This window comes from Pseudomonas persica (assembly GCF_900291015.1).
Taxonomy (GTDB): domain Bacteria; phylum Pseudomonadota; class Gammaproteobacteria; order Pseudomonadales; family Pseudomonadaceae; genus Aquipseudomonas.
Genome location: NZ_OLKL01000039.1, coordinates 167,781 through 216,405, shown reverse-complemented (window position 1 = coordinate 216,405; position 48,625 = coordinate 167,781). Strand labels below are relative to the sequence as shown.

Genomic DNA, 48,625 nt, shown 5'->3' with positions numbered 1-48,625 from the left:
GCTCTGAACAGTCAGAATCGGGCATTTAGTCCCACCACCCCTTCAAGTCTAACCATACAAGCGGGTTTACCCGCGAAGAATGTGCCACTGTGCATGGCACCGGCTTCGCCGGTGTTCGCGGGTGAACCCGCTCCCACAGGGATCGTGCAAACCCAGGAAACTTGAGCAGGACAGCTACTCCCACAAGGGTGGGCATCAAGCCCTGGGTGGCTCCTTGTCGAACAGCTGGCGGATCACCTCCAGATAACGTCGTGCCCCCAGACCCAAGGGGCGCGGCTTGACCCAGATGATGTCCACCCACAGGCGCAACCGGCTGGCCATGTTGTCGAAGCGCACCTCGGCCAGTGCGCCCGAAGCAATCAACGGTTCAACCAACGGCTGCGGCAGATAGGCCCAACCGAGGCCCGATTGCACCAGGTCCAGCGTGGCCAGGTAGCTGTCGGTCAGCCAGATGCGCCGTGACAGTACCATGCGCGGGTCCGACCCGGTGGCCTTGCCCGAGGCCACGATGATCTGCCGCTGTTCGGCGAAGGCCTCTTCAGGTAACGGCGTGCCGCTGTTCTGCCCGGCCGGATGGCGGGGGGAGGCAACGGCCACCAGTAACTGGCTGCCGGCCTCCAGGAATGACTCGCGCTCGTCGATACCAGGCCGCTCGAAGACCAGCGCCAATTGCACGCTGCCGTCATGCAGCAGGCGGATGGCTTCGGCCTGGGTGGCCGAGCGCACCTCGATTTCCAGGCTGGGAAATTCCTGGGCGAGGATTTCCAGCGGCTGGCTCCAGCGGCCGGTCTGCAGCTCGGGCGCCATGGCGATGGTCAGGCGCTTTTCCAGGCCCTTGTGCAGTTGCAGGGCCTGGGCGTCGAGCAGGTTGAGCTGGCAGATCACCTGCCTGGCCTGGGGCTCCAGCGCCAGGGCGGCGCTGGTGGGCAAGGCTTTGCGCGTGGCCCGGTCGAACAGCACCAGGTCCAGCTCCGCCTCCAGTTGGGCGATAGCCATGCTCACAGCTGAAGGCACACGCCCCAGCTTGCGCGCGGCGGCAGAGAAGGAGCCTGCCTCCAGCACCGCGAGGAAGATTGCCAGGGAATCGCTGGTAAAGGCCATTGTCAGAAAACCTGATGACGAGAAAGCGTTGTGGCCGAAAAGTATGAACACTCCTCGGCCAGCTTCGCAATTCTTTACAGATCCTCGGAGAGCACCCGGTCAATGCAGTCGACAAAGTAGTCCACGCTCGCCCGGGTGGTGCACATTGGTGGCTTGATCTTGAGGATGTTCAGGTAGTCGCCGGTCGGCTGCATGAAGATGCCCAGGTCACGCAGGCGGTTGCACAGGGCCATGGTTTCCTCGGTGGCCGGTTCCAGTGTTGTGCGGTCGCGCACCAGTTCCAGCCCCAGGTAAAAGCCCGAACCATGCGCCGCGCCGGCCAGCGGGTGCTTGTCGACCAGTGCCTGCAGGCGTGCCTTGAAGTAGCGCCCGGTGTCGCGGGCGTTGTCCCACAGGCCTTCTGCCTGCATCACGTCCAGCACCGCCATGCCGATGCGGCAACTCACCGGGCTGCCACCGGCCGAAGAGAAGAAATAGCCCTCGGCTTCCAGTGCTTCGGCGATCTCGCGGCGGGTGATGACCACGCCCAGCGGCTGGCCGTTGCCCATGCCCTTGGCCATGGTGATGATGTCGGGCACCACGCCCTGTTCCTCGAAGCCCCAGAAGTATTCGCCCAGGCGGCCATAACCGACCTGCACCTCGTCGGCGATGCACACGCCGCCACGGGCGCGGACTTTGGCATAAGCCTCGCGCAGGTAGCCGGCCGGCAGCGAAATGCCGCCAGCATTGCCGTACACCGGCTCGCAGATGATGCCCGCCAACTGGCGGCCACGGGCGTCGAGCTCGGTCAGCTTGGCGTCGACGTCGCGCAGGTAGTCGGTGGCGCTGTCGGCGCCACGGAAGCGGCCACGGAAGGTGTTCGGCGCCTCGACCGGGTGCACCCAGTCCGGGCGGGTTTCCAGGGCCTGCGGGTTGTCGGCAATGGAGGTGGAAATGGCATCGGTGGCCACCGACCAGCCGTGGTAGGCCTCCAACACGCTGAGCAGGTCGCGCCCGCCGCTGTAGGCCCAGGCCAGGCGAATCGCCAGGTCGTTGGCTTCGGTACCGCTGTTGACCATGAACACCCGGTCGAAACCGTCGGGCGCCAGCTCCAGCAAGCGTTCGGAGAACTCGCTGATGGCCGCATAGTGGAAGCGCGAGTTGGTGTTCAGCAGCGACCACTGCCGCGCCGATTCGGCGACCATGCGTGGGTGGCCGTGGCCCAGCACCGCGACGTTGTTGAGCATGTCGAGGTACGAACGGCCCTGCATGTCGATCAGGTAGTTGCGCCAGCCGCGTTCGATGTGTGGCGGTTGGACGTAGTAGTGTTTCTGCGAGCGGGCGAAGCTGGCATCGCGGCGGGCCAGCAGGGCCTGTGGATCGGGCAGCGGCTCGGCATCGCAGTCGAAACCCAGCAACGCAGCTGGCGACGGGCACAGGGCCAGCCAGGCGGCGGCCTGGGACGGGGTGGCGAAGAACGGTGGCTGGATGCCGTTATCCAGGCACAGCTGCACACTGAGGAAGCCGCAACTGCTGCCCAGCGATTGGCCTTTTTCCACGGCCTGGCCATCTGCAGGCGCGTCTTCCAGGCCTTGCAGCCACAAGGCCCAGTGCACGCTGCGCAGGCAGCCACGGCCATCGCCATGGTGCTGCCAGGTGCCGGCTTGTGGCGCCTGCACCGGGCTGCCGTTGGGCACATGTAGCTCGACGCCCAAGGCGCAGGTGGCCGGCTCATCGGGGCGGTCGATATGGGTTTGCGACAGGCGATACTGCCCGTGCAGGCTGCAGACCGGGGCCGGTTGCGTGGTCAGTAGGTGCTGGTCGAAGCCCGGTTGCTCCCAGTTGCCCGCCTCGCAATGCACGCTGAGCACGCCCAGGTCGATTCGTGCTACTGGCTGCCCATTCAGCTCGGGAAGCAGGGGCGCGCAGCCGGTCAGGTCAGGCGCGGCAGGTTGCAGGCCGGCAGCTTGCAGGATGGCCGCTTCCATCAGGGCGAAAGGCACTGCGGTGGCGGTGTCGAAGATTTCCCACTCGTGGGCGATGTTGTCACGGGTGTACTGGTTGCCCGGGTCGACGGCGAGCTGCTGCTCGCTGCTCAGCACCAGCACGGCGGCGCGGTTGAGCACCAGCGGCCACAGGGCGTGCAATTCGGCTTCAGTCAGCGGGTTGAGCGCCTGGTAGGCACTGATCGCCGGCAGGATGCGCAGCGGATCGCCTTCGGCGTGGTGCAGCAGCGCCGCGCAGGTTACCGACAGGTCGGCGATGCGCCAGGTGCGCAGCAGGTCACCGAAATCGATCACGCCTTGCAGTTGCCACTGGCGCTGGGCATCACGGGCCCACACGGTGTTGTCGTCGGTGATGTCCAGGTGCACGGCCTGACTTGGCAGTTGACCAACCAGCGGCATCAGACGCTCGCTGGCCTGGCGGGTGGCGTGTTCGATGCGGGCGCGCTGCCCGTTGTCCTGCAGCACCGGCAGCAGGTGGTCGATCAGTGCCTGGGCATGCTGCGGGTCCCATTGCAGGGTGCGTGCAAGGCCTGCGTGATCGAAATTGGCAAGCGCCTTGTCCAGCTTAGCACAGAGCCCGCCCAGTTCTGCCATCAGGCGTGGCTCCATGTACTTGAGGCGGGTCAACGGTTGACCTTCGATGTAATCGAGCAGGCGCAGGCGCAGCGGTTGCGCGTCGATGTCCAGTTCCAGCAATCCCATGCCGTTGTGGGCTGCGCGCACGGCAGGTACCGGCAAACCTTGATCGCGCAGGAAGGCCAGGGCGGCGTGCTGCGCTTCCAGTTCCTGCTGGGCATAGCTGCCGTGGCAGGCCTTCAGCACATAGCCACCCTGCGGCGTACTCACGCGGAAGTTCAGGTCTTGCTGGCTGCCCAGTACCGAAAGGTTGCCGGCAAGGCCGTAGTGGGCCTGCAGCACGGCGTGTGCCTGGGCTTCGCTCAGCGTTGGGCTGGGCTGGCCGGAGCGTTGGATCAGTGTGGCCAGGGCAGGGGAGGCGGACTGGTTCTGTGGGCTGGACATGGGCTCTACCGTTGGTGCTGGGAGTTGACGGTGGAGAATTTATGCCCGATCCGGCTGATGATGGAAGACGATTGTTGTCATAAAAATTGATAACAAGGCTGAATTATAGAAAATCCAATACTCGCGTTGATGCCCTTCTTCGGGCTTGACCTTAGAGCGTACTCCCGGCTTTAGGCTGCAGCTTTAGTTGATTGAGAGGGCAGTGGACATGTGGAGTAACGCGCAGTATCGCAAGCTGGTGCGGGCCAGCGGTATCTATGATCTGGTGGTTACCATCGGCTTTGCGACACCCTGGAGTTTTGCCCTGTTGCATGGGTGGTTGAGTGGGCTGCATGACACGTTTGGGCTGGCAGGTGAAATTCCGCTGTTTGGAGCGATGCAGGTCATGATGGCCAACCTGATGGGGTCGATTGTGTGCGTGTGGGCGTGGTTGCGCATTCGCCACCCTGAGCATCGGTTTGGTCGTTACGATGCGGTGGGGAGGGTGCTGTTTTCGGCGTGGCAGGTGTATGCGCTGGTCAATGGCGCCTCAGCGCTGATCTGGGGTGTCCTGGTGCTGGAAGTGCTGTGGGCTATTGCCCAGTTGGCACCGGTCTCACGAACGCACGGTGTCCCTGTTGCATAAATTGCCGGGGCCGCCTTGCGGCCCTTTCGCGCCACAAGGCCGTTCCCACAGGGTATGCGGACCGCTTGCTAACTCAGTTCTCTATGCGACAGCGCAGCGCAAAGGGCTGGGTGATCTCCCATAGGTACTGTGCAAGTCTCGAAGCCTGTGGTGACTTTGTGGGAGATGGCCCAGCCCTTTGGGCTGCGCTGTCGCATAGAGAACTGAATTCGCAAGCGGTCCGTGCATCCTGTGGGAGCGGCTTTAGCCGCGAAGAATCCAACGCGGTGCATGGCACCGGCTGCGCCGGTGTTCGCGGCTAAAGCCGCTCCCACAGGGGCCCTACTAATTCAACGAGTTATGTGCAGTTCTATGAGAGCGGGCGTGCCCGCGAAAGGGCCGGCCCCGGCAATACATCAACTCAAGCCTCAGTGCAAAGACGCTGCAAGGCTCAAGGCAAGCGTTTGCCTGCACCTACAAAGCATCCACCTCCAGAAACGCCGCCTCCAGCAACTGCCGGGTATACGGATGCTGCGGCGCATGGAAGATCGCCTGCGCATCCCCTTGTTCCACCACATGCCCATGCTTGATCACCATCAACTGGTGGCTCAACGCCCTGACCACCGCCAGGTCATGGCTGATGAACAGGTAGGTCAGATTGTACTTCTGCTGCAGATTGCGCAGCAGTTCCACCACCTGCCGCTGCACCGTGCGGTCCAGCGCCGACGTAGGCTCATCCAGCAGAATCAGCGCCGGTTTCAACACCAACGCCCGGGCTATCGCAATGCGCTGGCGCTGCCCACCGGAAAACTCGTGCGGGTAGCGATGCCGTGTGCGCGGGTCCAGCCCCACTTCCTCCAGGGCCGCAATAATCGCTGCCTCCTGTTCTTGCGCCGTGCCGATGCGGTGAATGCGCAACCCTTCGCCGACAATATCCTCCACACACATGCGAGGGCTGAGGCTGCCGAACGGGTCCTGAAACACCACCTGCATCTCCCGGCGCAACGGGCGCACGGCCTTTTGCTTCAGCCCAGCCAGCTCTTGCCCATGGAAGCGAATGCCGCCCTGGCTGGCGATCAGCCGCAAGATCGCCAAACCCAAAGTCGACTTGCCCGACCCGGACTCGCCGACAATCCCCAGGGTCTGCCCCTGCGGTAGGCTGAAGTTGACCCCGTCCACCGCTTTCACATGGTCGACCGTGCGCCGCAGCAAACCCTTCTTAATCGGGAACCACACCTTGAGGTCATCCACCTCCAGCAATGGCGCGCCCACCGGGTTGTGCGCCGGCAGCCCGCTGGGCTCGGCATTGATCAGCATCTGTGTGTAGTGGTGCTGCGGTGCGCTGAACAGCCTGGCGCATTCGGCCTGCTCGACAATCTGCCCACGCTGCATCACGCACACGCGGTGGGCAATGCGTCGCACCAGGTTCAGGTCGTGGCTGATCAGCAGCAGGGCCATGCCCAAACGCGCCTGTAGTTCCTTCAACAGGTCGAGAATCTTCAACTGCACGGTCACATCCAGCGCCGTGGTCGGTTCATCGGCAATCAGCAGCTCCGGCTCGTTGGCCAATGCCATGGCGATCATCACCCGCTGGCGCTGCCCGCCGGACAGTTCGTGGGGCAGGGCCTTCAGGCGCTTGCGTGGCTCGGGAATGCCGACCATCTCCAGCAGTTCCAGGGTGCGCGCAGTTGCTTCCTTGCCGGTCAGGCCCTTGTGCAGCAGGAGGATTTCGTTGATCTGCTTCTCGATGCAGTGCAACGGGTTCAGCGAGGTCATCGGCTCCTGGAAGATCATCGCGATGCGGTTGCCGCGAATGCGCTGCATGGTCTTCTCGCTCTGTTGCAGCAGGTCCTTGTCTTCGTAGCGGATGCTGCCGCTGGGGTGGCGGGCCAGAGGGTAGGGCAGCAGGCGCAGGAGCGAGTGCGCGGTGACCGATTTGCCCGAGCCACTCTCGCCCACCAGTGCCAGCGTTTCGCCCTTGCGGATATCGAAGCTGATGCCGTCCACCACGCGGTGGGCCTGGTCCCCGGTGACGAACTCCACCGTCAGGTCGCGCACTTCGATCAGGTTCTGTTCACTCATGTCACTTCCTCGGGTCGAAGGCATCGCGGGCGGATTCGCCGATGAACACCAGCAGGCTCAGCATCAGCGCCAGCACGGCGAAGGCGCTGATGCCCAGCCACGGAGCCTGCAGGTTGGACTTGCCCTGGGCCACCAGCTCGCCCAGCGACGGTGCGCCCGGCGGCAGGCCGAAGCCGAGGAAGTCCAGGGCGGTGAGGGTGCCGATGGCGCCGGTGAGAATGAACGGCATGAAGGTCATGGTCGAGATCATGGCGTTGGGCAGGATGTGCCGGTACATGATTGCGCCGTTGCGCATCCCCAACGCGCGGGCGGCGCGCACGTATTCCAGGTTGCGCCCGCGCAGGAACTCGGCGCGCACCACGTCCACCAGGCTCATCCACGAGAACAGCAGCATGATGCCCAGCAGCCACCAGAAGTTGGGCTGCACGAAACTGGCGAGGATGATCAGCAGGTACAGCACCGGCAGGCCCGACCAGACTTCCAGGAAGCGCTGCCCGGCCAGGTCGACCCAGCCGCCATAGAAGCCCTGCAAGGCGCCGGCGATCACGCCGACGATGGAGCTGAGCAGGGTCAGCGTCAGGGCGAACAGCACCGAAATGCGGAAGCCGTAGATCACCCGCGCCAGCACGTCGCGGCCCTGGTCGTCGGTGCCCAGCCAGTTGTCCGCCGAGGGCGGGGCCGGGGCGGGTACGCGCAGGTCGTAGTTGATGCTCTGGTAGCTGAACGGGATCGGCGCCCACAGCACGAAGCTGTCTTTCTTTTCCAGCAGTTCGCGGATGTACGGGCTCTTGTAGTTGGCTTCCAGCGGGAACTCGCCGCCGAAGGTGGTTTCCGGGTAGCGCTTGAACGCCGGGAAGTACCATGCGCCGTCGTAGCGCACGGCAATCGGCTTGTCGTTGGCGATCAGCTCGGCGCCCATGCTCAGGCCGAACAGGATCAGGAACAGCCACAGCGACCACCAGCCACGGCGGTTGGCCTTGAAGCGCTCGAAGCGTCGGCGGTTGAGGGGGGACAAAGCCATGTCAGTGCTCCCGGCTGGCGAAGTCGATGCGTGGATCGACCAAGGTGTAGGTCAGGTCGCCGATCAGTTTCACCACCAGCCCCAGCAGGGTGAAGATGAACAGGGTGCCGAAGACCACCGGGTAGTCACGGTTGATGGCTGCCTCGAAACTCATCAGGCCGAGACCGTCGAGGCTGAAGATCACCTCGATCAGCAAGGAGCCGGTGAAGAAGATGCCGATGAACGCCGAAGGGAAACCGGCAATCACCAGCAGCATGGCGTTGCGGAACACATGGCCGTACAGCACCCGTGGCCGGCTCAGGCCCTTGGCCTTGGCGGTGACCACGTACTGCTTGTTGATCTCGTCGAGGAAGCTGTTCTTGGTCAGCAAGGTCATGGTGGCAAAGTTGCCGATGACCAGCGCGGTGATCGGCAGCACCAGGTGCCAGAAATAGTCGAGCACCTTGCCGGTGGTGCTCAGCTCGTCGAAGTTGTTGGAGGTGAGGCCGCGCAGCGGGAACCAGTCGAAGTAGCTGCCGCCAGCGAACAGCACGATCAGCAAGATGGCGAACAGGAACGCCGGGATGGCGTAGCCGACGATGATCGCCGAGCTGGTCCATACGTCGAAGTGGCTGCCGTGGCGTACGGCCTTGGCGATGCCCAGCGGGATCGACACCAGGTACATGATCAATGTGCTCCACAGCCCCAGCGAGATCGACACCGGCATCTTCTCGATGATCAGGTCGATGACCTTGGCATCGCGGAAGAAGCTGTCGCCGAAGTCCAGCCGGGCGTAGTTCTTGATCATGATCCACAGGCGTTCGGGCGGCGATTTGTCGAAGCCGTACATGCGCTCGATTTCGGCGATCAGCGCCGGGTCCAGGCCTTGGGCACCACGGTAGTTGGAGCCGGCCACGGACACTTCGGCACCGCCACCGGCAATGCGGCTGGTGGCGCCTTCGAAACCTTCGAGCTTGGCGATCATCTGCTCGACCGGGCCGCCGGGGGCGGCCTGGACGATGATGAAGTTGATGATCAGGATGCCGAACAGGGTCGGGATGATCAGCAGCAGGCGGCGCAGGATGTAGGCCAGCATGTCATTCGGCCTCGTCTGCAGGGGCTGCGCTGATCGCCGGGGTTACGCCGGGCTTGATCCACCAGGTATCGATGCCGATGTCGTACTTGGGCGAGACGTCCGGGTGGCCGATGTGGTTCCAGTAGGCCACCCGCCAGGTCTTGATGTGCCAGTTGGGGATCACGTAGTAACCCCACAGCAGCACGCGGTCGAGGGCCCGGCAGTGGTCGATCAGGCTCTGCCGCGAATCGGCGTTGATCAGCTGCTCCACCAACTGGTCGATGGCCGGGTCGCGCAGGCCGATGAAGTTGCGGCTGCCGGGGTTGTCGGCGGCGGCACTGGACCAGAACTCGCGCTGCTCGTTGCCCGGCGAGTTGGACTGCGGGTAGCCACCGACGATCATGTCGTAGTCGCGCGAGCGCAGGCGGGTGATGTATTGGGAAACGTCGACCCGGCGGATGCTCAGGTCGATGCCGAGGTCGGCGAGGTTGCGCTTGAACGGCAGCAGGATGCGTTCGAACTCGGTCTGTGCCAACAGGAACTCGATGCTCACCGGCTTGCCCCGGGCGTCGACCATCTTGTCGTCGACGATTTTCCAGCCGGCTTCCTGCAGCAGCTTGTAGGCCTGGCGCTGCTGTTCGCGGATCATGCCGCTGCCGTCGCTGACCGGGTTGTGGAAGACTTCGCTGAATACCTGCTCGGGGACTTTGCCACGCAGCGGTTCGAGGATTTTCAGCTCGCTGGGGCCGGGCAGGCCGCGGGCGGCCATTTCCGAGTTGTCGAAGTAGCTGCCGGTACGGGTGTAGGCGCCGTTGAACAGTTGCTTGTTGGTCCACTCGTAGTCCAGCAGCAGGCTCAGCGCCTGGCGCACGCGCACGTCCTGGAACACCGGGCGGCGGATGTTGAAGATGAAGCCCTGCATGCCGGTGGGGTTGCCGTTGGGTAGCTCTTCCTTGATCAGGCGGCCATCGCGCACGGCGGGCACGTTGTAGGCGCTGGCCCAGTTCTTCGCGCTGACTTCCAGCGCATAGTCGAACGCCCCGGCCTTCAGTGCTTCCAGGGCGACGGTGGTGTCGCGGTAGGCATCGAAGGTCATCACGTCGAAGTTGTAGAAGCCGCGGTTGATCGGCAGGTCCTTGGCCCAGTAGTCCTTGACCCGCTCGTAGCGCACCGAGCGCCCGGCCTTGACCTCGGCGACCTTGTACGGGCCGCTGCCCAGCGGGATCTCCAGGTTGCCGCGGTTGAACTCGCGGTGTTCGTACCAGTGCTTGGGCAATACCGGCAGCTGGCCGAGAATCAGCGGCAGCTCGCGGTTGTTCTTGTGCTTGAAGGTGAACAGCACCGTCAACGGGTCTTCGGCGACCACTTCGGCGACGTCGGCGTAGTACTGGCGGTACAGCGGCGCACCGTCCTTGATCAGGGCATTGAAGGTGAACACCACGTCGTCGGCGCGCATCGGCTGGCCGTCATGGAAGCGTGCCTCCGGGCGCAGGTAGAAGCGCACCCAGCTGTTGTCCGGGGCCTTTTCGATCTTGCCGGCCACCAGGCCGTACTCGGTGAATGGCTCGTCCTGGCTCTGGCGCATCAGCGTGTCGTAGATGATGCTGATATTTTCGGCCGGCACGCCCTTGTTGATGAACGGGTTGAGGCTGTCGAAGCCGCCGAAGCTGGACTGGCGGAAGGTGCCACCCTTGGGCGCGTCAGGGTTGACGTAGTCGAAGTATTTGAAGTCGGCCGGGTACTTGGGCGGCTCGTCGTACAGGGTGAGCGCGTGTTGCGGTGCGGCCAGGGCGGGAAGGCTCAGGCAGGCGAGCAACAGGCTGCCTGCCAGCCGGCGCAATCGGTGCGTTGGCGTCATTGGGCTTTCTCCGAAGTCTTGATCCACCAGCTGTTCAGCCCGAGGGTGTAGGGCGGCGTGGTGACGAAGGCGAACCGGTTGCGGTAGGCCAGGCGATGATTGTCGAGGTACCAGTTGGGGATCATGTAGTACTGCCATGAGAGCACGCGGTCCAGGGCGCGGGCGGCGGCGACCTGGTCATCGCGGGTGCGGGCGGCGAGCAGGGTGTCGAGCAGATGGTCGACCACCGGGTCCTTCACCCCAGCATAGTTCTTGCTGCCCTTGGTCGCGGCCTGGCTGGAATGGAAGTACAGCCACTGTTCGAGGCCCGGGCTCAGGGTCTGGTTCAGGGTCATCAGAATCATGTCGAAATCGAACTGGTCCAGGCGTTGCTTGTACTGGGCGCGGTCCACGGTGCGCAAGCGCGCATCGATGCCGATGCTGGCCAGATTTTCGACATAAGGTTGCAGGATGCGTTCAAGGTTGGGGTTTACCAGCAGCAGCTCCATGCGCAGCTGCTGGCCCTTGCTGTCGACCAGGCGCTGGCCGTTCAACTTCCAGCCGGCCTCGGCGAGCAGACCGAGGGCCTGGCGCAGGGTCTGCCGGCTGATGCCACGGCCATCGGTCTGGCTGACCGTGTAGGGCTCGCTGAACAGCCTGGCTGGCAACTGGTCACGGAACGGCGCCAGCAGCAGCCACTCCTTGCCGGTGGGCAGGCCGGTGGCGGCGAATTCGCTGTTGGGGTAGTAGCTGGTCGAGCGGCGGTAGGCGCCGCTGAACAGCGCGCGGTTGGTCCATTCGAAGTCGAGCATCAGCCCCAGCGCCTGGCGTACCCGTGGGTCGCTGAAGGTGGCCCGGCGGCTGTTCATGAACAGGCCCTGGGTTTGCGTGGGGATGCGGTGCGGGATCTGCGCCTTGATTACTTCACCGCGGCGCACGGCCGGGAAGTTGTAACTGTTGGCCCAGTTCTTCGCCTGGTGCTCGATATAGATGTCGAACTCGCCGGCCTTGAACGCTTCGAAGGCCACCGTGGCGTCGCGGTAGAACTCGTATTCCACGCGGTTGAAGTTGTACTTGCCGCGGTTTACCGCCAGGTCCTTGCCCCAATAGTTCTTCACCCGTTCGAACACCAGCCGGCGCCCAGGCTGGACCTGGGTGATGCGGTAGGGGCCGCTGCCTAGCGGGGGCTCGAAGGTGGTGGCCTTGAAGTCGCGCTTCTGCCAGTAGTGCTTGGGCAGCACCGGCATTTCGCCCAGGCGCAGGATCAGCAGCGGGTTGCCGGCGCGCTTGAACACGAAGCGGATGCGCAGCGGGCCGAGGATGTCCACCCGCTGCACTTCCTGCAGGTTGGTGCGGTAGATCGGATGGCCATCCTTGAGCAGCGTACGGTAAGAGAAGGCCACGTCTGCCGAGGTGATCGGCTTGCCGTCATGCCAGCGGGCTTCCGGGCGCAGGTTGAACACCACCCAGCTGCGGTCTTCGCTGTACTCCACCGAGCGGGCGATCAGGCCGTAGCTGGAGGTCGGTTCGTCGCCGGACGGGTCGTACTGGCCGGTGCCGACCATCAGCGGCTCGTTCAGCTCGCTGACGCCGTATTGCTGGAAATTGGGCGTGGTAATCGGGCTCGACCCCTTGAAGGTGTAGGGGTTGAGGGTGTCGAAGGTACCGAAGGCCATGGCCCGCAAGGTGCCGCCCTTGGGCGCTTGCGGGTTGACCCAGTCGAAATGGGTGAATGTGGCTGGGTACTTGAGCGTGCCGAACTGCGCGTATCCGTGGCTTTCGCTCACCATCGCGGCTGCGGGAAAGCTCAAGGCCAGGCTGAGAGACAGCAGGAGGGGACGTATCAAGTCGGCATCCGATCCAGAGGCGTTGGGCTTTTATCGGGGTACAGTAACAGCTTGGTGGGGTTGGAAAAAGAGAGGTTTTGAAGGTGGCCGCTTCGCGCCCCTATCGCGACACAAGGCCGCTCCCACAGGGCCGCACAGAGGCCCCGGGCTTCGTATCAATGCGAGAGGTAGACGGTGAGCGTCTGGCCTGGCTTCAGGGCATGGCCGCTACGCGGGTTCCAGCGCTTGAGGTGCTTCATTTCGACGTTGAAGCGCTTGGCCACCAGGTACAGCGAATCGCCTTTACGTACCTTGTACTGCGTGGAGCGCTGCCCGGAGGCGGCTACCCGATTGCCAGCAGCGCTCGGTGCGCTGCCACCGCGCAGGGCCAGGACCTGGCCAGCGCGCACGCTGTTGCCGGAGAGGCGGTTCCAGCGCTTGATGTCCTTGACCGAAACGCGGTTGGCCTTGGCGATGGCGCCCAGGTTGTCGCCACGCTTGACCCGGTAGCTGCGCGCCGTCACCGGCGCCTTGGCTTCGGCCACGGCGCGGGCGAACACGGCCTTGTTCGGCTGCAGGCTGACCAGTTGCTCGGGCTTGAGGTTGGACAGGCTGTCGCTTAGCAGCTGCGCCTTGGCGGTCGGTACCAACAGCTGTTGCGGACCGTCCACGGTCATGCGCTTCTTGAATGCCGGGTTGAGCTGGATCAGCTCGTCTTCGTCGATGTTGGCAAAGGCCGCTACCCGCGACAGGTCGAGGCGGTCGTTGATGGCCACCGCCTCGAAGTAGGGTTCGTTGGCGATCGGGCTCAGGTTCACGCCATAGGCTTGCGGCGTGAGCACCACCTGCGACAGGGCCAGCAGCTTGGGCACGTAGTCGCGGGTTTCCTGCGGCAGCGGCAGGTTCCAGTAATCGGTGGGCAGGCCGAGTCGTTCGTTGCGCTCGATGGCGCGGCTGACGGTGCCTTCGCCGGCGTTGTAGGCAGCCAGGGCCAGCAGCCAGTCACCGTTGAACATGTCGTGCAGGCGGCTGAGGTAGTCCAGCGCGGCGTTGGTCGAGGCGGTCACGTCGCGACGCCCGTCATAGAAGTTGGTCTGGCGCAGGTTGAAGTGGCGGCCGGTGGACGGAATGAACTGCCACATGCCCGCGGCATGGGCGCGCGAGTAGGCCATCGGGTTGTAGGCGCTTTCGATGGCTGGCAGCAGGGCCAGCTCCAGCGGCATGTCGCGCTCTTCGAGGCGTTCGACGATGTAGTGCAGGTAGAGGCTGCCACGCTCGCCGGCACTTTCGATGTAGCTTGGGTTGCTGGCGAACCACAGGCGTTGCTGCTCGATGCGCGGGTTGACGTCGATGTTGTCCTGCAGGGCAAAGCCCTGGCGCATGCGTTCCCACACGTCCTGTGGTGCCTGCTCGGTCGGCTTGACCAGCAGCGGTGAAGGCTTGTGCTTGATCCGCGCCTGGTAGTTGTGCGCGCGAACGCTATCGGATTCGTCGAGCTGACGGGTGCTCTGGCAGCCCACCAGGGTGGCGGCCAGGGCCAGCGCACTGATTTGGGCCAGGCGCGTCAGGGCGACGGAATGAGAGGTTCTGCGGCTACGGGAAGACATCGGCTGACACAGGTTTCCGGGCGAAAAATTTCGGCGATTCTAGAAACCGCTCCGGGCCTGGTCAACCTTTGACCATCGCTTGCGATATATCTTGAGGTTATCAGAAGGTGTCTTTCCAAGACCTCAAGGCAGCAAAAACAGCGACATGCGAGGGGTTTGAATGCCCCTTCCATTCGTCTGCTTTTTGTTTAACTAATGTTTCAGCGGTGCGCAGAAAGGGGTTGGTCAGACGCTCCAGGCCAATCGTTGAAGGCAAGGTGATGCGATTGTCGGCACGCAAACGGGTAACGTCCTCGAACCGCTGCTGAACGTGCGGGTTGCCGGGTTCCACCGCTTTGGCGAAACGCAGGTTGCTCAGGGTGTATTCGTGGGCGCAGTACACCTCGGTCTGCTCTGGCAGGGCCGCCAGGCGGGCGAGGGCGGGCTGCATCTGTTCCGCGGTGCCCTCGAACATGCGCCCGCAACCGGCGGCGAACAGGGTATCGCCGCTGAACAGCAGCGGCGTCGCCGGCTGGTCGCTGAACAAGGCGATATGCCCCAGGGTATGGCCGGGCACGGCCAGCACCTGGAAGGTCACGCCCAGTACGGTCACCTGGTCGCCTTCGTCCAGCGCCAGGTCACGGCAGGGAATGCGCTCGTGGGCCGGGCCGCAGACCCGCGCACCGGTCAGTTGCTTGAGCCGTTCCACGCCGCCGACGTGGTCGTTGTGGTGGTGGGTGACCAGGATGTCGCTCAGTACCCAGTCGGGGTTGGCGGACAGCCAGCGTTCCACTGGGCCGGCGTCACCCGGATCGACCACCGCGCAGCGGCGTTTGGCAGTATCCTGTAACAACCAGATGTAGTTGTCGGAGAAAGCGGGAAGAGCATCGATCTGTATCATGGTGCGGATCCGATTCGCCTAGCGTGGCACATGAGGGCATCTTAGCCGCGATGGCGCGGTGCGAGAACCTTCGAGGGAGAGCGCAATGACCGACCAAGCCTTTGCCCAGGCCGACCCGGACTGGGTCGAGCTGATCAGCCTGGCCCGTGAGTGGTTCAATGGCCCACTCGGCCAACTGATGCTCAAGGAGGAGGAAAAACTGCTGGAAGAAGAGCTCGGGCGCTTCTTCGGGGGGTACCTTGTGCATTACGGCCCCTGCGCCGAGCCGCCGCCCAGCGCGCCCCAGGTGCAGCGCAACGTGCGCCTTGGTGCACCGCTGCCGGGGGTGGAGATTGTCTGCGAGGAACAGGCCTGGCCGCTAAGCGAGCACGCCGCCGATGTGGTAGTGCTGCAGCATGGCCTGGATTTCTGCCTGTCGCCCCATGGCCTGCTGCGCGAGGCGGCCAGCGCCGTGCGCCCTGGCGGGCACCTGCTGATCGTCGGCATCAACCCGTGGAGCAGTTGGGGCATGCGCCATTTCTTCAGCCATGGCGCCTTGCGCAAGGCCCGTTGCATCTCGCCGTCGCGGGTGGGGGACTGGCTCAACCTGCTGGGCTTCGCGCTGGAGAAACGCCGCTTCGGGTGCTATCGTCCGCCGCTTGCCTCCCCGGCCTGGCAGCAACGCCTGGCGGGCTGGGAGCGGTTGGCCGGCGGCTGGCAGGGTTCCGGTGGCGGGGTATACCTGCTGGTGGCGCGCAAGATGGTGGTGGGCCTGCGGCCGTTGCGCCCGGAGCGTCGCGAGCCGATGGGCAAGTTGCTGCCATTGCCATTGGCCAAGGTCAACCGCACGGCGACCAACCCGGATACTGAAAAGCACTGAACATGAGTGGTACATGAGCGAAAGCGTCGAGATGTTTACCGATGGTGCCTGCAAGGGCAACCCTGGCCCAGGCGGCTGGGGCGTCCTTATGATCTACAAGGGCGTCGAGAAGGAACTGTGGGGCGGCGAACGCGAAACCACCAACAACCGCATGGAGCTGATGGCCGCGATCCAGGGCTTGATGGCGCTGAAGCGTGAATGCGAAGTGGTGCTGACCACCGACTCGCAGTACGTGATGAAGGGCATCAATGAATGGATGTCCAACTGGAAGAAGCGCGGTTGGAAAACCGCGGCCAAGGAGCCGGTGAAGAACGCCGACCTGTGGCAGCAGCTGGATGAGCAGGTCAACCGCCACAAAGTGACCTGGAAGTGGGTGCGTGGCCATATCGGCCATCCCGGCAACGAACGCGCCGACCAGCTGGCCAACCGTGGGGTCGATGAGGTGCGCGCCCGGCGTTGAGCTGGGGTACAATTGCGGCCTTTGTAACTGATGCAAGTTGGAGCGCCCTGCGTGGAGCAGCAGCAAGATAAGCGGTTCGTCATTCTCGATACCGAAACCACGGGTATGCCGGTCAGCGAAGGCCACCGGATCATCGAGATCGGCTGTGTCGAGGTCATCGGCCGGCGCCTGACCGGGCGGCACTTCCACGTCTACCTGCAGCCGGACCGCGAAAGTGACGAGGGCGCTATCAACGTCCACGGTATCACCGATGCCTTCCTGGTCGGCAAGCCGCGCTTTGGCGATGTCGCCGAGGAGTTCTTCGAGTTCATCCAGGGCGCCACGCTGGTCATTCACAACGCGGCGTTCGACGTTGGCTTCATCAACAACGAATTTGCCTTGCTGGGCCAGCAGGATCGCGCGGACATTTCGCAGCACTGCACCATCCTCGACACCCTGCTGCTGGCGCGCGCGCGCCACCCGGGACAGCGCAACAGCCTGGATGCGCTGTGCAAACGCTACGACATCGACAACTCGGGCCGTGAACTGCACGGCGCATTGCTCGACTCGGAACTGCTGGCTGACGTCTACCTGGCGATGACCGGTGGCCAGACCAGCCTGTCGCTGGCTGGGCATGGCGCGGAAGCAGAGGGTGACGGGCACGGCACGGGTGGCAGCGAGATTCGCCGGATTACCGGGCGAGCGGCGGGGCGGGTGATCATGGCCAGCGCCGAAGAGCTGGAGGCGCATGCCGAGCGTCTGGCGGCGATTGCCAAGTCGGCGGGTGGGCCATCTATGTGGCAGGCCTTGACCGAGACACCTGCTGGCTGATTTTCAGCCTGTTCCGGCCCTTTCGCGGGTGAACCCGCTCCCACAGGTACCGCGCAAAGCTCAATAGCAGTGAAGGCAGTGGGAGCGGGTTTACCCGCGAAGAGGCCAGTACAGGCAATACAAGGCTCAACTACCCTGAAATGGACGCCATGTCCTTCGGAGGTAGCCACCTGATGTACAAGGACCTCAAGTTCCCCATCCTCATCGTCCACCGCGCCATCAAGGCCGACAGCGTCGCCGGCGAGCGCGTGCGGGGCATTGCCGAGGAACTGCGTCAGGACGGCTTTGCCATCCTCGCCGCCGCCGACCATGCCGAGGCCTGCCTGGTCGCCGCCACCCACCACGGCCTGGCCTGCATGCTGATTGCCGCCGAGGGCGTCGGCGAGAATACCCACCTGCTGCAGAACATGGCCGAGCTGATCCGCCTGGCCCGCCTGCGCGCCCCCAACCTGCCGATTTTCGCCCTGGGCGAACAGGTGACCCTGGAAAACGCCCCCGCCGAAGCCATGAGCGAGCTCAACCAGCTGCGCGGCATCCTCTACCTGTTCGAAGACACCGTGCCGTTTCTCGCCCGCCAGGTGGCGCGTGCTGCACACACCTACCTCGACGGCCTGCTGCCGCCGTTCTTCAAGGCCCTGGTGCAGCACACCGCGCAGTCCAACTATTCCTGGCACACCCCGGGCCACGGCGGCGGCGTGGCCTACCGCAAAAGCCCTGTGGGCCAGGCCTTTCACCAGTTCTTCGGGGAAAACACCCTGCGCTCGGACCTGTCCGTTTCCGTGCCAGAGCTGGGCTCGCTGCTCGATCACACCGGCCCCTTGGCCGAAGCAGAGGCCAGGGCCGCACGCAACTTCGGCGCCGACCACACCTTCTTCGTCATCAATGGCACCTCCACAGCCAACAAGATCGTCTGGCACGCCATGGTCGGCCGCGACGACCTGGTGCTGGTAGATCGCAACTGCCACAAATCGGTGGTGCACGCGATCATCATGACTGGCGCCATCCCGCTGTACCTGTGCCCCGAGCGCAATGAGCTGGGCATCATCGGCCCGATCCCGCTCAGCGAGTTCAGCCCCGAGGCGATCGAGGCGAAGATCCAGGCCAACCCCCTTGCCCGTGATCGCTGGCAGCGTATCAAGCTGGCGGTGGTGACCAACTCCACCTACGACGGCCTGTGCTACCACGCCGGGCTGATCAAGCAGACCCTGGGCGCCAGTGTCGAGGTGCTGCATTTTGACGAGGCCTGGTTCGCCTATGCGGCGTTCCACGAGTTTTTCACCGGGCGCTATGCCATGGGTACGGCCTGCGCGGCAGACAGCCCGCTGGTGTTCAGCACCCATTCCACCCACAAGCTGCTGGCCGCGTTCAGCCAGGCCTCGATGATTCATGTGCAGGACGGGGCCAGGCGCCAACTGGACCGTGACCGCTTCAACGAAGCGTTCATGATGCACATCTCGACCTCGCCGCAGTACAGCATCCTCGCCTCGCTGGACGTGGCCTCGGCCATGATGGAAGGGCCGGCCGGGCGTTCGCTGCTGCAAGAAATGTTCGACGAGGCGCTGAGCTTTCGCCGTGCCCTGGCTAACCTGCGCGAGCACATCGCCGCCGACGACTGGTGGTTCAGCATCTGGCAGCCGCCGAGCGCCGAAGGCATCCACCGCCTGGCCGTGCAGGACTGGCTACTGCAGCCGGGGGCGGAGTGGCATGGCTTTGGCGAGGTGGTAGACGACTATGTGCTGCTCGACCCGTTGAAGGTGACCCTGGTAATGCCGGGCCTGAGCGCGGGCGGTGCGCTGGGCGAGCATGGCATCCCGGCGGCAGTGGTCAGCAAGTTCCTCTGGGAGCGGGGGCTGGTGGTGGAGAAATCCGGCCTGTACAGCTTCCTGGTGCTGTTCTCCATGGGCATCACCAAGGGCAAGTGGAGCACCTTGCTCACCGAGTTGCTGGAGTTCAAGCGCCACTATGACGGTAATACCGCCCTGAGCAACTGCCTGCCGAGTGTGGTGGCTGCCGATGCCTCACGCTACCAGGGCATGGGCCTGCGCGACCTGTGCGAGCAGTTGCATGGCTGCTACCGCACCAATGCCACGGCCAAGCAGCTGAAGCGGCTGTTCACGCGCTTGCCGGAGGTGGCCGTGAGCCCGGCGCGGGCCTATGACCAGATGGTCCGCGGCGAGGTCGAGGCGGTGCCGATCGAGGCGCTGTCGGGACGGGTGGCGGCGGTGATGCTGGTACCGTACCCGCCGGGTATTCCGCTGATCATGCCGGGGGAGCGGTTCACCGAGGCGACCCGCTCGATACTCGATTATCTGGCATTCGCCCGGGCCTTCAATCAGGGCTTCCCGGGTTTCGTCGCCGACGTGCACGGTCTGCAGAACGAAAGCGGCCGCTACACGGTGGACTGCATCAAGGAATGCGAATGATCTCGACGCCGCTGCGCGCCAGTTCGAAGCGGTTTTCACCCAGGTGGTTGACCTTGTCGCCGATGGCCAGGCGGTAGGTGGTGATGGGGGTGCCCAGTGTGTTGCCGTCGAGTTGCAGGGTCGACTCCTGGAACTCGTGGACGGGGTAGATGCGGCCTTCGGCGTCACGGGCATGGAATTGGCCGACCATTACTGCTGCCATTTGGGTGGAAACCTCTGAATTACGTGGGAAATGTCTGCAAGCATAGACCGTGGAACAGCCTCGGAAGTTTTCGCCCTGCGGAAAAAAAACCAAAGCGCCGAGGAGCGGTCATCTATAACTACAACGTCCCTTTACCCAGCAAAGGTTGGAAATTGCCATGAGCCAGGTGTATTCGGTAGCGGTAGTCGTCGGTAGCTTGCGCAAGGACTCCTACAACCGTAAGGTCGCCCGCGCGCTCTCGGAGCTGGCGCCGTCCAGCCTTGCCCTGAAGATTGTCGAGATCGGCGATTTGCCGTTGTACAACGAGGATGTCGAGGCCGAAGCGCCGGAAGCGTGGAAGCGTTTTCGCGACCAGATCCGCCGCAGTGATGCGGTGCTGTTCGTCACCCCGGAGTACAACCGCTCGGTGCCTGGCGGCCTGAAAAATGCCATCGATGTGGGCTCGCGGCCCTACGGGCAAAGCGCCTGGAGTGGCAAGCCGGCGGCGGTGGTCAGTGTGTCGCCGGGGGCCATTGGTGGCTTTGGTGCCAACCATGCCGTGCGCCAGTCGCTGGTGTTTCTGGACATGCCGTGCATGCAGATGCCCGAGGCCTACATTGGCGGTGCGGCGAGCCTGTTCGAGGATTCGGGCAAGCTCAACGACAAGACCCGGCCATTCCTGCAGGCGTTTGTCGACAAGTTCGCTTCCTGGGTGAAGTTGAACAGGGCGGTTTGAGGCCTGTTCAGTCAGGTGCCAGCTCTCACAGGTACTACGCAGGCCTTGAGAACGGTGCGGTCGGTGTGGGAGCTGGCTTGCCGGCGATGGGCCGCGCAGCGGCCCCAGGGGTTTAGCGGAAGCTGTAGGAAATCCCGGCATACACGGCAAAGCCTTCGCCCGGCGTTGAGCGGGCTTTGTCCAGGCCTGCATCGTTGTAGGTGGGCGTCACCGTCGCCGCATAGCGCTTGTTGGTCAGGTTGCGCAGGTCCAGCCAGGTCTGCCAGTCCTGCTTCGGTGAATCCCAGCCCAGGCGTGCGCCGAGCAAGGCGTATTCATCGGCGTGGTAGCTGTTGGCATAGTCCACCTGCACCTTCGACGCCATCTGCGTATTCACCCCGGCATAGAACCCGCTCGGCCAGTCGTAGCGCAACTCGGCCTGGTAGTAGTGCATCGGGATGCCGGGCAGGCGGTTGTCGCCAAATTGCTCGTCATCGCGGTAGTGGAAGTCACTGAAGGTGTAGGTCTGGCGCAGGCTGAGCTTGCCAGTACCGGGGTGCTCCCACAGGGTGCTGTCCAGGCCGGCTTCCACGCCCTGGTGCACGGTGGGGCTGGCGTTGAACTCCGAGGTGAAGTTCGGCACCACTTCCACGGCCAGCAGTTCATGGCGCACCTGCGAGTAGTACCAGGCCAGGTCCCAGTGGCCAAGCGCCGAATCGCCACGCGCGCCCAGCTCCAGGGTAGTGGCGGTCTGGTTCTGCATCTCGATCGGCTGGATCTGCTTGCCGCCTATACTGGGCGAGCTCCAGATCAGCGACCACGGGTGTGGCGGCTCTACCGAGCGGCTCAGGTTGCCGTATACCTGCAGGTCCGGGCTGATGTCATAGCGCAGCCCCAGGCGTGGCGCATAGTCCCAGTCATGCATGCTCACCTTGCCGCCCTCGACAGGGTAAGTGACATCACTTTCACGGCGGGTATAGATCATCGCCAGGCCTGTGGTCAGCCACAGGTCGGGGACCAGTTCCAGGTCGTTGCCCACATGCAGCACCGTGTCCGAGCCCTGGTAGGTGAAGTCACGGGTACGCTTGCCGAACACGTCGCCCGTGCGTTCGAACTGCGATGCACCGCTGTTGGGCAGGTGCTTGGTGGTGCGCCAGCCGACGGTGGTCTTGCTCTGGTGGCCGAACAAGGTGTCGCGGCGCAAGTAGTTCAAAGTGCCGCTGACATCGGTATAGGCCACCTTCAGGCGCATCGGGCCCTCGCGCAGGTCCATCGGGTAGTCGTGGTAGACCAGGCCGGCTTCCAGGCGCGCATCGTCGTCGAGGTAGAAGGTGGTCTTGTTGCCTATCCAGGTACTGCCCGGTTGCGGCCGGCTGTCGTCGCGGGCCAGGTAGGCCGGGTTGGCCGCGCGTGGATGGTGCTTGATCTGCTCCTTGGTCAGGCGCCCGGCCAGCTCGTTCTCGGTTTCCCGGTAGCGCAGGTAGAAGCGGGTTTCCAGGTTCGGGTTGAAGCGGTAGCCGACATTGGCGGCAACGCCCTTGGCACTGCCGCTGCTATGCGCCTGGTAGCCGTCATATTCCGAATCGGTCAAGGCCACGTAGTAGTCGAGGTTGCCCAGCACCTGCCCCGAGCTGATGTGCCGGTGCTGGTAGCCGCGGCTGCCGACTTCGTAGCGCACCTGCAGCGGTGCGGCGTCGTAGCCGGTGTGGGTAACGTAGTTGATCGCACCACCAAGGGCGAGGGCACCCTGGTCGAAGCCATTGGCACCGCGCAGCACTTCGGCACGGCTCAGCCACAGCGGCTCGAACAGTTCGTAGGGCGTACCGCCCGGGCCGGTCAGGGGCAGGCCGTCGAACAGCGTGTACACCCCGGAACCGTGGGCCCCCGGGGCGCGGTTGATGCCCGAACCGCGGATCGACAGCTTGATACCATCGTTGCCTGCCGATTGGGCGAACACTCCAGGCTGGTAGGCCAGTACATCCTGGTTGCTGGCCACCCGGCCTTGCCCCACGCGTTGCATGTCCACCAGGTTGCTGGCACCTGGCACTTCGCGCAGGCGTTCGCTGGCTGCAGTCAGGTCGTTCTGCTCCTCATCGGTGATCAACACCTGACCCAACTCGACCGAAGGTGCCGCCAGGGCGGGCTGGGTGGCCACGACAGCAGCCAGCAGGCCGAGGCAGGACGGTAGGGGCAAAACGCAACGCATTGTACGACTCCGGGCGAAAGGCGAATGGACAACGGCGTTGAGACGAGCGAAATGCCGCTTGGAGCACGAAGAAAGTCGGTAAATCTCGCGCAACCTTCGTCAGACGGTTTTGTACGAAAGTTCTTTACATGCCGCAGCGGTGGAGCAGGGCGGCCCGGGCTTCGTAAGGTGACTGCAGACCGGCAGCGATGCCTCGCTCAATCACCCGTGGAGCTCAAACATGACTGACAACGCACGACACTCGCAGCAACCCCTGGCGGACGTCCCGGTTCGCCTGACACCACGTGAACGGCAAGTGCTGCTGTGGTGTGCCTACGGCAAGAGTTCGTGGGAGATTGGCCAGATCCTGGCCTGCAAGGAGTCGACGGTAAACTTCCATGTCTCGAACATCCTGCGCAAGTTCGATGTGCCCACCCGGGTGGCTGCGGTGATCAAGGCCATTCGCTACGGCATGCTGGCCGAGCAGTGAGGGGGTGAAGCATGGGCAACGATCCTCGGTTACCGCGCTTTGCCGATTGCCATGACCCGTTCTGGCCACGGCTGGACCTGGGCAGGCTGCGTGAGCGCCTGAACCTGCAGCGGCCTGTCAGTGAGGCCGCGCTGGAAGTGGCCGCGCGCTGCGCTGCCATCGACGCGGCACGCGAATTCGCGCGCTGGCGCGCGGTGTTGCGAGAGCGGGGCTACAAGCGCCTCGAGGATGTGGCCGGGCATGACCAGGGGCGTGCATTGCGGGTGTGCTACATCCGCTTTGTCGAAGCCGCGGTCATGTATAACCTGGGCTCGACCGGCTACCTGGCCACTGCGCACCGGGGGGCTGCCCATGGCTGAGGAATCTGTTTTCGACGGCCTGACCCCGGCGTTGGTGGAGTTGCTGGGCGTGGATGGCAATGTACTGTTCGCCGCACTTCTGGGGGCTTTGCTGGTGAGTGCGGCGCGCGACCGGTTGATCACCAACGCGGCCAGGCGCCTGACGCTGGGCAAGAAACTGTTGCTGGTGTTCGTGACCGTGGGGGTGGGCCACCTGTTCGAGCCGCTGGTTTCCTCACTGGTGCCTTTGCTGACCCGTGGCATGGCGGCGTTCGTGGCTGCCGTGGTGGTGATCCCCATCAGCCTCAAGGTGATGGTCTGGCTCGATACGCTGGACCCGCGCGAACTCATCCAGCGCTGGCGCCGCCGGGGCTAGCCGCTGGCAGCATTGGGCAAGCGACTGCTCAGCGCACTCAATTGCCGTTCCAGCTGCTGGATGCGTTGCTTGTCCTGGACCAGCAGCAGAACGGCTTGGCGATCGGCAAGCGACAAGGTGCGCAGCCGCGCGAGCATGTCGCATTCCCAGCCTTCTTCGTCCTGGCATGTGCGATGACGCTCGGGTTCGCCCAGCAGAAGCCAGTCGAGTGAGCATGCATACTGCCTGGCGACATCTATGCAAAGCGAATACGGAATGCTGTCGCGCACCTTCCAGCTGCTCAACGTTTGCGGGCTGATCGACAGTGCTCTGGACAGCTCGGCATCAGATTGCGTAGCGGTGAGAAGCTTCAGCCTGGCCAGTACCGAAGCAAGTACGTGGGTACTCATAACAAATATCCATGACTGGTTTAATGATATTCCATGGGCTTAAACTACTCGTTATGAATACAGCCCTGCGTTTTAAAGGAGCATTTCTGCAATGAAAAGCATCAGACTGAAGAATACACCTACATATGCAGCTAATACTGACAAAACTGGACGACTATTCCCGCAGAAGGTAGGCCTGAACAATGTTTGCAGGTATTTGCCGTGAGTACATACAAGCTGGTTTGCCCGCATTGCCGCAGCCGGATGCGTATACGCACCAGTGAAGGGCGCCATATTTTCCTGCGGATCGCCTATTTGCAATGCACCACCGAGGCATGTGGCTGGTCAGTGCGCGCCGAGTTCGAAATGACCCATGAACTCTCGCCCAGTGGCATGCCCAACCCGGAAGTGTACCTGCCTTCGGCCAATGGTGATTTGCGTAAGGCAGCGCTGCCGAGTGCCGCCCAGGACAGCACCGCTGAATGAGCCTTCATGCTCACAGATAAAAAGCGTGCAGATAAAAAAACACCCCGCATAAGCGGGGTGTCTTGTTTTGCCGGGGCGATCAGCCGATCAGTTGCAGGCCCGCTTGCTGGACCATTTCCAGCAGCGGCTGCGGGTACACACCTAGCACGAAGGCGAGAATGGCGATAGCCAGCAGCATGACACCGCCGGTGCGCTGCTCCCACTTCAGCGGGGCGTCGTGGCGACGCAGGTTCGGCTCGACCAGGTACAGGGTGACCATGACGCGCAGGTAGTAGTAAACGCCGATGGCGCTACCGATCACCAGGGCACCGACCAGCCACCACAGGTGCGACTCGACGCCGGTGGCGATGATGTAGAACTTGCCGATGAAGCCGGCGGTCAGCGGGATACCCGCCAGCGACAGCATCATCACGGTCAGTACCGCGGTCAGGTACGGACGGCGCCAGAACAGGCCACGGTACTCGTACAGTGCATCGGCGTCACGGCCGCCGTAAGGCGAGGACATCAGGGTGATGACACCGAAGGCGCCCAGGCTGGTGATCACGTAGGTGACCAGGTACACGCCCATGGCTTCCAGGGCCAGGCCCTTGCTGGCGACCAGGGCGATGACCAGGTAGCCGAAGTGGGCGATGGACGAGTAACCGAGCAGGCGCTTGAGGTTGCTCTGGGTCAGTGCCAGCAGGTTACCGATCAGGATCGAGGCCACGGCAATCACCGCCAGTACGGTGCTCAGCACGCCGCTGCTGGCAGCAGGGGAGAGCATGAACAGGCGCACGACCACGGCGAATACCGCGACCTTGCTGGCGGTGGCCAGGAACGCGGCGACCGGTGCCGGGGCGCCCTCGTACACGTCCGGGGTCCACAGGTGGAACGGTACCAACGACAGCTTGAAGGCCAGGCCGACCAGCATCATGGCCAGGCCCAGCTGGGCCAGCAGGCTTGGCATGCTGGTAGCGGCCAGGGCCTTGCCGATCTGGTCGAAGGTGAGGCTGCCGGCGTCGGCGTACAGCAGGGCCATGCCGAACAGCAGGAAGGCCGAGCCTGCAGCCGACAGCACCATGTACTTGATGCCGGCTTCCAGCGAGCGCTTGTTGAAGAAGGCATACGCCACCAGGCCGTAGACCGGCACCGACAGCAGCTCCAGGCCGATGAACAGGCCAGCCAGGTGGTTGGCGCTGACCAGCACCAGGCCACCGAGGGCCGACATCAGCAGCAGCAGGTACAGTTCTTCACGGTTGCCCGGGAAACCCTTGGAGCCTTCGCCGAGGTAGGCGTGGGCAAGGGTGACGCAGGCCAGCGTCGCCACCAGCATGATCGCCATGTACAGGCAGGCGAACTTGTCGATGGTGACCAGCGAGGTGACCGCCAGCGGCGCAACCTTCAACGCCGGCAGGATCGACAGCAGGGCCAGGTTGAGGCCCACGGTGGACAGCAGGAAGGTCTGCGAGTGGTTGCGCTTCCAGGCGATCGCCAGCATCACCACCACCGTGGTGATGGTGGTGATCAGCATCGGCGCCAATGCGATGAAGTGTTGAGTGGTGAATTCCATAGCGCTCTTACCGGGCCGAAGCGAGTTGAGTGAAAGCGGAACCGAGCCACTGCTGCACACCACTCATGGTGGCGGCAGAGGTATCGAGGAACGGCTGCGGATACACGCCCAGCAGGATCAGCAGTACTGCCAGACCCAGGACCATGATCAGCTCGCGACCGTCCATGCCGGCCAGCACGGCCTCGGTCTTGGCCGGGCCGAAGTAGGCGCGGTGGATCATGATCAGCGAGTACACCGAACCGAATACCAGGCCAGTGGTGGCGATCACGGTGATCCACGGCACGCTGGCGAAGCTGCCGATCAGGATCAGGAACTCGCCGACGAAGTTGCCGGTACCGGGCAGGCCCAGGGAGGCGGCGGCGAAGAACAGGCTGATGGCCGGCAGGTAGGCGATGCGGTGCCACAGGCCACCCATCTGGCGCATGTCACGGGTGTGCAGGCGCTCGTACAGCTGGCCGGCCAGGATGAACAGCGCGGCAGCCGACAGGCCGTGGGCCAGCATCTGGATCACCGCGCCTTGCAGGGCCTGCTGGCTGCCGGAGTAGATACCGATCAGCACGAAGCCCATGTGCGAGACGCTGGAGAAGGCGACCAGGCGCTTGATGTCGGTTTGCGCGAAGGCCAGGAAGGCACCGTAGAAGATGCCGATCAGGCCCAGGGTCATGGCGATTGGCGCGAACTCGGCCGAAGCGTTCGGGAACAGCGGCAGGGCGAAGCGCAGCAGGCCGTAGGCCGCAGTCTTCAGCAAGATACCGGCCAGGTCCACGGAACCTGCGGTCGGTGCCTGGGCGTGAGCGTCAGGCAGCCAGGAGTGGAACGGCACTACCGGCAGTTTCACCGCGAAGGCGATGAAGAAGCCCAGCATCAGCACGTATTCCACGCCAGCCGGCAGCTCGGCCTTGAGTAGGTCGCTGTAGTTGAAGGTGAGTACGCCGGTGGTGTTGTAGTTGACCAGTACCAGGCCAAGGATCGCCACCAGCATGATCAGGCCGCTGGCCTGGGTGAAGATGAAGAACTTGGTAGCGGCGTAGATCCGGGTCTTCTTGCCGTCCGAGGAGCTGTGACCCCAGAGCGCGATGAGGAAATACATCGGCACCAGCATCATTTCCCAGAAGAAGAAGAACAGGAACAGGTCCAGGGCCAGGAACACACCGACCACGCCGCCGAGGATCCACATCAGGTTGAGGTGGAAGAAGCCGACGTGACGCTGGATTTCTTTCCAGGAGCACAGTACCGACAGCACACCGAGCAGGCCGGTGAGCAGGATCATCAGCAGCGACAGGCCGTCGAGGGCCAGGTGGATGCTGATGCCGAAGCGCTGGATCCACTGGATTTTGTATTCCAGGGCCCAGGCCGGTTCGGCGCCCGGAGCAGGGGCGAGGGTGTAGTCGCCGTGAGCCCACAGCCACAGGCCGATGCCGAGCAGCAGGGACATGGTCAGCAGCGCGATCCAGCGCGGCAGGGTGGCGCCGAAGCGCTCACCCAGCCAGCACAGGAAGCCGCCGATGAAGGGGATCAGGATCAGCCAAGGCAAAATCATGACGGGTTGGTTTCCTTTGGCAAAGTCGCAAGATTCATAGTCATACCGCAGCCACTACCACGGCACCGAGCACCAGCACGGCACCCACGGCGATAGAGGCGGTGTACCAGCGCAGTTGGCCAGTCTCGGTCTTGCTCATGGCGACGTGGCCGCCACGCGCCATCCGGGGAATCAGGCCAATGGTGCGGTCAACCGGGTCCTTGCGCAGGATGTGGCTGATCAGCAGGTACGGTTTGACGAAGAGCTTGTCGTAGATCCAGTCGAAGCCCCAGGCAGCGAACCACCAGGCCGACAGGACACGACCGATGCCGCTGTTGGCCACGGCGCTGACGAAGCGGCGCTTGCCCAGGAACAGCAGGGCCGACAGCAGGATACCGGCGATGGCGATGGCACCCGAGGTCATCTCCAGCGCGTGCTTGGCTTCGCCACCGGCGTGGCCGGCGCTTTCAGGCAGTACACCTGCCAGCGGCGGGGTGATCCAGGCGCCGACGAAGGTCGACAGCACGATCAGCACGCCCAGCGGCAGCCAGTGGCTGATGCCGTGGCCTGCGTGGGCTTCGGTCTTGGCTTCGCCGTGGAAGGCGATGAAGATCAGGCGGAAGGTGTACAGCGAGGTCATGAACGCACCGACCAGGCCGGCGTACAGCAGGCCGGTGTTGCCGCTGGCGAAGGCTTCCCAGAGGATCTCGTCCTTGGAGTAGAAGCCCACGGTGACGATCGGCAGGGCAGCCAGGGCTGCGCCACCAACCACGAAGCTGGCGTAGGCCAGCGGCAGTTTCTTCCACAGGCCACCCATCTTGAAGATGTCCTGCTCGTGGTGGCAGGCAACGATCACCGCACCGGAGGCAAGGAACAGCAGGGCCTTGAAGAAAGCGTGGGTCATCAGGTGGAAGATCGCCGCGTCCCAGGCGCCAACGCCCAGGGCCAGGAACATGTAGCCGATCTGGCTCATGGTCGAGTAGGCGAGGATACGCTTGATGTCGGTCTGCACCAGCGCGGCGAAGCCGGCCAGTACCAGGGTCACGCCACCGACCACGCCTACCAGGTGCAGGATGTCCGGCGCCAGCAGGAACAGGCCATTGGTACGGGCGATCAGGTACACACCCGCGGTCACCATGGTTGCTGCGTGGATCAGCGCGGAGACCGGGGTCGGGCCGGCCATTGCGTCGGCCAGCCAGGTCTGCAGTGGCAGCTGGGCCGATTTACCGACCGCACCACCCAGCAGCATCAGCGTTGCCAGGACCATCCAGGTGTCGCCAGCCTGGAATTTCTGCGGGGCCAGCACCAGCAGTTCCTGCACGTTCAGGGTACCCAGCTGGACGAACAGGATGAACAGGCCGATGGCCATGAACACGTCGCCGATACGGGTGACGATGAACGCCTTGAGTGCCGCGTTACCGTTGTTGCGGTTGCTGTAGTAGAAACCGATCAACAGGTACGAGCACAGGCCCACGCCTTCCCAGCCGAAGTAGATGAACAGCAGGTTGTCGCCCAGCACCAGGAACAGCATGCTGGCGATGAACAGGTTGGTGTACGCGAAGAAGCGCGAGTAGCCGGCTTCGCCACGCATGTACCAGGAGGCGAACAGGTGGATCAGGAAGCCGACACCGGTGACCACGCCGAGCATGGTGACCGACAGGCCGTCCAGGTACAGGGTGAAGTTCGGCGCGAAGCCGTCCACCGACATCCACTGCCACAGCAGCTGGCTGTACGCGCCGCCTTCAGGCGGGGCGACGTTGAATTGCCAGATGACGTAGGCGGCGGTGGCGGCCGAAAGGCCTACCGAGCCGACGCCGATCAGGGCCGACAGGTTCTCCGAGAACCGCCCGCGCGCGAACGACAGCAGCAGGAAGCCGACGAGGGGGAAGACGAAAGTCAGGAAGAGAAGGTTCATCCGCGCATCTCACTGGCAGCATCGATGTCGAGAGTGTGGAAGCGGCGATACAGCTGCAGCAGGATGGCCAGGCCAATACTGGCCTCGGCGGCTGCCAGGCTGATCACCAGAATGAACATCACCTGGCCGTCGGGCTGGACCCAACGGGCACCGGCGACGATGAACGCCAGGGCAGAGGCGTTCATCATGACTTCCAGGCTCATGAGCACGAAGAGAATGTTGCGGCGGACCATCAGGCCAACCAGACCTAAGCAGAACAGGATGCCGGCGACTGCCAGACCATGCTCGAGAGGGATAGCACCCATGATTTACTCCTTCGCCTCGTTGCGGCCCAGGTGGAAGGCGGTGACGGCCGCGGCCAGCAGCAGCATCGACGCCAGTTCGACCACCAGCAGGTAGGGGCCGAACAGGCTGATGCCGACTGCTTTCGGGCCCACGGTGGTACCGCTGATGCCGGCGCCGCTCGGGGTGACGAACAGCACGTACAGCAGCTCCAGCAGCAGCAGGGCAGCGAGGATCACCGGCCCCGCCCAGATACCGGGCTTGAGCCAGCCCCGTTCCTGGGCGACCGAAGCCGGCCCGAGGTTGAGCATCATCACCACGAACACGAACAGCACCATGATGGCGCCGGCGTAGGCGATCACTTCCAGGGCGCCGGCGAACGGCGCACCCAGGGCGAAGAAGATCATGGCCACGGAAATCAGCGAAATGATCAGGTAAAGCAAGGCGTGCACGGGGTTGGTGCCGGTCACCACCCGAAGGGTGGAGACCACGGCGATCCCGGATGCGAAGTAGAAAGCGAATTCCATCTTTCTGTCCTTATGGGAGCAAGCTCTTCACGTTGATCGGCTCGGCTTCGTTCTGTGCAGAGCCCTTTGGCTTGCCAGCGATCGCCATACCGGCAACACGGTAGAAGTTGTAGTCAGGGTTCTTGCCGGGGCCGGAGATCAGCAGATCTTCTTTCTCGTACACCAGGTCCTGACGCTTGAACTCGGCCATTTCGAAATCCGGAGTCAGCTGGATCGCGGTGGTCGGGCACGCTTCTTCACACAGGCCGCAGAAGATGCAGCGCGAGAAGTTGATGCGGAAGAACTCCGGGTACCAGCGGCCGTCCTCGGTCTCGGCCTTCTGCAGCGAGATGCAGCCAACCGGGCAGGCCACCGCGCAGAGGTTGCACGCTACGCAGCGCTCTTCGCCGTCGGGGTCGCGGGTGAGGACGATGCGGCCGCGGTAGCGCGGCGGCAGGTACACGGGTTCTTCGGGGTACTGCAGGGTGTCGCGCTTGCGGAACCCGTGGGAGAACACCATTGCCAGGCTGCGCAGCTGGGTGCCGGTGCCCTTAACGATGTCGCCGATATACTTGAACATGGGTCAAATCCTCACTGGGCCGCGACGGCTGGCGTGTTGTAGAGCACGATCGCAGCGGTCACCAGCAAATTGATCAGGGTCAGCGGCAGGCAGAACTTCCAGCTGAAGTCCATCACCTGGTCATAACGTGGGCGCGGAATCGAGGCGCGCAGCAGGATGAACAGCATGATGAAGAACGCGGTCTTCAGTGCGAACCACAGGAACGACAGTTGCGGCAGGATGCCGAACGGGCCGTGCCAGCCGCCGAAGAACAGGGTTACCAGCAGCGCCGAGATGAGGATGATGCCGATGTACTCACCAACGAAGAACATGCCCCATTTCATGCCGGCATACTCGATGTGGTAGCCGTCGGCCAGTTCCTGCTCTGCTTCTGGCTGGTCGAACGGGTGACGGTGAGTCACGGCGACGCCAGCGATGAAGAAGGTACAGAAGCCGAAGAACTGCGGAATGATGAACCACAGGTTCTGCGCCTGGTATTCAACGATGTCGCGCATGTTGAACGAGCCCACCTGCACCACCACGCCCATCAGCGCCAGGCCCAGGAACACTTCGTACGACACGGTCTGTGCCGAGGCACGCAAGCTGCCCAGCAGGGCGTACTTGTTGTTCGACGACCAGCCGGCGAACAGTACCGCGTAGACCGACAGGCCGGCCATGGCGAAGAAGAACAGCAGGCCGATGTTCAGGTCGGCAACGCCCCAGGTCGGGGTGATCGGGATGACCACGAAGGCGATCAGCAGGGCGCTCATGGCCACTACCGGTGCCAGGGTGAAGATCACGCGGTCGACGAAGGGTGGGTTCCAGTCTTCCTTGAAGAACATCTTCAGCATATCGGCAGCGATCTGGAACATGCCGAACGGGCCGACGCGGTTCGGACCGTAACGGTCCTGCCACCAGCCCAGCAGGCGGCGCTCGACGAAGCTGAGCAGTGCGCCGCAGACCACCACCGCCAGCAGGACCACGATGGCCCGCAGCACGGTGAGGATCACATCGATCACTTCGGGGGTGAACCAGCTCATTGTGCTGCCTCCTGCAGACCTTCGACGGATGCACCGAAGATGGCAGGCGGAATGCCGGCCAGGCCTTTCGGCAACGCGACCAGGCCAGCGCCCAGCTCTTCATTGATACGCAGCGGCAGGCGCAGGGCCACACCGGCCACGTTCAGGCTCAGCAGGGCACCGTCGTTGACGCCCAGGCGGTCGGCTTCGGACTTGGCCAGGGCCACATAGGCTGCCGGGATGCGCTCTTGCACCGGGGCGGCGCGCGAGGAGCTTTCTTCGCTGCCGAACAGGTGGAAGAACGGCACGGCAGTCCAGCTGCCACGGGCCGGGTTGAAGGCGCCCGGAATGGCGTTGAACCAGTGCAGGCGGTCGCCTTGCGATTCGATCAGGCGTACGCCCGGGTCACCGGCACGCAGATGGCCACCGACCTCGTCCTGGAACTTGTTCCAGGCTTGCGGCGAGTTCCAGCCCGGCGACCAGGCGAACGGCACCTGCTGGCGCGGTTCGGCAGAGCCCGAGTAGCCTTCCATGGAGAAGGCGAACGCGGTGTCCTTGTCTTGCGGGGTACGCGGCTCGTGCACGCTGATGTTGGCGCGCATGGCGGTACGGCCGGAGTAGCGCAGCGGCTCACGGGCCAGTTTCATGCCCTTGATGCGGAACGCGGCGGACGGCGCTGCGTTGACGATGCCGGCCAGTTGCGGGGCGGCTTCGGCGCAGGCGCTGGTGACGTGGTCCAGCTGGGTCCAGTCGACCGGTTTGTTCAGCAGGGTGGCACGCAGGGCGTGCATCCAGCGCCAGCCTTCGTGGACCAGGATGCTGCTGTCCAGGTACTGCGGGTCGAACACCTGGAAGAAGCGCTGGGCACGGCCTTCCTGGCTGACCAGGGTGCCGTCGCCTTCGGCGAACGAGGCAGCCGGCAGCACCAGGTGGGCGCGGTCGACCGTCGGGGTTTTCGAGTGGTCGGCGACGATCACTACCTTGGCCGCAGCCAGGGCAGCGTCGACCTTGGCAGCCGGTACGCGGGTGTACAGGTCGTTTTCCAGTACGACGATGGCATCGGCCTTGCCGCTGATGACCGCGTCCAGTGCTGCGTCGACCGATTCGCCACCAAGCATGGCCAGGCCAAGGCTGTTGGCTTCAGGCACCACCAGGCTCAGCGAGCCGTTCTTCTCGCGCAGCTTCAGCGCCTTGGCGATGTTGGCGGCGGCTTCGATCAGCGCCGGGTCGGCCAGCGAGGTACCGGATACAACCAGTGGGCGCTTGGCGGCGACCAGGGCGTCGGCGATGCGCTGGGCCAGGGCTTGCGCTTCGGCGTCCAGGCCTTCGACGGCAGGGGCGCTCGGGTCGATGGCGTGGGCCACGGCGAAGCCGATGCGGGCCAGGTCGGCCGGGGCGGCGTGCACGCATTCTTCGGCGACGTCGTCCAGCTTGGTTTCAGCCAGCGAAGCGATGAACAGCGGGTACAGTGCGTGCTGGCCGATGTTCTTCACGGCGGCGTCGAGCCACGGCTGCACTTTCATCGCTTCGGCCATGGCCTCGGCCTTGCCCTTGGTGGCCTGGCGCACGGCCAGGGCAATGCGGGCAGCGGTCTGGGTGAGGTCTTCACCGAGCACGAACACGGCGTCGTGGTCTTCGATGTCGCGCAGGGTCGGAACCGGCAGCGGGCTGTTGTTCAGCACGTTCAGGGCCAGGCGTACGCGGGCCAGTTCGCCGGCTTCCATACCCGAGTAGAAGTACTCGGCACCGACCAGCTCACGCAGGCCGTAGTTGCTTTCCAGGCTGGCGCGCGGCGAGCCGATACCGACGATGGTGCGGCCGCGCAGCAGGTCGGCGGCCTTGTCCAGGGCAGCGTCCAGGCCCAGCTTGGTGCCGTCGGCCAGCTGTGGCTGACGCGGGCGATCCTTGCGGTTGACGTAGCCGTAGCCGAAGCGGCCACGGTCGCACAGGAAGTACTGGTTGACCGAACCGTTGAAGCGGTTTTCGACCCGGCGCAGTTCGCCGTAGCGCTCGCCCGGGCTGATGTTGCAGCCGCTGGAGCAGCCGTGGCAGATGCTCGGGGCGAACTGCATGTCCCACTTGCGGTTGTAGCGCTCGGAGTGGGTCTTGTCGGTGAACACGCCGGTCGGGCAGACCTCGGTCAGGTTGCCGGAGAATTCGCTTTCCAGCACACCGTCTTCGACGCGGCCGAAGTACACGTTGTCGTGGGCGCCGTACACGCCCAGGTCGGTACCACCGGCATAGTCCTTGTAGTAGCGCACGCAGCGGTAGCAGGCGATGCAGCGGTTCATCTCATGGGCGATGAACGGGCCGAGGTCCTGGTTCTGGTGGGTACGCTTGGTGAAACGGTAGCGGCGCTCGTTGTGGCCGGTCATTACCGTCATGTCCTGCAGGTGGCAGTGACCGCCTTCCTCGCACACCGGGCAGTCGTGCGGGTGGTTGGTCATCAGCCATTCGACGACGCTGGCGCGGAACGCCTTGGACTCTTCATCGTCGATGGAGATCCAGGTGCCGTCGGAGGCAGGGGTCATGCAGGACATGACGATACGACCGCGGGTGTCGTTCTCGTCGGTGTACTGCTTGACCGCGCACTGCCGGCAGGCGCCAACGCTACCAAGCGCCGGGTGCCAGCAGAAATAAGGGATGTCGAGGCCGAGCGACAGACAGGCCTGTAACAGGTTGTCTGCACCGTTGACTTCGAGCGCTTTGCCGTCTACGTGGATAGTGGCCATTGTTCAAAGTTCTTCGTTGGCCCGCGTGAGCGGGCGTGGCTAATGGAAATCGGTGAGCTTGCGACACGCCACGATTTCTCGGGCCTGCCGGCAAGCTGGCGAGTGGCACGGACCACCCGCCTAATCATCTTGTTATGCGCCGACCACGATCGGCCCGCTCTGATTAACGGGAAGGTTCGGGCGCAGGGTGTCGCCCGCGTGAGCGGGAGCGACACCGGCCTCGAACTCCGACCGGAAGTATTTGATGGCACTGCCCAGCGGCTCGACGGCACCCGGCGCGTGAGCGCAGAAGGTACGGCCTGGGCCGAGGAAGTTGACCAGGCCCAGCAGCGTCTCGATGTCTTCGGCGCGGCCCTGGCCTTTCTCCAGTGCGCGCAGCATCTTCACGCTCCACGGCAGGCCGTCACGGCATGGGGTGCACCAGCCGCACGACTCGCGGGCGAAGAACTCTTCCATGTTGCGCAGCAGCGAAACCATGTTGATGCTGTCGTCCACCGCCATGGCCAGACCGGTACCCATACGGGTGCCGACCTTGGCGATGCCACCGGCGTACATCTGCGCGTCGAGGTGCTCTGGCAGCAGGAAGCCGGTACCGGCACCGCCTGGCTGCCAGCACTTGAGCTTGAAGCCGTCGCGCATGCCGCCGGCGTAGTCTTCGAACAGTTCACGGGCGGTGACGCCGAACGGCAGTTCCCACAGGCCCGGGTTTTTCACCTTGCCGGAGAAGCCCATCAGCTTGGTGCCGTGGTCTTCGCTGCCTTCGCGGGCCAGCGACTTGTACCAGTCGTTGCCGTTGGCGACGATGGCCGGCACGTTGCACAGGGTCTCGACGTTGTTCACGCAAGTCGGCTTGCCCCACACGCCAACGGCAGCAGGGAAGGGCGGCTTGGAACGCGGGTTGGCGCGGCGGCCTTCCAGCGAGTTGATCAGTGCGGTTTCTTCACCGCAGATGTAGCGGCCGGCACCGGTGTGCACGAACAGCTCGAAATCGAAACCGCTACCGAGGATGTTCTTGCCCAGCAGGCCGGCGGCCTTGGCTTCGTCGATGGCGCGGTTGAGGTTCTTCGCTGCGGTGGTGTATTCGCCACGCAGGAAGATGTAGCCACGGTAGGCCTTCAGGGCGCGGGCGCTGATCAGCATGCCCTCGACCAGCAGATGGGGCTGTTGCTCCATCAGCATGCGGTCCTTCCAGGTATTCGGCTCCATTTCGTCCGCGTTGCACAGCAGGTAGCGGATGTTCATGGATTCGTCTTTGGGCATCAGGCCCCACTTCACGCCAGTGGGGAAGCCTGCGCCACCGCGGCCCTTGAGGCCGGAGTCCTTGACGCTCTGCACGATGTCGTCGGCCGACATCTGCGCCAGCGCCTTGCGCGCAGCGGCGTAGCCGTTCTTCGACTCGTACTCGGCAAGCCAGACCGGCTCGCCGTCGTCTCGCAGGCGCCAGGTCAGCGGGTGGGTTTCGGCCGTGCGCGCGATGCGGTTGGCCGGGCCGAAGGAAGTAATGGTCATACGTAACCCTCCAGCAGTTTGGAAACGCCAGCCGGCTGCACGTCACCGAAGGTGTCGTCGTCGATCATCAGCGCCGGGGCTTTGTCGCAGTTGCCCAGGCAGCACACCGGCAGCAGGGTGAAGCGCCCGTCCGCGGTGGTCTGGCCGAGGCCGATGCCCAGTTCGCTCTGGATCTGGCTGACCACCGATTCATGGCCGCCGATGTAGCAGACCATGCTGTCGCACACACGGATGATGTGGCGGCCGACCGGCTGACGGAAGATCTGGCTGTAGAAGGTGGCGACACCTTCGACGTCGCTGGCCGGGATGCCCAGCACTTCGCCGATGGCGTGGATGGCGCCGTCCGGCACCCAGCCACGTTCCTTCTGGACGATCTTCAGGGCTTCGATGGACGCCGCGCGCGGGTCCTCGTAGTGATGCATTTCGTGCTCGATGGCCGAGCGCTCGGTTTCGCTCAGGGCGAAACGGTCTGTCTGGATAAGCGTGCTGTTCATGCTTAGCGGTCCACGTCAGCCATAACGAAGTCGATACTGCCCAGGTACGCAATGAGGTCGGCAACCATGCTGCCTTTGATCACCGAAGGGATCTGCTGCAGGTGCGGGTAGCTCGGGGTACGGATCCGGGTGCGGTAGCTCATGGTGCCGCCATCGCTCGTCAGGTAGTAACTGTTGATGCCCTTGGTCGCCTCGATCATCTGGAACGACTCGTTGGCCGGCATGACCGGGCCCCACGAGACTTGCAGGAAGTGCGTGATCAGGGTCTCGATGTGCTGCAGGGTGCGCTCTTTCGGCGGCGGCGTGGTCAGCGGGTGGTCCGCCTTGTACGGGCCTTCCGGCATGTTGCGCAGGCACTGGTCGATGATGCGGATACTCTGGCGCATCTCCTCGACACGGACCATGCAGCGATCGTAGGCATCGCCGTTGTGGGCCAGCGGTACTTCGAATTCGAAGTTCTCGTAGCCGGAGTAGGGGCGGGCCTTGCGCAGGTCGAAGTCGCAACCGGTGGCACGCAGGCCGGCACCGGTGGTACCCCAGGCCAGGGCTTCCTTGGTGTTGTACGCGGCAACGCCGATGGTGCGGCCCTTGAGGATGCTGTTCTGCAGGGCAGCCTTGGTGTATTCGTCGAGGCGCTTGGGCAGCCATTCGACGAAGTCCTTGACCAGCTTGTCCCAGCCGCGCGGCAGGTCGTGGGCGACGCCGCCGATGCGGTACCAGGCCGGGTGCAGGCGGAAACCGGTGATCGCTTCGATCACGGTGTAGGCGCGCTGGCGGTCGGTGAAGGTGAAGAACACCGGGGTCATGGCGCCGACGTCCTGGATATAGGTACCCAGGAACAGCAGGTGGCTGGTGATACGGAAGAACTCGGCCAGCATCACGCGGATGGTGTCGACCTTCTGTGGCACCTTGATGCCGGCCAGCTTCTCGACCGCGAGCACGTACGGCAGGTTGTTCATTACCCCGCCGAGGTAGTCGATACGGTCGGTGTAGGGGATGAAGCTGTGCCAGGACTGGCGCTCGGCCATTTTTTCGGCACCACGGTGGTGGTAGCCGATGTCCGGTACGCAGTCGACGATCTCTTCACCGTCCAGCTGCAGGACGATACGGAAGGCACCGTGCGCGGAAGGGTGGTTGGGGCCGAGGTTGAGGAACATGTAGTCCTCGTTGGCGCCCTGGCGCTTCATGCCCCAGGCTTCCGGGTTGAAGCGTGCCGATTCCTCTTCAAGCTGCTGCTTGGCCAGGGTCAGGCTGTAGGGGTCGAACTCGGTGGCGCGGGCCGGGTAGTCCTTGCGCAGCGGGTGGCCTTCCCAGGTGGGCGGCATCATGATGCGGCTGAGGTGCGGGTGGCCGGCAAAGTCGATGCCGAACATGTCCCAGACTTCGCGCTCGTACCAGTTGGCGTTTGGCCAGATACCGGTCACGGTCGGCAGGTTCAGGTCGCCTTCGCTGAGCGACACCTTGATCATCACATCGCTGTTACGCTCGATCGACAGCAGGTGGTAGAACACGCTGAAGTCGGCAGCGGGCAGGCCGCGGCGCTGGGTGCGTAGGCGTTCGTCGACGCCGTGCAGGTCGTACAGCATGCTGTACGGTTTGGCTACGCCACGCAGGAAGCTGAGCACTTCTTTGAGTTGCTCGCGCTTGACCCACAGCACGGGCATGCCGGTGCGGGTTTCCTGGGCGACGAAAGCTTCGGCGCCAAAACGGTTGTGCAGTTCGACGACCACATCCTGGTCGTCAGCCTTGTAGGGCGGAATGAAAATAGCGTTGTCCGCTGTCATGGTCTCGGTCGCTTTGGGTCAACGTTAAGAATGAAGCCAGGCCGCCGGCTCCAGGGGAGCGGGCGGCAGGTCGCTGGATCAGACTTCGTCGGGGCTGCGCAGGTTGGTTACGGCAATGCGCTGCTCACGACGCAGGTCTTTCTGGGCTGGCATCTCGGCACGGTAAATACCTTGATCACCAACAACCCAGGAAAGCGGGCGTCGTTCTTGGCCGATCGACTCCTGCAGCAGCATCAAGCCTTGCAGGAAAGCCTCAGGGCGTGGCGGGCAGCCGGGCACATAGACGTCCACGGGGAGGAACTTGTCGACCCCCTGAACGACCGAGTAGATATCGTACATGCCACCGGAGTTGGCGCACGAACCCATGGAGATGACCCATTTCGGCTCGAGCATCTGCTCGTACAGGCGCTGAATGATCGGCGCCATTTTGACGAAGCAGGTACCGGCGATGACCATGAAGTCGGCCTGACGCGGCGAGGCCCGGATGACTTCGGCGCCGAAGCGGGCGATGTCGTGGGGTGCCGTGAAGGCCGTGGTCATTTCCACGTAGCAGCAGGACAGGCCGAAGTTGTACGGCCAGAGGGAGTTCTTGCGGCCCCAGTTGACCGCGCCACGCAGCACATCTTCAAGCTTGCCCATGAAGATGTTCTTGTGGACCTGGTCCTCTAGCAGTTGATCGGTGACGGTTTCCCGTTCACCGACCGGGTACTGCTCGTTGGGCGCATCCGGATCGATTCTGGTGAGATTGTATTGCATGCCAAAGCCTCATTGTTTCAGCTTCGCTTGCCGCTTGCGGCGACCTTCGGGAGCCCAATCAAGTGCCCCGACGCGCCATAGGTAGACAAGACCAGCCAACAGAATTGCTATGAAAACGAGTGCTTCGACGAATCCGGTCCAGCCGCTTTCGCGGACGGACACAGACCATGCAAAGAGAAAGAGGGCTTCGATATCGAAGATCACGAACAGCATCGCGACCAGATAGAATTTGGCGGACAGGCGCAGGCGGGCGCTGCCGACAGGCAGCATGCCGGATTCGAAGGGTTCGTTCTTGGCGCGGCCCCAGGCCTTGCTACCGAGCAGGCTGGACAGGCCGAGCATGAAGGCGCACAGGCCGACGACACCCAGGAGGAAGATGGCAAAGCCCCAGTTGTGGGCGATGAGTCCTGCCGAATCGGACATGCTAGAGATCCTTATACAGAGACCCAGCTCTGCAGTCTGAAATAAGTGTAGAGCGGCGACCTGGCGTCGCACATGCAGTGACCAAATGTCGCAGCTGAATCAATCGCGCTGATTTTATGGGTAAACCCGGTGCAAGTAAAATTTCTGTCGCAAATTTATTCGTAGGATTAAGTACAAAACCAGCTTGTAACTGGCTGAAAGCCTTGAGATTCGGGGATTGCGTGCGGTTTTGTTAATTATGTTTCTTGCGACGGGTAACGAATTGCAGGTTTCGTAATGATAATTGATATCATTTGAGTCGATGCCATGTAATTGGGTTGTTCTGCGCCTTGTAAAGTTCATCTGGCGATTCATCCCTACTTGCAAATGCGAAAAACGCCTGTTCTAGCAGCTGTCGGCACCGCTTGCACCGCTCTGGGTCAATACTTTATCGGTTGAGCGCTTGGATTGAGTCAGGGCTGCCATGGGTATGGCGAAAGGAATGCAGCGCCTATGAGATCGAGCGCCGCCCGCGCGGCGCATCGCGAGCTGCGCTCGCTCCTACGTTTGTTTCGGGCCAGTAACGCCTGTGACAGGCGCGCGCGACCGCCTTGTTCGTACGACGCGATCTCGCGTCATGTGCCAAGGCGTCCGCGCGCAAATCCCATAGGCATAATTGGCCCGAAACAAACGTAGGAGCGAGCGCAGCTCGCGATGCGCCGCGCGGGCGGCGCTCGATCTGCGCGACACCGCCAAAGCCGAGGCAGGCATCTCGCCGCCCTGACGCAATCTCATTCCCTCGAGGCCCCCTTGATCCGGCTCATCCAGGCATTCGAGACATTCCAGGGGATACATCAATGACAACAGAAGAAACCCTATTCACCGTCGGCAAAACCACCTTCTACCAAGGCGAAAACGGCACCCACCCACTGTTCCGCATCGAGCCAGGCATTCCCTGCCGCGACGCCCGCGAGCAATCTTCGGAACGGATGGGCTACGTGCGTGAACTCACTATGACCGGCCTGATGGACGAAAAGCCGATGATGATCTGGGTCGCCCATTACCTCAGCGCGATGGCCAAGGCGTTGATGGATGATGCCGAGCTGGGCATGAAGCACTGAGGTATCACTGGGCTGCGCTCCTACAGTTTCGATGTATTCCTCGTCGATTGGATGCAGGTATAAAAAAGGCCCAGGGCTTTCACAAGCCCCGGGCCTTTCTTCAACAGCAACCCACTATCAGTGGAATTGCTCTTCCTCGGTCGAACCAGTCAGTGCAGTCACCGACGAAGCGCCACCCTGAATAACAGTGGTCATGTCGTCGAAGTAGCCAGTGCCCACTTCCTGCTGGTGCGCGACGAAGGTGTAGCCTTTGCTGGCGTCAGCGAATTCCTGCTCTTGCAGCTTGACGTAGGCGGTCATGTCGTTGCGGGCGTAGTCGTGCGCCAGGTTGAACATGCCGTGCCACATGTTGTGGATGCCGGCCAGGGTGATGAACTGGTGCTTGTAGCCCATGGCCGACAGCTCGCGCTGGAACTTGGCGATGGTGGCGTCGTCCAGGTTCTTCTTCCAGTTGAAGGAAGGCGAGCAGTTGTACGACAGGATCTGGTCCGGGTACTCCTTCTTGATCGCTTCGGCGAAGCGGCGGGCTTCGTCCAGGTCCGGCTTGGCGGTTTCGCACCAGATCAGGTCGGCGTACGGCGCGTAGGCCAGGCCGCGGGCGATGGCCTGGTCGAGGCCGGCGCGGACCTTGTAGAAGCCTTCACGGGTGCGCTCGCCAATTACGAACGGCTGGTCGTACGGGTCGCAGTCGCTGGTCAGCAGGTCGGCGGCGTTGGCGTCGGTACGGGCCAGGATGATGGTCGGTACGCCCGATACGTCAGCGGCCAGGCGCGCGGCCACCAGTTTCTGCACGGCTTCCTGGGTCGGTACCAGTACCTTGCCACCCATGTGGCCACATTTTTTCACCGAGGCCAGCTGGTCTTCGAAGTGCACGCCGGCGGCGCCTGCTTCGATCATGTTCTTCATCAGCTCGTAGGCGTTCAGTACACCACCGAAACCGGCTTCGGCGTCAGCCACGATCGGTGCGAAGTAATCGATGTAGCCATCGTCGCCCGGGTTCTTGCCGGCTTTCCACTGGATCTGGTCGGCGCGACGGAATGCATTGTTGATACGCTTGACCACGGTCGGTACCGAGTCGACCGGGTACAGCGACTGGTCGGGGTACATGGACTCGGCCGAGTTGTTGTCGGCGGCAACCTGCCAGCCGGACAGGTAGATGGCCTGGATGCCGGCCTTGACCTGCTGCACTGCCTGGCCGCCGGTCAGGGCGCCCATGCAGTTGACGAAATCTTTTTCAGGGCGGAAGGATGGGTGGGCACCTTCGGTGACCAGCTTCCACAGTTTTTCTGCACCCTGGCGGGCAAAGGTGTGCTCCGGTTGCACGGAGCCACGCAGGCGAACGACATCAGCGGCGGTGTAGGTACGGGTCACGCCTTTCCAGCGCGGGTTCTCGGCCCAGTCTTTCTCGAGGGCTGCAATTTGCTGTTCGCGTGTCAGTGCCATGGAAATAAACCTCGTCGCATCGATCTTGGGGTAATTGTGCTGATGCTCGAAGCAGATCAGGGAGCTGGCGGCTGTCCTGTTCGCAGGAGTGCGGCGGCGAACGCGAAGGCTCGAAGGGGAAGGGTGTGCAGGCCAGGCGAAAGGGGGCTCCGGCAGGTCGGCTCGTGGTTGCCTTGCTGCGGTGCTACGCGATTGCCAGTACTGCGGTGATGCGCTTCCGTCCCTCGGGACAACTTCTTCGTTGCAGTCGCAATCCCGTCGAACCGCCTTGTGGGCCGTATAGACACGAGACGCCTCCAGGGGTGGGAGGAGCGCGCCTCGAAGGCCCTTGCCAGGGCCCCTGATTAGCGGGAGCGAGGCCATCATGCCCTTGGGAAAAAGACCCTGTCAAATGTTTTGTAGTGGTTTTTTATGCTTACTACATCTTTGGTCTAATGCGACTTGGCAGTCAGTTTCAAGGCCTTTGGTCGAGGCCTTGAATTGCCTGGGGTCAGTCGAGAAGGTCGACTTTGACACGTAAAGTCATGTTTTCACCGCGCTGGGTGCTGTAGTTGCGGCTTGATACGCTGCGATCGGCTTGGCTCTGCTGATTGTGCCCGGCCAGTGTGATCCATTCGCCGAGCTTGCCGGTGACTGTCGTGTCGGTGCTTTGCACATTCACTACATCTGCACGTTCATGGCTGATGCGGTCATTATTGCTGCTTATTTGCAGACGAACCGTTTCGCCACTCAGGCTTGGGGTGACGTAGAAGCCCTGGGTCACGTTGCGGTATTCGGTGTTGCTCTGGATGCGCCCGTAGCCGTCGGTACTGGTGCTGGTGATCGGGATGCTCTGGCCTACCTGGATCAGTGCCGGCTGGCCTTCGCTGGCCTGGACCTGCTGCATGCCGCCGTCACGGTTGCTGGTGCCGTAATGGATGACGCGCGCGTTGCCACGGTTGTCCTGGAAGTTGCTGTCGTTGTTGTCGACGCTGATCAGCAGGCGCTTGGGTGCGGTGTCCAGCTGTTGCAGCAAGGTGCGCAGGTCGTCGATGCGCTCGGGGCTGGCATTGACGATCAGCTTGTTCTCGAAAGCGCTGACCGTGCCGTCCTTGCCGATGAACGCCTGGGTGGCGGGCAGCAGTTCGGTGCTGCTGCGGTGCTGTAACGGCAGTACCTCGGTGGCGGCTTGGGCGGTAAGGCTGGCGGCCAGCAGCAGGGCGGCGCATAGGGGGCGTAGCGGCATGTCCATGATCTCCGCAGGGTGAACCAACATGATGGCAAAATTACCGGCTGTGTGCAGGATCTGGATCACGTCGGTGATGTGCGGTGATGGGGTGATCTATCGGGTTTTATCTTGTAGGCTATAAATTATAGTCATTGAGATAATTTAGGATAATCACATGTCGCCCATTCGCCCGCTGCTGCGTCGTGATCAGTTGGCCAAGGCCCTGGGCCAGGACCTGGCCGGTGAGTCGCTGGTCGATTACAGCTCTGGCATGTTCCTCGCCGCGCCCCGGCGTACGGGCAAGAGCACCTTCCTCAACAATGACTTCATCCCCGAATGCGTTCGGCGCGGCTGGCTACCGGTTTACGTCGATCTGTGGTCGGACCGCGACGCCGCGCCGGCAGAACTGATCAGTGGCGCCATCGGTGCTGCGCTGGGTCACTTCGAAGGTGCGCTGGCCAAAGCTGCGAAAAAGGCAGGTATCGACAAGGTGAACCTGCTGCGTACCCTCAGTTGGGACTTTACCCGCCCGCACCTGCCTGAGGGTACGACCTTGGCTCAGGCGCTTGCCGTGTTGCACCAAGTGTCGGGGCAGATGGTGGTACTGATCATCGACGAGGCCCAGCATGCCCTCAACAGTAAAGATGGCCTGAACGCGATGTTCGCGCTAAAGGCCGCGCGGGACCATCTCAACCGTGGTGACCGTCCGGATGGCTTGCGCCTGGTGTTCACCGGTTCCAGCCGCGACAAGCTGGCCAACCTGGTGTTGAAGAGCAAGCAGCCGTTCTTTGGTGCCAGTATCACGCCATTCCCCTTGCTGGGGCGTGAATATGTGGAGTTCATCACGGCCTTGTGGAACCAGCGCCTGGCCGACAGCAACCAGTTCAAGGTCGAGGACCTGGCATACGCTTTTGAGCTGGTTGGCCGCCGCCCGGAAATGCTCAACAAGCTGCTGGCCGAGGTCAGTGTCGGTTTGGGCGAGGCAGGCAACCTGGGTGAGCTGCTGCGCAATGGGGTACTCAATCATCAAGCCGGCGTATGGAGTGACTACGAAAGCGCCTGGAACGAGCTTTCGCCCCTGCAGCAGGCAGTGCTTGAGGTAATGGCCGAGCGCACACTTGGCCGGCAGCCTTTTTCGCCCTTTGCCGAGCAAACCCTGGCCGATGTCAGCCGCAAGCTGGAACTGGCCCAAACCGAGGCCAATGCCAGCACACCTAACGTACAGAAGGCCCTTGATGCTCTGCGCGACAAGGAACTGGTCTGGAAGGCCAATCGTGGTGAGTATGCACTCGAAGATACCGCAATGGCCGAATGGTTGACCTCGGTCGGGCGCTAGGCGCCTTTGCGGTGGCTGCTGCCGGACAAATTCCGTAACATCGCGCCCCTTGTTTTTGTACCGCCCGCCCGAACCGCCCACAGGATGCCCATGAAACCCGCCCGACTCCGCGCCGACCTGCTTGCCGGCCTGACCACCTCGTTCGCCCTGGTGCCCGAGTGCATCGCCTTTGCCCTGGTGGCGCATCTCAACCCGTTGATGGGCCTGTATGGCGCCTTCATCATCTGCACCCTGACGGCGCTGTTCGGTGGCCGGCCGGGGATGATCTCCGGCGCTGCCGGCTCGATGGCGGTGGTGATCGTCGCGCTGGTGGTGCAGCACGGTGCGCAGTACCTGCTGGCGACGGTGCTGCTGGGGGGCGTGGTGATGATCCTGTTCGGTGTGCTGCGCCTGGGCAAGCTGGTGCGGTTGGTGCCGTACCCGGTGATGCTCGGCTTCGTCAACGGCCTGGCCATCGTCATCGCCCTGGCCCAGTTGGAGCACTTCAAGCAGGGTGAGCACTGGCTCAGCGGTGCGCCGCTGTACCTGATGATAGGCCTGGTGGCGCTGACCATGCTGGTGGTCTACGTGTTGCCGAAACTGACCCGTGCGGTGCCGCCGGCGCTGGTGGCGATCCTCAGCGTTGGTTTGCTGGTGTACCTGCTGGGCCTGCCCACTCGCACCCTGGGCGACATGGCGCACATCGCCGGCGGTCTGCCACACCTGGCCCTGCCGGACGTACCGTGGAATCTTGAAACCCTGAAGATCATCGTCCCTTACGCGGTGCTGATGGCCATGGTCGGCCTGCTGGAAACCCTGCTTACGCTCAACCTGACCGATGAAATCACCGAGAGCCGTGGCTACCCGGACCGCGAGTGCGTGGCACTGGGTGCGGCCAACATGGTTTCCGGCCTGTGTGGCGGCATGGGTGGTTGCGCGATGATCGGCCAGACGGTGATCAACCTCAGCTCCAATGGCCGTGGTCGGCTGTCGGGCGTGGTGGCCGGGGTGATGATCCTGCTGTTCGTGCTGTTCCTGGCCCCGCTGATCGAGCGTATTCCGCTGGCGGCGCTGGTCGGGGTGATGTTCGTGGTGGCGCAGCAGACCTTTGCCTGGGCGTCCCTGCGGGTGCTGCACAAGGTGCCGCTGAGCGATGTGCTGGCGATCATTGCGGTGACCGTGGTCACGGTGTTCACCGACTTGGCCATGGCGGTGCTGTTCGGCGTCGTCATCGCAGCCCTGAACTTTGCCTGGCAGCATGCGCGGGAACTGTATGCCGACAGCCATGAGGACGGGGAAGGGGGCAAGCATTACCAGGTGCATGGCACGCTGTTCTTTGCCTCGACCACGCCGTTCCTCAACCAGTTCGACCCGGCTAACGACCCGGCCAGGGTGACCCTGGATTGCCAGCATTTGAGCTTTGTCGATTATTCGGCGGTAGCGGCGTTGCAGACCTTGCGCGAGCGGTATGCCAAGGCGGGCAAGCAATTGCGCGTGGTGCATTTGTCGGAACGCTGCAAGAAGCTGCTGAAGCGGGCTGGCGAGCAGCACTGATGGTTGGTTGTTGCCTGTGCCGGCCTCTTCGCGGCTAAAGCCGCTCCCACAGGTCCTGCACAGTATTCACTGTCTGTGTTGTCCCTGTGGGGCTTTAGCCGCGAAGAGGCTGGTGCAGGCGAAAGGTTTATTCGCCGCGGTTCTTCTTGACGATGGCCTCGGCAATGCTCGCCGGGGCCTCGGCATAGCGGGTGAACTCCATCGAGAAACTCGCCCGGCCCTGGGTCATGGAGCGCATCGAGGTGGCGTAGCCGAACATCTCGCCCAGCGGCACCTCGGCGCGGATCACCTTGCCGGCCGGCGTTTCGTCACCATCCTGGATCATCCCGCGGCGCCGGCTGAGGTCGCCGAGGATGTCACCCTGGTACTCCTCCGGGGTCACCACTTCCACCTTCATCACCGGCTCCAGCAACACCGCTCCACCTTTCTGCGACAGCTGCTTGGTGGCCATCGAGGCGGCGATCTTGTAGGCCATTTCGTTGGAGTCGACATCGTGGTACGAGCCGTCGTACACCGCCGCCTTGAGGTTGATCAGCGGGTAGCCGGCGAGTACGCCGTTCTTCATCTGTTCCTCGATGCCCTTCTGGATTGCCGGGATGTACTCGCGCGGTACCACGCCGCCGACGATCTCGTTGATGAACTCCAGGCCTTCCTTACCCTCGTCGCCGGGGGCGAAGCGGATCCAGCAGTGGCCGTACTGGCCTCGGCCACCGGACTGGCGGACGAAGCGGCCTTCGATCTCGCACGTGTTACGGATTTTTTCGCGGTAGGCCACCTGTGGCTTGCCGATGCTGGCCTCGACGTTGAACTCGCGGCGCATGCGGTCGACGATGATGTCCAGGTGCAACTCGCCCATGCCCGAGATAATGGTCTGGCCGGTCTCTTCGTCGGTGCGCACGCGAAATGACGGGTCTTCCTGGGCCAGCTTGCCCAGGGCGATGCCCATTTTTTCCTGGTCGGCCTTGGTCTTCGGCTCCACTGCCACGGAAATTACCGGGTCGGGGAAGTCCATGCGTTCGAGGATGATCGGTTTGTCCATGTCGCACAGGGTGTCGCCGGTGGTCACGTCCTTCATGCCGATCAGCGCGGCGATGTCGCCGGCGCACACGTCCTTGATTTCGGCGCGCTGGTTGGCATGCATCTGCACCATGCGGCCGATGCGTTCCTTCTTGCCCTTGACCGAGTTGAGCACTGCGTTGCCGGAACTGAGCACGCCGGAATAGACCCGGGCGAAGGTCAGGGTGCCGACGAACGGGTCGGTGGCGATCTTGAACGCCAGGGCCGAGAACGGCTCGCTGTCGTCGGCGTGGCGCTCCAGGTGCTTTTCTTCGTCGTCCGGGTCGGTGCCCTTGATGGCCGGGATTTCCGACGGGGCGGGCAGGTAGTCGATGACCGCGTCGAGCATCAGCGGCACACCCTTGTTCTTGAACGATGAGCCGAGAATGGTCGGCACGATCTCGTTGTTCAAGGTGCGTTTGCGCAGGCCGGCCTTGATCTCCTCGATGCTCAGGTCCGCGCCGTCGAGAAACTTCATGGTCAGTTCATCATCGGCCTCGGCCGCCGCCTCGATCATGTGCGCGCGCCACTCGTCGGCCAGCGCCTGCAGCTCGGCAGGGATGTCTTCTTCGCGGTAGCTGGTGCCCTGGTCGGCGTCGTTCCAGTAGATGGCCTTCATTTTCACCAGGTCGATCTGGCCGACGAAGTTTTCTTCGCTGCCGATGGCCAGCTGGATGGGTACCGGGTGGTGACCCAGGCGCTGGTCGATCTGCCTGACCACGCGCAGGAAGTCGGCGCCCTGGCGGTCCATCTTGTTGATGTAGGCCAGGCGCGGCACGTGGTACTTGTTGGCCTGGCGCCAAACGGTCTCGGACTGTGGTTCGACCCCGTCCGCGCCGCTGAACACCACCACCGCGCCATCGAGCACGCGCAGCGAGCGCTCCACCTCGATGGTGAAGTCGACGTGGCCGGGGGTGTCGATGATGTTGAAGCGGTACTTGTGAGCGAACTGCTTGGTCGAGCCCTGCCAGAAGGCGGTGGTCGCCGCCGAGGTGATGGTGATGCCGCGCTCCTGCTCCTGAGCCATCCAGTCCATGGTCGCGGCACCATCGTGCACTTCGCCCATCTTGTGGTTGACCCCGGTGTAGAACAGGATCCGCTCGGTGGTCGTGGTCTTGCCGGCGTCCACATGGGCGACGATGCCGATATTGCGGTACAGCTCGATGGGCGTTGTACGGGCCATGGCGGACTACCT

Annotated in this window: 41 protein-coding genes; 13 read left to right on the top strand and 28 right to left on the bottom strand. The window is 63.3% G+C overall.

The annotated features are described in order from the left end of the window. Positions 1–195 precede the first annotated feature (195 nt). Positions 196–1,101 carry a LysR family transcriptional regulator gene (locus FQ664_RS19320; protein ID WP_144174148.1) on the bottom strand — a complete coding sequence of 302 codons (906 nt, stop codon included), beginning with the start codon at positions 1,099–1,101 and terminating at the stop codon, positions 196–198. Positions 1,102–1,175: 74 nt separating this feature from the next. Further along, entirely contained in the window at positions 1,176–4,106 is a 2,931-nt protein-coding gene (locus FQ664_RS19315; protein WP_144174146.1) for an aminotransferase, read from the bottom strand. Positions 4,107–4,314: 208 nt separating this feature from the next. Here FQ664_RS19315 and FQ664_RS19310 point away from each other — a divergent pair, with 208 nt between their 5' ends. Next, positions 4,315–4,731 (top strand): hypothetical protein, encoded by a 417-nt coding sequence (locus FQ664_RS19310; RefSeq protein ID WP_144174167.1) that lies wholly within the window; start codon positions 4,315–4,317, stop codon positions 4,729–4,731. Between the two features lie 453 nt (positions 4,732–5,184). Here the strand turns inward: FQ664_RS19310 and FQ664_RS19300 are convergent, their stop codons facing one another. The 7 genes from FQ664_RS19300 to gloB form a co-directional block, all read right to left on the bottom strand. Then, complete coding sequence (locus tag FQ664_RS19300) at positions 5,185–6,792, bottom strand: ABC transporter ATP-binding protein (protein ID WP_144174142.1); 1,608 nt, start codon at positions 6,790–6,792, stop codon at positions 5,185–5,187. Position 6,793: 1 nt separating this feature from the next. Beyond that, a complete protein-coding gene (locus FQ664_RS19295; RefSeq protein WP_144174140.1) occupies positions 6,794–7,813 on the bottom strand; it encodes an ABC transporter permease in 1,020 nt (339 codons plus the stop codon). Position 7,814: 1 nt separating this feature from the next. Beyond that, on the bottom strand, positions 7,815–8,888 hold the full coding sequence (locus FQ664_RS19290; protein ID WP_009686399.1) for a microcin C ABC transporter permease YejB: 1,074 nt from the start codon (positions 8,886–8,888) through the stop codon (positions 7,815–7,817). Position 8,889: 1 nt separating this feature from the next. Next, positions 8,890–10,725: an extracellular solute-binding protein gene (locus tag FQ664_RS19285; protein WP_144174138.1), complete on the bottom strand. Its 1,836-nt coding sequence runs from the start codon at positions 10,723–10,725 to the stop codon at positions 8,890–8,892. Beyond that, positions 10,722–12,551: an extracellular solute-binding protein gene (locus tag FQ664_RS19280; protein ID WP_218570412.1), complete on the bottom strand. Its 1,830-nt coding sequence runs from the start codon at positions 12,549–12,551 to the stop codon at positions 10,722–10,724. The genes FQ664_RS19285 and FQ664_RS19280 overlap by 4 nt, the downstream gene beginning before the upstream one ends. A gap of 155 nt (positions 12,552–12,706) precedes the next feature. Then, a complete protein-coding gene (locus FQ664_RS19275; protein ID WP_144174136.1) occupies positions 12,707–14,137 on the bottom strand; it encodes a lytic transglycosylase domain-containing protein in 1,431 nt (476 codons plus the stop codon). A gap of 100 nt (positions 14,138–14,237) precedes the next feature. Then, on the bottom strand, positions 14,238–15,017 hold the full coding sequence (gene gloB / locus FQ664_RS19270; protein ID WP_144174135.1) for a hydroxyacylglutathione hydrolase: 780 nt from the start codon (positions 15,015–15,017) through the stop codon (positions 14,238–14,240). 85 nt (positions 15,018–15,102) lie between these two features. On the opposite strand from gloB, the gene FQ664_RS19265 reads away from it, so the two are divergent. From FQ664_RS19265 to FQ664_RS19250, 4 genes are all read left to right on the top strand, one after another. After that, on the top strand, positions 15,103–15,876 hold the full coding sequence (locus FQ664_RS19265) for a class I SAM-dependent methyltransferase (protein WP_144174134.1): 774 nt from the start codon (positions 15,103–15,105) through the stop codon (positions 15,874–15,876). A gap of 13 nt (positions 15,877–15,889) precedes the next feature. After that, complete coding sequence (gene rnhA / locus FQ664_RS19260) at positions 15,890–16,336, top strand: ribonuclease HI (RefSeq protein WP_144174133.1); 447 nt, start codon at positions 15,890–15,892, stop codon at positions 16,334–16,336. A gap of 51 nt (positions 16,337–16,387) precedes the next feature. Beyond that, entirely contained in the window at positions 16,388–17,146 is a 759-nt protein-coding gene (gene dnaQ / locus FQ664_RS19255; protein WP_144174132.1) for a DNA polymerase III subunit epsilon, read from the top strand. A gap of 173 nt (positions 17,147–17,319) precedes the next feature. Next, positions 17,320–19,569, top strand: a complete 2,250-nt coding sequence (locus tag FQ664_RS19250; protein WP_144174164.1) for an Orn/Lys/Arg family decarboxylase — start codon at positions 17,320–17,322, stop codon at positions 19,567–19,569. On the opposite strand, the gene FQ664_RS19245 is transcribed toward FQ664_RS19250, so the two are convergent. Continuing rightward, positions 19,553–19,771, bottom strand: coding sequence for a hypothetical protein (locus FQ664_RS19245; RefSeq protein WP_144174131.1), 219 nt, complete (start codon positions 19,769–19,771; stop codon positions 19,553–19,555). The genes FQ664_RS19250 and FQ664_RS19245 overlap by 17 nt on opposite strands. 157 nt (positions 19,772–19,928) lie before the next feature. Between FQ664_RS19245 and chrR the strand changes: the two genes are divergently transcribed. Then, positions 19,929–20,486, top strand: coding sequence for a class I chromate reductase ChrR (chrR, locus tag FQ664_RS19240; protein ID WP_144174129.1), 558 nt, complete (start codon positions 19,929–19,931; stop codon positions 20,484–20,486). A 112-nt stretch (positions 20,487–20,598) separates the two neighbouring features. On the opposite strand, the gene FQ664_RS19235 is transcribed toward chrR, so the two are convergent. Then, positions 20,599–22,671, bottom strand: coding sequence for a TonB-dependent receptor family protein (locus FQ664_RS19235; RefSeq protein ID WP_144174128.1), 2,073 nt, complete (start codon positions 22,669–22,671; stop codon positions 20,599–20,601). Positions 22,672–22,891: 220 nt separating this feature from the next. Here FQ664_RS19235 and FQ664_RS19230 point away from each other — a divergent pair, with 220 nt between their 5' ends. From FQ664_RS19230 to FQ664_RS19220, 3 genes are read left to right on the top strand one after another with little or no spacing between them, the layout of a single operon-like run. After that, positions 22,892–23,140, top strand: a complete 249-nt coding sequence (locus tag FQ664_RS19230) for a response regulator transcription factor (RefSeq protein WP_144174127.1) — start codon at positions 22,892–22,894, stop codon at positions 23,138–23,140. 11 nt (positions 23,141–23,151) lie between these two features. Continuing rightward, a complete protein-coding gene (locus FQ664_RS19225) occupies positions 23,152–23,499 on the top strand; it encodes a head completion/stabilization protein (RefSeq protein ID WP_144174126.1) in 348 nt (115 codons plus the stop codon). Then, complete coding sequence (locus FQ664_RS19220) at positions 23,492–23,854, top strand: hypothetical protein (RefSeq protein WP_144174125.1); 363 nt, start codon at positions 23,492–23,494, stop codon at positions 23,852–23,854. The genes FQ664_RS19225 and FQ664_RS19220 overlap by 8 nt, the downstream gene beginning before the upstream one ends. On the opposite strand, the gene FQ664_RS19215 is transcribed toward FQ664_RS19220, so the two are convergent. Continuing rightward, complete coding sequence (locus FQ664_RS19215) at positions 23,851–24,243, bottom strand: helix-turn-helix domain-containing protein (protein ID WP_144174124.1); 393 nt, start codon at positions 24,241–24,243, stop codon at positions 23,851–23,853. The two genes, FQ664_RS19220 and FQ664_RS19215, sit on opposite strands and share 4 nt — an antisense overlap. A gap of 201 nt (positions 24,244–24,444) precedes the next feature. Here FQ664_RS19215 and FQ664_RS19210 point away from each other — a divergent pair, with 201 nt between their 5' ends. Further along, a complete protein-coding gene (locus FQ664_RS19210) occupies positions 24,445–24,708 on the top strand; it encodes an Ogr/Delta-like zinc finger protein (protein ID WP_144174123.1) in 264 nt (87 codons plus the stop codon). A 79-nt stretch (positions 24,709–24,787) separates the two neighbouring features. Here the strand turns inward: FQ664_RS19210 and nuoN are convergent, their stop codons facing one another. The 13 genes from nuoN to FQ664_RS19145 all read right to left on the bottom strand — a co-directional run bounded on the left by nuoN (position 24,788) and on the right by FQ664_RS19145 (position 39,755). Then, the gene (gene nuoN, locus FQ664_RS19205) at positions 24,788–26,257 is read right to left on the bottom strand and encodes an NADH-quinone oxidoreductase subunit NuoN (protein ID WP_085625354.1); all 1,470 of its coding nucleotides are present in this window, start codon (positions 26,255–26,257) and stop codon (positions 24,788–24,790) included. A 7-nt stretch (positions 26,258–26,264) separates the two neighbouring features. Next, entirely contained in the window at positions 26,265–27,797 is a 1,533-nt protein-coding gene (gene nuoM / locus FQ664_RS19200; RefSeq protein WP_144174122.1) for an NADH-quinone oxidoreductase subunit M, read from the bottom strand. Between the two features lie 40 nt (positions 27,798–27,837). Next, a complete protein-coding gene (nuoL, locus tag FQ664_RS19195) occupies positions 27,838–29,691 on the bottom strand; it encodes an NADH-quinone oxidoreductase subunit L (protein WP_144174120.1) in 1,854 nt (617 codons plus the stop codon). Beyond that, positions 29,688–29,996 carry an NADH-quinone oxidoreductase subunit NuoK gene (gene nuoK, locus FQ664_RS19190; protein WP_008096201.1) on the bottom strand — a complete coding sequence of 103 codons (309 nt, stop codon included), beginning with the start codon at positions 29,994–29,996 and terminating at the stop codon, positions 29,688–29,690. The genes nuoL and nuoK overlap by 4 nt, the downstream gene beginning before the upstream one ends. 3 nt (positions 29,997–29,999) lie before the next feature. Then, on the bottom strand, positions 30,000–30,500 hold the full coding sequence (gene nuoJ, locus FQ664_RS19185) for an NADH-quinone oxidoreductase subunit J (protein WP_144174118.1): 501 nt from the start codon (positions 30,498–30,500) through the stop codon (positions 30,000–30,002). A 10-nt stretch (positions 30,501–30,510) separates the two neighbouring features. Next, complete coding sequence (gene nuoI, locus FQ664_RS19180; RefSeq protein WP_003251442.1) at positions 30,511–31,059, bottom strand: NADH-quinone oxidoreductase subunit NuoI; 549 nt, start codon at positions 31,057–31,059, stop codon at positions 30,511–30,513. Between the two features lie 11 nt (positions 31,060–31,070). Then, positions 31,071–32,078, bottom strand: a complete 1,008-nt coding sequence (nuoH, locus tag FQ664_RS19175; RefSeq protein WP_003251440.1) for an NADH-quinone oxidoreductase subunit NuoH — start codon at positions 32,076–32,078, stop codon at positions 31,071–31,073. Continuing rightward, positions 32,075–34,789, bottom strand: coding sequence for an NADH-quinone oxidoreductase subunit NuoG (nuoG, locus tag FQ664_RS19170; RefSeq protein WP_144174116.1), 2,715 nt, complete (start codon positions 34,787–34,789; stop codon positions 32,075–32,077). The genes nuoH and nuoG overlap by 4 nt, the downstream gene beginning before the upstream one ends. A gap of 132 nt (positions 34,790–34,921) precedes the next feature. Continuing rightward, positions 34,922–36,298, bottom strand: coding sequence for an NADH-quinone oxidoreductase subunit NuoF (gene nuoF / locus FQ664_RS19165; protein WP_144174114.1), 1,377 nt, complete (start codon positions 36,296–36,298; stop codon positions 34,922–34,924). Then, the gene (gene nuoE, locus FQ664_RS19160; protein WP_003251433.1) at positions 36,295–36,792 is read right to left on the bottom strand and encodes an NADH-quinone oxidoreductase subunit NuoE; all 498 of its coding nucleotides are present in this window, start codon (positions 36,790–36,792) and stop codon (positions 36,295–36,297) included. The genes nuoF and nuoE overlap by 4 nt, the downstream gene beginning before the upstream one ends. A gap of 2 nt (positions 36,793–36,794) precedes the next feature. After that, entirely contained in the window at positions 36,795–38,576 is a 1,782-nt protein-coding gene (gene nuoC / locus FQ664_RS19155) for an NADH-quinone oxidoreductase subunit C/D (protein WP_144174112.1), read from the bottom strand. A 78-nt stretch (positions 38,577–38,654) separates the two neighbouring features. Further along, positions 38,655–39,332, bottom strand: coding sequence for a NuoB/complex I 20 kDa subunit family protein (locus FQ664_RS19150; RefSeq protein WP_003251429.1), 678 nt, complete (start codon positions 39,330–39,332; stop codon positions 38,655–38,657). Between the two features lie 9 nt (positions 39,333–39,341). After that, entirely contained in the window at positions 39,342–39,755 is a 414-nt protein-coding gene (locus FQ664_RS19145) for an NADH-quinone oxidoreductase subunit A (protein WP_003251427.1), read from the bottom strand. Positions 39,756–40,591: 836 nt separating this feature from the next. On the opposite strand from FQ664_RS19145, the gene FQ664_RS19140 reads away from it, so the two are divergent. Next, on the top strand, positions 40,592–40,855 hold the full coding sequence (locus FQ664_RS19140; protein ID WP_144174110.1) for a DUF3077 domain-containing protein: 264 nt from the start codon (positions 40,592–40,594) through the stop codon (positions 40,853–40,855). A gap of 117 nt (positions 40,856–40,972) precedes the next feature. Here the strand turns inward: FQ664_RS19140 and aceA are convergent, their stop codons facing one another. Further along, a complete protein-coding gene (gene aceA / locus FQ664_RS19135) occupies positions 40,973–42,298 on the bottom strand; it encodes an isocitrate lyase (protein ID WP_054913919.1) in 1,326 nt (441 codons plus the stop codon). A gap of 490 nt (positions 42,299–42,788) precedes the next feature. Next, positions 42,789–43,523, bottom strand: a complete 735-nt coding sequence (locus FQ664_RS19130) for a secretin N-terminal domain-containing protein (RefSeq protein ID WP_144174108.1) — start codon at positions 43,521–43,523, stop codon at positions 42,789–42,791. Positions 43,524–43,680: 157 nt separating this feature from the next. Here FQ664_RS19130 and FQ664_RS19125 point away from each other — a divergent pair, with 157 nt between their 5' ends. Then, positions 43,681–44,841 (top strand): ATP-binding protein, encoded by a 1,161-nt coding sequence (locus FQ664_RS19125; RefSeq protein ID WP_144174106.1) that lies wholly within the window; start codon positions 43,681–43,683, stop codon positions 44,839–44,841. Between the two features lie 90 nt (positions 44,842–44,931). Beyond that, positions 44,932–46,374, top strand: a complete 1,443-nt coding sequence (locus FQ664_RS19120) for a SulP family inorganic anion transporter (RefSeq protein ID WP_144174104.1) — start codon at positions 44,932–44,934, stop codon at positions 46,372–46,374. A 127-nt stretch (positions 46,375–46,501) separates the two neighbouring features. Here the strand turns inward: FQ664_RS19120 and fusA are convergent, their stop codons facing one another. Next, positions 46,502–48,613 carry an elongation factor G gene (fusA, locus tag FQ664_RS19115; RefSeq protein ID WP_144174102.1) on the bottom strand — a complete coding sequence of 704 codons (2,112 nt, stop codon included), beginning with the start codon at positions 48,611–48,613 and terminating at the stop codon, positions 46,502–46,504. Positions 48,614–48,625 lie beyond the last annotated feature (12 nt).

Coding starts and splice junctions, on each gene's coding strand:
- FQ664_RS19290 (WP_009686399.1), bottom strand. CDS start 8,888: ATGCTGGCCTACATCCTGCGCCGCCTGCTGCTGATCATCCCGACCCTG.
- FQ664_RS19145 (WP_003251427.1), bottom strand. CDS start 39,755: ATGTCCGATTCGGCAGGACTCATCGCCCACAACTGGGGCTTTGCCATC.
- FQ664_RS19285 (WP_144174138.1), bottom strand. CDS start 10,725: ATGACGCCAACGCACCGATTGCGCCGGCTGGCAGGCAGCCTGTTGCTC.
- FQ664_RS19265 (WP_144174134.1), top strand. CDS start 15,103: ATGACCGACCAAGCCTTTGCCCAGGCCGACCCGGACTGGGTCGAGCTG.
- nuoC (WP_144174112.1), bottom strand. CDS start 38,576: ATGACAGCGGACAACGCTATTTTCATTCCGCCCTACAAGGCTGACGAC.
- FQ664_RS19130 (WP_144174108.1), bottom strand. CDS start 43,523: ATGCCGCTACGCCCCCTATGCGCCGCCCTGCTGCTGGCCGCCAGCCTT.
- nuoF (WP_144174114.1), bottom strand. CDS start 36,298: ATGACCATTACTTCCTTCGGCCCGGCCAACCGCATCGCGCGCACGGCC.
- FQ664_RS19300 (WP_144174142.1), bottom strand. CDS start 6,792: ATGAGTGAACAGAACCTGATCGAAGTGCGCGACCTGACGGTGGAGTTC.
- FQ664_RS19120 (WP_144174104.1), top strand. CDS start 44,932: ATGAAACCCGCCCGACTCCGCGCCGACCTGCTTGCCGGCCTGACCACC.
- FQ664_RS19220 (WP_144174125.1), top strand. CDS start 23,492: ATGGCTGAGGAATCTGTTTTCGACGGCCTGACCCCGGCGTTGGTGGAG.
- nuoK (WP_008096201.1), bottom strand. CDS start 29,996: ATGGGTGCTATCCCTCTCGAGCATGGTCTGGCAGTCGCCGGCATCCTG.
- nuoE (WP_003251433.1), bottom strand. CDS start 36,792: ATGAACAGCACGCTTATCCAGACAGACCGTTTCGCCCTGAGCGAAACC.
- chrR (WP_144174129.1), top strand. CDS start 19,929: ATGAGCCAGGTGTATTCGGTAGCGGTAGTCGTCGGTAGCTTGCGCAAG.
- FQ664_RS19250 (WP_144174164.1), top strand. CDS start 17,320: ATGTACAAGGACCTCAAGTTCCCCATCCTCATCGTCCACCGCGCCATC.
- FQ664_RS19125 (WP_144174106.1), top strand. CDS start 43,681: ATGTCGCCCATTCGCCCGCTGCTGCGTCGTGATCAGTTGGCCAAGGCC.
- nuoH (WP_003251440.1), bottom strand. CDS start 32,078: ATGAGCTGGTTCACCCCCGAAGTGATCGATGTGATCCTCACCGTGCTG.
- gloB (WP_144174135.1), bottom strand. CDS start 15,017: ATGATACAGATCGATGCTCTTCCCGCTTTCTCCGACAACTACATCTGG.
- FQ664_RS19140 (WP_144174110.1), top strand. CDS start 40,592: ATGACAACAGAAGAAACCCTATTCACCGTCGGCAAAACCACCTTCTAC.
- rnhA (WP_144174133.1), top strand. CDS start 15,890: ATGAGCGAAAGCGTCGAGATGTTTACCGATGGTGCCTGCAAGGGCAAC.
- FQ664_RS19150 (WP_003251429.1), bottom strand. CDS start 39,332: ATGCAATACAATCTCACCAGAATCGATCCGGATGCGCCCAACGAGCAG.
- nuoJ (WP_144174118.1), bottom strand. CDS start 30,500: ATGGAATTCGCTTTCTACTTCGCATCCGGGATCGCCGTGGTCTCCACC.
- nuoN (WP_085625354.1), bottom strand. CDS start 26,257: ATGGAATTCACCACTCAACACTTCATCGCATTGGCGCCGATGCTGATC.
- aceA (WP_054913919.1), bottom strand. CDS start 42,298: ATGGCACTGACACGCGAACAGCAAATTGCAGCCCTCGAGAAAGACTGG.
- FQ664_RS19225 (WP_144174126.1), top strand. CDS start 23,152: ATGGGCAACGATCCTCGGTTACCGCGCTTTGCCGATTGCCATGACCCG.
- FQ664_RS19275 (WP_144174136.1), bottom strand. CDS start 14,137: ATGTCTTCCCGTAGCCGCAGAACCTCTCATTCCGTCGCCCTGACGCGC.
- FQ664_RS19315 (WP_144174146.1), bottom strand. CDS start 4,106: ATGTCCAGCCCACAGAACCAGTCCGCCTCCCCTGCCCTGGCCACACTG.
- nuoG (WP_144174116.1), bottom strand. CDS start 34,789: ATGGCCACTATCCACGTAGACGGCAAAGCGCTCGAAGTCAACGGTGCA.
- FQ664_RS19320 (WP_144174148.1), bottom strand. CDS start 1,101: ATGGCCTTTACCAGCGATTCCCTGGCAATCTTCCTCGCGGTGCTGGAG.
- FQ664_RS19215 (WP_144174124.1), bottom strand. CDS start 24,243: ATGAGTACCCACGTACTTGCTTCGGTACTGGCCAGGCTGAAGCTTCTC.
- FQ664_RS19295 (WP_144174140.1), bottom strand. CDS start 7,813: ATGGCTTTGTCCCCCCTCAACCGCCGACGCTTCGAGCGCTTCAAGGCC.
- FQ664_RS19235 (WP_144174128.1), bottom strand. CDS start 22,671: ATGCGTTGCGTTTTGCCCCTACCGTCCTGCCTCGGCCTGCTGGCTGCT.
- nuoM (WP_144174122.1), bottom strand. CDS start 27,797: ATGATTTTGCCTTGGCTGATCCTGATCCCCTTCATCGGCGGCTTCCTG.
- FQ664_RS19245 (WP_144174131.1), bottom strand. CDS start 19,771: ATGGCAGCAGTAATGGTCGGCCAATTCCATGCCCGTGACGCCGAAGGC.
- nuoI (WP_003251442.1), bottom strand. CDS start 31,059: ATGTTCAAGTATATCGGCGACATCGTTAAGGGCACCGGCACCCAGCTG.
- nuoL (WP_144174120.1), bottom strand. CDS start 29,691: ATGAACCTTCTCTTCCTGACTTTCGTCTTCCCCCTCGTCGGCTTCCTG.
- FQ664_RS19230 (WP_144174127.1), top strand. CDS start 22,892: ATGACTGACAACGCACGACACTCGCAGCAACCCCTGGCGGACGTCCCG.
- FQ664_RS19310 (WP_144174167.1), top strand. CDS start 4,315: ATGTGGAGTAACGCGCAGTATCGCAAGCTGGTGCGGGCCAGCGGTATC.
- fusA (WP_144174102.1), bottom strand. CDS start 48,613: ATGGCCCGTACAACGCCCATCGAGCTGTACCGCAATATCGGCATCGTC.